This window comes from Nonomuraea gerenzanensis (genome assembly GCF_020215645.1).
GTDB lineage: Bacteria > Actinomycetota > Actinomycetes > Streptosporangiales > Streptosporangiaceae > Nonomuraea > Nonomuraea gerenzanensis.
On sequence record NZ_CP084058.1, the window covers coordinates 3607161 to 3662506 of the forward strand.

Sequence of the window (55346 nt, forward strand, 5' to 3'; positions counted from 1 at the left end):
CACCCGCCCGACCGCGTCCGGCGCCCCGCCGGGACCGCGCAACCTCCGCTGGTGGACCTCCCTCGCCTTCGGAATCGTCGGCGGGACCACCGCGGCGGTCGCGGGTGGAACGTACGGACTGCTCAAGGTCCTCGGTGGCGCAGTCCGCATCGGTCGCCAGGCCACTGAGGGTGCCCGTCAGGCCTACCGCGACTACCAGGCCACCCGCGAGATCGAAGAGGCCGAGGTGGTCGAGGCCGCCGTGGAGGAAGCCCCGCAGACCGAGGAGGAAGCACCCGAGGAGACGCCCGAACTGTTGGCACCCGCCGACCATCCGCCCACTGACAAGCCCGTCACCGACCTGACCATGTACGACACGCCCGAAGGGACCACCGTGAACGCCGAATTTGTTTCATTCCCCCAGCTCAGGCACGACCACGCGACCGCCAGCACAGACATGACGCAGGTGGCCGCAGCCATCGACGGCCAGATGGGTGGCCTGGCGGCGAAGCGTATGGGTCGCGGCGCGCTCATCGCGGCGCTGATGGCTGCGCACGAGACCGCGACCCAGCTTGCCGCCCAGCACGCGGAGATCGCGGCCCTGGCCGCCGCGCAGTCCTCCGTGGCCGAGGCTCACGCGGCGGTCGGCGGCGTGGACAACGTGGCCGACAAGGAGGCGTACGCGGAGGGCTGACGTCCGCAGCACGCCCAGCACCACCCACGCGAAAGGAGCTCCCGTTGTCCAAGGTCAGCAAGCAGAAGCCGAACGATGAGGTCGCCCGCACGGTGAGGCGGGTCGCGTTCCGTCAGCGATACCGCATGGTGATGGCGGCTCCGTTCGCGTGGCTAATAGCGCTACCGCTATCAGCCGGGATCTACCTGCTGCCGGTCCACCCGGCCGTGGCCGTCCTCATCGCGGCGGCCACGGCCGTGGTCCCGGTCCGGAAGGCAGTCCAGGCCCGCCAGAACGTCGCCGCCGCGGCGTTCGGCGCGGCCTGGCTCATCGCCACTGCCCCGATCGGCCCCACCGGATTGGTGGTCGAGGTCGGGGTGGCCGGCTGGCTGACGTTCGCGCTGCTGCACTGGCGGCGGCACCGCCGCCTGCCCCTGCCCGGCCGCGCGCCGGTGGTCGAGGAGGAGCCGCTGATCACCGTCGAGCAGGTCGCGCTCGACCCCGAGGTGGCGCGGATCATCGCGCGGTTCAACGAGCGCCTGGCCGCCAAGGGCAAGGCTCTGGACGGCATGACGCTGACGACGCCGAAGCGGATCGACGCCGGGTACCGCGCAGAGATCCGGGCGGTGCCCGGCGAGAAGGAGACCAAGGACATCATGCAGGCGGCCGGAAAGGTCGCCTCCGCGTTCCAGACCTCGACGCAGCTCGCCGTCCTGGAGCCGTCGCCCTCGGGCGACAACTCCCGCGCCCTGTTCACCCTGCTGCAGGATGACACGCTGGCGCAGGTACGCCGGTTCGAGGACGTCCAGCCCCGCATCGGCGCAGACGGCCGCGCGCACATCGGCTACTTCTACGACCTCGCCCCGGCCCACTGGGCGTTCTTCACAGAGTCCGGCGGCATGCGGCACGGCATCATCGTCGGCGACTCCGAAGCGGGCAAGTCCCGCTCAGTGGAGACGCTGCTCGGTCTGGCCCACCAGTCTGACAAGGTCGCCACCGTGCTGCTCGACCCGCAGGGGGGCTCCATGCCCGACTGGAACGACCGCACCCACCGCTGCGCTCTCGGCGAGGACGACTGCGCGGACGAGCTGGAGCTGTGGCACTGGGTGATGCGCCGCCGCGTGCGCCATCTTGCGCGGATTCCATGGGTGGATGAGGACGGCGACGAGCGGATCGGCAAGACGCACCTGGTGCCCGGTGACTCCGACGCGGGCGGCATGACGGGGATCTTCTTCGTCCTGGAGGAGGCGCCGGAACTGCTGACGCACGACGTGCACGGCAAGAAGGCCGTGGCCACGCTCGCGTCCGGCGCGAAGACCTGGCGTAAGGGCGGCGGCGGGATCGTCTTGGTTGCGCAGGACCCGAACATGACCGAGCTGGGCGGGTCGGTGACGCTGCGGGCGCAGCTCCGCAAGAACGCGTGCGCGCTGCGGACGCAGACGCCCGGCGCGGCCTACCAGATGGGGCTCCCGCAGGACCCGTCGCTGCTCCCGGCGACATTCAAGAACGGGAAGCTGACGCAGGGCCTTGCCTACCTGTCCGGAATCGACCGGCGGGCCGCGCTGATGCGGTGGCTGTACACCGAGAAGCCGAAGTACATCGCCCGCCAGCCCGCCGCCGGCCAGATCGACGACCTGACGATGGGCTGGATCGAGGAGTACACCCGCGCGAAGAAGGACGGGCGCGAGCCGCGCGCGGGCAAGCGCGCCGCCGCGGGGGACGAGCCGCGTTCGACGCCGGGTGACGTGAAGGCCGCGATCATCGACGTGCTCGCCGACGCGGACGGCCTGGCTCTGGAGCTGGGGGAGCTGCTGCACCTGGTGCTCAAGCGGCGGGTGACGGCACCACCGAGCGAGATCCACACGCAGCTCAAGCGGCTCGTGAAGGACGGGCGGGTGTGGCTGGTCGGCAAGGACGGGGGAGAGGCGTACGCCCTTCCTGAGGAGATTCTGGAGCGTCTGGAGACCCGATGAGGATGCTCTCTCGGATGGAGTTGGTGGCGGCGTGGCTGGCGGTCGTCTGGGCGGCCGCGCCGCTGGCGCCGGTGGCCGGCTCGGGTCTGGCGGTGACGGTGCCGCTCGTCGTCGTCGCGGTCGGCGCGGTACTCGAGGAGCTGGAGCGGCACGGGGCGGGCGCGGTCGGCATCGTGCTGACGGCTGTCGCGGTGTGGATGCTGGCGGTCGCGACGTGGGGTGTGCTCGGCGGGAGCGCGCTGGTGCTGTCCGCTGCCGTGGCTCTCGTGGTCGGTGGGGCTGCACAGGCCGACTAGCAGCGATGACGTACTTGACACGTCAGATTGATCGAAACGCGTCAAATGCGTCATAATGGACGCGGATGGGAATGAACGGGAAGCGTGCGGAGGGCCCGATGGCAGAGGTGCACCTGACTACGGACGATCTGGCGACGCGGTTCAGCGTGCCGAAGAAGACGATCTACAAGATGAACTCGGACGGGACGGGCCCTAAGTACATGCGGATCGGCAAGTATGTCCGGTATCGGGAGGCCGACGTGAGAGCTTGGGAGGACGCGCAGTACGCGCAACCGGGGGCCGCTTGACCGGCACTCCCTTCCACGTGCAGAAACGGCCCGGCATCGTGATTCGATGCCGGGCCGTTCTGTTCGGTCTCTGTTCGGTCAGACGATGAGAAGGGACAGGAAGCAACGAGCAAGGACGAGAACGTTCTCCCAGCTCAGCGTCCGTTCCTTGGAAGATCGCCGAGGCCAGAAAACCCCGCCGTCACACGTCGTAGTACAGCTCGAACTCGTGCGGGTGCGGCCGCAGCCGGATCGGGTCGACCTCGTTCTCCCGCTTGTAGGCGATCCACGTCTCGATCAGGTCGGGCGTGAACACGCCGCCTTCGAGCAGGTAGTCGTGGTCGGCCTCCAGCGCGGCGAGCACGTCGGTGAGCGAGCCCGGCACCTGCGGGATGTTGCGGGCCTCCTCGGGCGGCAGCTCGTAGAGGTCCTTGTCGACCGGCTCCGGCGGCTCGATCTTGTTGCGGATGCCGTCGATGCCCGCCATCAGCATCGCGGAGAAGGCGAAGTACGGGTTGCACGACGGGTCCGGCACCCGGAACTCGATGCGCTTGGCCTTCGGGTTGGAGCCCGTGATCGGGATGCGCACGCAGGCCGAGCGGTTGCGCTGCGAGTAGACCAGGTTGACCGGGGCCTCGTAGCCCGGCACCAGCCGGTGGTAGGAGTTGACCGTCGGGTTGGTGAAGGCCAGCAGCGACGGCGCGTGCTTGAGCAGGCCGCCGATGTAGTAGCGGGCGGTGTCGGACAGGCCCGCGTAGCCGACCTCGTCGTAGAAGAGCGGCGAGCCGTCCTTCCACAGCGACTGATGGCAGTGCATGCCGGAGCCGTTGTCACCGAAGATCGGCTTGGGCATGAACGTGACCGTGTGGCCGTACTCCAGGGCCGTGCTCTTGATCACGTACTTGTAGAGCATGAGGTTGTCGGCGGTCTTGAGCAGCGTGCCGAACTTGAAGTCGATCTCCGCCTGACCGGCCGTGCCGACCTCGTGGTGCTGCATCTCGACCTCGATGCCAGCCTCGATGAGGTTGCGCACCATCTCCGAGCGCAGGTCGGTGAAGTGGTCCATCGGCGGGACGGGGAAGTAGCCGCCCTTGTAGCGCGGCTTGTAGCCCAGGTTGCCGCCCTCGGTCGCCTTGCCGGTGTTCCAGGCGCCCTCGATGGAGTCGATGTAGTAGTAGCCGGCGTTCTGCTTCGTCTCGAAGCGCACGTCGTCGAAGATGTAGAACTCGGCCTCAGGGCCGAAGTACACCGTGTCGGCGATGCCCGTGCCCTTGAGGTACTCCTCCGCCTTGCGGGCGACGTTGCGCGGGTCGCGGCTGTAGGCCTCGCCGGTCAGCGGGTCGTGCACGAAGAAGTTCAGGTTCAGCGTCTTGTGCTGGCGGAACGGGTCCACCACGGCGCTGGACGGGTCTGGCAGCAGCAGCATGTCGGACTCGTGGATCTGCTGGAAGCCGCGGATCGACGAGCCGTCGAACATGAGCCCATCGGTGAAGACGCTGGCGCCGAAGTTCTCTGCCGGGAAGGTGAAGTGGTGCGTCGTCCCCGGCAGGTCGGTGAACCTGACATCGACGAACTGCACCCCTTCGTCACTGATGAACTTCAGGACGTCGTCGGCGGAGTTGAACACTCTCGAACCTCCCTGGGGACTGGCCATCATTGCGACGCTAGGGCGTGGCCGTTTCCGTATGGTGTCTCGATTGTTTCGCACGTGTTACGCAGGGTCAGGCTGATGCAAAGGTGTGCCGGGGTGTTGTTCACGTGCCTGCGGAGGTGCGGCATTCGCCCTTGCCCTCGGGCGCGTCCAGGTCGTACGGGTCCACCGCGGGCCCGCCTCGCGGGACCTCCGCGTCCGGTACGGAGTCGGCGTAGTAGGGGTGGATGTAGGCGTCCTTGACGTCGCATCGGGCGGGCGCCGCGCTTCCGCCCCACCTCTCGATCCAGGTCACCAGCGCTCCCGCCTCGCGGTACAGCAGCACCGTGCCGCGCTCGTGCGTGGCCAGCCTGATGACCGTCCGCGGCTGCCCGGGCCGCTGGACGGCGTGCACGACGATGTAGTTGATCTCCAGCTTGGCGCCGCTGTACCCGTTCTTCCTGAACGACGCCAGCTTCGTCCTGCCGTGCACCTTGATCACGTCGCTGGCCTGCTCGGCGGTCTTCGGCGCGAAGCTCGTCACCCATCCGCGCGTGCTCTTGCGCCCGCCCCGGTTCAGGTGCTTCTTGAACCAGGACCGCTCCTCGGGGTGCAGCAGCTTCATGAACGCCTTCGGCTCGCCGCCCATGAGCGTCTCGCGGTCGAGGTGCGCCGCGGCCAGCAGCTTGCGCGTGCGCTCCATCCCCGCGGCCACGTCCTTCTTCGACAGCCCGCCGATCGCCTTGGCCTCGGGCATCGCGAACCCGGCGATGCCTTCGGCCCACCCCTCCGCCGGCGACCCCGCGAAGGGCCCCTGCGGATCGGGCTGCACCGGCTGCGTCTCCTCGGGGACCGGGCCGCCGCCCGCCGGGGCCGCGGCGCTCTGCGACGCCAGGGGAGCCGCGACCGGCATCGTCTCCTCCGGCACCGCCCCCTCGGGCACGAGCAGGTCGGGACGCAGCGCGACGACGGCGCTCGCCGCCGCCAGCACCGCCGTGAGCCCGGCCAGCACCAGCCACGCCCGCCCCATCCTGCGCCGGCGCTCGGGCGCGGCCGGGGTGGCGTCCCACACGGTACTGTCCCAGCCGGGGCGCTCCCATCCGGCGCGGTCCCCGTCGCGGCCTAAGCGCCCGGCGTCCCCGCCCCTGGCCCGCCGTGACTCCTTGGCGCCCTTCTTCGCCGCCGCGCGCATCTTGCGGCGCTGCTCGGCGTCTATCTGCGCGACCAGCTCGTTGAAGCGCTGGTCGAGATCATCCCCGTTCGGCATGGCGTACATGATGGCCGGTCCGCGACGCGGTTGGGTCACAATCAGGACCGGCCCACCGGGCGGCTACCGTGGAGGCATGAGCAGCAAGCAGCCCCGGTGGACACAGACCTGGCTGGGCGGGGTCAGGTCCGCCGGCGTCGATCTCGGATATCCGGGCCAGCGCCTGGGTCTGCCGGAGGAGGGCAGCGGGTCGATCGCGGGGTGGGGGCGCCGGATCGGCGCGCTCGTCATCGACTGGATGATCTGCACCTGGGTGGTCGTGCAGCTGCTGCTCAGGACGAACCCGGCCGAGTCGCCGTGGGCGCCGGTGCTGGTCTTCGCGCTGCAGTACCTGGTGCTGGTCGGGTGGATGGGCCAGACGTTCGGGCACCGGCTGATGGGGGTCAGGGTCGCCGCGATGGACGGCGGCGATCCGCGGCTGCTGCCGGTCGCGGTGCGCACGGTGCTGCTGGCGCTGCTCGTGCCCGCCCTGATCTGGGACCGCGACCACCGCGGCATCCACGACCGCGCGTCCAACACCATGGTCGTCCGCATGTAGCCGATCGGCGAAAAACCGTACCGGGTTCAGATTTGTACCCGGTACGGTTTATGCTGTCCGCATGATGGCGGGGCTCAGGGAGCGCAAGAAGGAGGAGACCCGGCGGCGGATCTCCGAGGTGGCGCTGCGGCTGTTCGACGAGCGCGGCTACGACGCCGTGACGGTCAACGAGGTCGCCGAGGCGGCCGGGGTCGCCAAGGTCACTCTGTTCGCCTACTTCCCGAGCAAGGACTGCCTGGTCCTCGACGCGGTCAAGGACGACACGGCCGCGCTCGTGGCGGGACGCGCCGAAGGGCAGTCGCCGCTCGGCGCCCTGCGCGCCCACTACCGCGGCATGGCCGCGCGGGGCACCGGCGAGGTGGACGTCGAGGGGCTGATGACCAGGATCCGGGTGATCTCCTCCAGCCCGGCGCTGCTGGCCGGGGTCCACCAGACGAACATGGCGCAGCGCCACGAGCTGGCCGCCGCGCTCGCCGGGGCGGGGGCCGGCCGGGCGGCGACGCTCCTGGCCGCGCAGGTCACGGCCGCCATCACCACGCTGCAGGAGTCGTTCTTCCACCGGCTGTCCACGGGGGTGCCGCTGGAGGAGGCGGGGCGGCTCCTGGGGGAGGAGGTCGAGCTGGCGTTCGACCTCCTGGAACACGGCTTCTCATCCATCGAGGGAGACGATTCGTGAAGAAGGGCATCAACTACGACACGGGGTTCCTGCCTGAGGGCGGCAGCTCCCGTAAGGTCTTCGAGGCCGAGACCGTCGCCCGCGAGATGCGGGTCATCGCCGACGAGCTGCACTGCCAGGTCGTGCGCGTCTCCGGCCGCGACCCCGAGCTGCTCGACCTCTTCGAGCGGGAGGGGGTCGAGACCGCGCTCTGGTTCACCTTCGCCGGCTACACCCGGCTCGGCGAGGCCGACCTCGGCTCGTACGGCGTCGTCAGGATGCTGGACGAGACGCGCTGGGAGCCCAAGGAGGTCTTCCACGCCATGGCGGCTAGGTACGCGCGCAGCTGAAGACGGCCGTGCCGGGCAGGTGACGGCCGCGCAGGGGGCTCCAGCCGCCCCACACCCCCTCGTGCCCCTCGGGCCATTCGGGCTCCAGCAGCCCGGTGATCGTCAGCCCGGAGGCCACCAGCAGGTTCACCCAGTCGGCCATCGTGCGGTGGTGCTCGACGTAGGTGAGCACGCCGTGCTCGTCGCGCTCCTCGTACGGGCTGCGGTCGAAGTACGACCGGTCGGACGTCAGCCCCCTGGGCCCCGGATCGTCGGGGAAGGCCCACCGCACGGGATGGCTCACGGAGAACACGAACAGCCCGCCCGGCCGCAGCACCCTGCGCACCTCGCGGAAGACAGCCGCGGGATCGGCCACGAACGGCAGCGCCCCGTACGCGGAGCAGGCCACGTCGAAGGAGCCGCCGGCGAACGGCAGCGCCTCCGCGTCGGCCTGCACCACCGGCACGCGGGCACCGGTGCCGAGATCGATGCGCTGGGAGTGGCGGAGCTGGCGGTGCGAGATGTCGAACGCCGCCACCCGCGCGCCCTGCCCCGCGAGCCAGCGCGCGCACTGGGCGGCGCCGCAGCCGATCTCCAGCACCTGCCGCCCGCGCACCTCGCCGAGCAGGCGCGCGTCGGCCTCGTCGAGGCCCTCCGGGCCCCAGACGAAGCCGTCGTCACGCAGGAACGAGCCGTGCTCGACCTGGTAGTCGTCGGCGTTGCCGTCCCACCAGCCGCGGTTGGCCCGCGACGAAGGCGACAGCACTAGCGCATCTTGGGGCCGCGCGGCATGCGGGCGCCCTTGGGCATCGGGCCCTTGGGCATCGGCATGTTGCGCGGCAGCGAGCGCAGGCGGTCCTTGACCTCGTTGACCGACGGCTTCTTCAGGTTGCGCGGCAGCTTCATCAGGTGCCGCTGCAGCTTGCCGAGCGGCACCTGGCCCTCGCCGTCGCCGCACTGCACGTCGTAGATCTCGACGCCCAGCACCACCCGCGAGATGCGCTGCTTCTCGGCCTTCAGCATCTTGGCCACCCGGTTGCCCGGGCCCTCGGACACCAGCACGACGCCCGGGTAGCCGACCACCAGGTGCACGAGGTCCTGGTCGCGGTTGACCGCGATGGCGGGGGTGACCTGCCAGTTGCCGCGCATGCCCTGCAGCACGGCCGCAGCCGCGCCGGTCTGGCCGTGCAGGATCGAATACTGCGCGCGCTGCGCGAGCTGGCCGAACACCACCAGGCCGACGGTGAGCGCGGCCAGGATGCCGATGAACACCGAATACCACAGGTAGCCCGTGACCAGACCGATCACGACGACCACAGCCAGCGTGCCCACCGCCGAAAGGAAGACGATCGGCATCCCCTTGGGATTGGCCTGCTTGATGATCTGCGCGATCATGCGGAGCTGCTTGATGCGCCCCGGCTTCTCTGAGTCCTCGGACTTTGCCATGCTCAGAAGGATACAAACCAACTGGTGCAGTATGGAAAACGCGCCCCCGGCCGTTCCCCGGCTGTGACTAGATCTTCACCGTAGCCGACAGCCTGAGATCGGCCGAACTGCGGCCCACCTCCACCGTCTGCTCGCCCTCGACCGTGCGCCAGCCGTCCTCCCACACCTGGAAGGCCCGCTCCGGCAGGAACAGGGTGGTCACCACGCTCTGTCCCGGCTCCGCCTCCACCACGTCGAACGCGGCCAGCCGCCTGCGCGGCCCGGCGTAGACCTGCACGACCTCCCGTCCCGGGCGGGTGCCGGTGTTCGTGACCGCCACGGTCACGGTCGTGCCCTCGGCCGCGATCGAGTCGTACGACCAGGTGGTGTAGCCCAGGCCGTGGCCGAACCAGAACGCGGGTGCCCGCTCGGCCCTCCGCCACGCCGGATAGCCGGTGAAGACGCCCTCGTCGTAGAACACCTGCCCGTCCACCGGCGTCACCGCCGTCACCGGGGCGTCCGCCAGCCGTTCCGGCCACGTCGTCGGCAGCCGCCCACCGGGCTCGGCGTCCCCGAACAGCACGTCCGCCAGCGCCGCCCCCGCTTCCTGCCCGGGGAACCAGGTCAGCAGCACCGCCGCCACCTCGGGCAGCCACGGCATCTCCACCGGCGAGCCGGCGTTGACCACGACCACCGTGCGCGGGTTCGCCGCGGCCACCGCGCTGATCAGCTCGTCCTGGCGGCCGGGTAGCCGCAGGTCCGTCCGGTCGAAGCCCTCGCTCTCCACCTCCGGCGTGGTGGCGGCCACGACCACCGCCACGTCGCACCCGCGCGCCACGCGCACCGCCTGCGCCATGAGCTCGTCCTCGCCCGGCGTCGGCTCCGCGTGGCCGAGCGTGAACGACACGATCGCCATGCCGCCGAACCTGCCCGGCGGGTGGGTCAGGGTCAGCTCGTAGGTCTCCCCGGCCGTCATCGGCACGCCGATCCGCTTCTCCGGCGGTGACAGGAACGCCGCCGCCGGGTCGCCGCCGTCCACGCCGATGATCTCGTCGAGCACCGTCTCGCCGTTCACGGTCAGCTTGAACGCGCCCGCTCCGGCGACCGACAGCTCGTGCTCGCCGCTCTCCCGGGCCGTGTACGCGGCCCGCAGCAGGACCGTCCTGAGCCGGTCCGCGTCGAGGCCGGGCGGGAGGTGGCCGAGCCAGCGGGCCTCGCCGGTGGCCAGCGGCTGCTCGATCAGCACCGCGCCGTGCTCGTCCAGGAACTGGGCCGTGACGGGGCCGGGCAGGGGGGACAGGCGGATGCGGGGGTCGGTGCCGAGCGCGTACCGGACGTCGGCGCGCTCGGACAGGGCCTGCAGCGGCGAGCTGATCCGGTCGGGGAAGACCTGGGCGCTGCCGCCGCCCATCACGCGTGCCTCGCGGGCCGCCGCGCCGACGAGGGCCAGCGTGGGGGTGCCCTGGAGGGGGAGGACGCCGTCGTTGACGAGCAGGGTGGCGGCGCGGGCGGCGATCTCCCGGGTGAGCGCCACGCCGTCGATGACCTCGGTTCTGACGACGGGGGCAGGGCCGGCGGGGTGGAGGGCGCCGACGCGTTCGGCCAGGCGCAGGATGCGGCGGACCCGATCGTCCACGACAGACTCCGGCACCCGCCCCTCCCGCACGGCCGCCTCCAGCCGCTCGCCCCACGGCCCGCCCGGCCCCGGCATGGCCACGTCGGTGCCGCCGAGCGCGGCGGCCTCGGTGGAGCGGACCGCCGTCCAGTCCGAGACCACGAACCCGTCGAATCCCCACTCGTCCTTGAGCACCCCGTGCACCAGCTCGGCGTGCTCGGTCATGGTGGTGCCGTTCACCGCGTTGTAGGCCGTCATGAGCCCCCAGGCTCCGGCGCGCACCACCCGCTCGAACGGCCGCAGGTACAGCTCGCGCAGTGCCTGCTCGCCGACCACCACGTCCACGGTGAAGCGGTCGGTCTCGAAGTCGTTGGCCACGAAGTGCTTGGGCGTGGTGGCGACCCCGCCCTCCTGCACCCCCTCGACGTAGGCGGCGCCGATCTCGCCCGTCAGGTACGCGTCCTCGGAGAAGCACTCGAAGTGCCGGCCGCCGAGCGGGGAGCGGTGCAGGTTGAGCGTGGGCGCGAGCAGCACGTGCACACCCTTGCGCCGCGCCTCCTGCGCCAGCAGCAGCCCGGCCCGCCTGACCAGCTCCACGTCCCAGGTGGCGGCCAGCGCCGTCGGGCTCGGCAGGGCGATCGAGGGGTCGGCGGCGCTCCACTGCTCACCGCGTACGCCGATGGGCCCGTCGCTCATCACGAGGCGGTCGAGCCCGATCTCGGGCAGCGGGGGCAGCGACCACATGTCGGCCCCGGTCAGCAGGCGGATCTTGGTGGGCAGGTCGAGGCGGGAGATCAGTTCGTCGAGGTCCACGAGCACAGTGTTCACCAGAAAACCGAGTGCCCGATAGGTTTGTTATCTTAGCGTCACGCAAAGCCCATCGGGCTGCCGGTAGGGGCACCGGCAGCCGTCAGGCCGTCACGAAGAACTCCAGCAGCTCGGGCACCAGCGCCTCCGGCGCCACGTTGTGCGCCTGGTCCTCCAGCACCCGCCGCACCGCGCCGGGCACCGCCGCCGCCACCGCCACCCCGGCGTTCGCCATCCACGCCGCGCTGTCGGCCCCGTTGAGCACCAGCGTCGGCTGCGCGATGCGCGACAGCCGCGCGGCGGGCAGCGCGTTGCCCGGGCCCAGCACCGCGGCCTCGTAGGCCAGCGTGTGCGCCACGGCCTCCATCTCGGCCCACGCGGGGTGCGCGCGCATCCCGGCGACGGCCTCCCGCGGCAGTTCGGCCGCCTCGACCATGAACCGCTCCACCGCCTCGTCCCGCCGGCCCGACACGACCAGGTCGGCGAGCTGCTCGGCGAAGTCGAGGGGGAGGGCGGGCGCGCTGTCGTCCACGTGGTACGGCGGCTCCCACACGGCCAGCTTCGTGATCGACGGGTTCACGGCCGCCGCCTCCAGCGCCAGCGCCGCCCCCGACGAGCCGCCGAACACCATGGCCGACCCGCCCGCCGCCTCCACGACGGCGGCCAGATCCTCGATCTCCCGCTCCACCGCGTACGGCTGGACGTCACCGCTGTCGCCGCGCCCGCGCCGGTCGTAGTTGTGGACCGTGAACCAGCGGGCCAGGCCGCCCGCGATGGCGGTCATCAGCGGGTGCCGCCGGTCCGAGAACGCGCCCTGGACCAGGACGACGGCCGGGCCCTCGCCGTACACGTCGTAGGCGACGAGAGTCCCGTCCGCCGACTTCACCGCATCCGGCTTCACGCGGTCGGCGGCACCAGGCACAGCACCTCCCAGTGGTGTCCGTCGAGGTCGGCGAAGCCGCGCTGGTAGCGGGGGCCGCCCTGCTGCGGGACGCCCGCGGGGGTGGCGCCGGCGGCCAGGGCCTTGTCCACCAGCTCGTCGACCGCCGCCGGGTTCTCCACGCCGAGGCACAGGATCGCCTCGGTGCTCCTGGCGGAGTCCGCGATCTCCTTGGTGATGAACGAGCCGAACACCGGCTCCTCCAGCAGCATCACCTGCGTCTGCTCGCTGATGATCACCGACGCCATGCCCTGGGCCATGCCGAACAGGTTGAAGCCGAGCTCGGTGAAGAACTTCGATGACCGGTCCAGGTCTTTGACCGCCATGTTGACGAAGAGCTGCATCTCCAGATCCCTTTCTCGCTTGCGATGTGCCCTCAGTCTGCTTGTTGCGGGCCTCGCCGGTCTTGGATCTGGATGCCAGGCGGATTGACGATCAGCGCACGGTGTGGTTGCGCCGGTACTCGGCGGGCGGCATCCCGTACGCCTGCCGGAACAACCTGGAGAAATGCGCCGCGTCGGGCAGGCCCCACCGGGCCCCGACCGCGCTGACGGACCCGGTGGCGCCCGAGATCAGGTCCGCGCGGCACCGTTCGAGGCGGCGCTGCCTGATCCAGGCGGCCACCGTCGTGTTCTCCGACTCGAACAGCCGGTGCAGGTAACGCACGGAGATGTGGTGCGCCGCCGCGACGCTCGCCGGATCGAGGTCGATGTCGCCCAGCCGCTGCTCGATGAACGTGTGCACCCGCATCAGCAACGTACGCTGCCGGGCGTCCTCGGGCAGCGACCGCGCCTGGTCCAGGCGCTCGGCCACGGCGGCGCCGACCAGGTCCGTCACCACGCCCGACAGCCGCGCGGCACTGCCGGGCCGGTAGGTCTCGTGGTCCAGCGCCACCCGCCGCAGCAGCGGCACGGCCAGCGCGGCGGCCCCCGACTCGGCCCCGATGGGCAGCGCGGCCAGCTCCGCCACCGCGCCCGCGGGCACCGCGAGCAGCTCGCGCGGGAAGCTGAACACCGCCAGCCGCACCGCCGAGTCGTAGGCCAGCTCGTACGGCCGGGAGAAGTCGTAGATCGCGAACTCGCCCCTGCTGAGCTGCGTGTGGCGGCCGTCCTGCGCCAGGCGCGGGCTGCCGGCCAGCGTGAGCACCACGCGATACAGCTCGGGGTTGTCGCGGCGGATCAGGCCGGAGGTGCGGTGGACGCTGTGCGGCGTGGAGGTCTTGATCCTGCCCACGCCCACGGTGCCGAGCTTGCCGAACTCGATCTCGCCGTGTAACGGCGCGTCGGGATCGATGCGCAGGTCGAGGGGGCCGAGGGTGTCGCAGACGATGCCGCGCCAGGCCTCGTGCCGGCGTGCCGCGGGCAGGTCACTGGTGCGGATCAGCACGGCCATCGCGAGTCGACCCTTCATCCGGCTGGGCTGCCATGGTAGCCCGTCCGCGATCAGCCGAAGGGAAAGCCGCATTTCCGGACATACGAGAGCCCCGGGGCGCTCACCCCGGGGCTCGGTGCCTGGCTCAGGCGCTCTGGCGGGCCTCGATGGCCTGCTTGTAGAGGCGGCCCGCCCGGTACGACGAGCGCACCAGCGGCCCGGACAGGACCCCGGCGAACCCGATCGCCTCGGCCTCGGCCTGCAGCTCCACGAACTCCTCCGGCTTGACCCACCGCTCCACCGGGTGGTGGCGCGGCGTCGGCCGCAGGTACTGCGTGATCGTCAGCAGGTCGGTGCCGGCCGCGTGCAGGTCGCGCATGGCCTCGACGATCTCCTCGCGCGTCTCGCCCATGCCCAGGATCAGGTTGGACTTGGTGACCAGCCCGGCCTCGCGGGCCATCGTGATCACGCCGAGCGAGCGCTCGTAGCGGAAGGCCGGACGGATGCGCTTGAAGATGCGCGGCACCGTCTCGACGTTGTGCGCGAACACCTCGGGCTTGCTGGAGAAGACCTCCTCCAGCTGCTCACGATCGCCGTTGAAGTCGGGCACGAGCAGCTCGACGCCGCAGTCGGGCAGCAGCGCGTGGATCTGGCGCGCCGTCTCGGCGTAGAGCCAGGCGCCGCCGTCGGGCAGGTCGTCGCGGGCCACGCCGGTCACGGTCGCGTACTTCAGGCCCATCTGCTGGACGGACTCGGCCACCCGGCGCGGCTCGTCGCGGTCGTACTCCTTGGGCTTGCCCGTGTCGATCTGGCAGAAGTCGCAGCGGCGGGTGCACTGGTCGCCGCCGATGAGGAAGGTCGCCTCGCGATCCTCCCAGCACTCGTAGATATTGGGACAGCCCGCCTCTTCACAGACCGTGTGCAGGCCCTCCCGGCGCACGAGCGATTTCAGCTCGGTGTATTCGGGGCCCGTCCTCAGCTTGGTCTTGATCCACGGGGGCTTGCGCTCGATAGGGGTCTCGGCGTTACGCACCTCCAGGCGGAGGAGCTTTCGGCCTTCAGGAGCAACGGTCACCTTCTCAGCTTACGTCCGCCGCGACAGCGACCTGGTCCAGGGTCGGGATCCGCCGCGACGCCGACCCGATCGAGGGTCAGGAGATCAGCCCGAAGCCCCGGATCGCCCGCGCGTAGTGCACGGCCAGCTCCTCGTCGATCCGGTCGGACTGGCCGCTGTCGAGCAGCTCCGAGTGCGGGGCCGAGGTCCACACCCCGTCGGCGGTGAGCCGGAACTTGGTCAGCACCGTGCGCCGGATCGCCGACACGCTCTCGCCGCGCAGCGCCGCCGCCTGCATCGGCGCCACGTAGCCGCCGCGCTCCTCCAGCGACTCCAGCTCGGCCAGCTCCGCCTCCGACGCCACGCGCAGGGTCGCCGCCCGGCGCCTGGCCTGGACGCGGCCCTCGCCGGCGCGGGACAGGCGGCCCAGCGCGTACCGGGTGAGCAGCACGGGGCCGCCGAGCACGCGGCCGACCAGGCGGCCGAGCAGGCCCGTCACGTCGTAGGCGGGGCGCATCGCCTCCAGCGCCATCGGCGCCGCGCCGGCCATCTTGTCCTCCGCGTCCATCCTGGCCTGCTGCGGCCCCGAGCCCGGGCCCAGCAGGGCGTCCCGCCAGGCGTCCAGCGTGGCCAGCGCCTCGCTCACCACCCGCTCGTCGCCGGCGGGCAGCCGCGCGTACGCCCTGGCCAGCAGCGCCACCCGCTGCTTGGGCGGCAGCGCCAGCCACAGCGGCAGGCCGACCGCCAGGACAGGGGTGCGCGCCAGGCCGACCCGGTCGTAGCGGGTCCGCGTGGCCAGGTCGCGCACCGCGACCTGGCTGGGCCGCTTGACCCCCGCCCGGTCGGCCACCCGGTCGGCCAGCGCGTGCAGCTCGGGGGCCGCCGCGCGGTCGAGCACCTCGGCGTCGGCGGGCAGGCGGCCGAGGCGCGGCCGCAGCGTCCAGCCCACGGCCAGGCTCACGCCGCCCAGGAGCCACGACAGGATCGACCCCGGCGCACGCAGGATGATCCACCCGCCCAGCACGACGAACGCCAGCGTCAGCAGGTGCACCACGAGCGCGAGCACGAGAGCGCAGAGACGCATCACAAAGGTGATGGTAAGCCGGGAACGCGCGCCTACCAGATGCCGATTCGGTCAACGGACCCGCCGCGGCGGCGAAGCGGATGCCCCGGGCTCGGCTCAGCGCCGGAGGAGATCCTCCTCGTGCAGGTCGAACATCTCCTTGCCGAGCGCCTCCGCCAGCCGCTTCTCCGCGATCGGCATGACCTCCTCGACCACGATCCGCCGCCCCGTCTCGGCCGACAGGGAGGTGACCCCCACGTCGGGGATGCCGCACGGCGCGATGCGGTTGAACCAGCGGGGGTCGTTGGCGCAGTTGAGGGCGAAGCCGTGCATGGTCACGCCCTTGGCCACCCGCAGGCCGACCGCGCCGAGCTGCCGGTCGGGCAGGCCGAGGGCCGCGTCGCCGAGCGCCCACACCCCTGCCCTGCCGGCCACCCGCCTGGCGGTGACGCCGAAGTCGGCGCACACCTGGATCATCGTGTCCTCCAGGTGGCAGGCGAAGCGCACCACGTCGGTGACCGCCACGATCGGATAGGCCACGAGCTGCCCAGGACCGTGCCAGGTCAGGCGCCCGCCGCGATCGACGTCGACGACGGGGGTGCCGTCGGCGGGCCGCTCGTGCGCGGCGGTGCGCTTGCCCGCCGTGTAGACGGGCGCGTGCTCCAGGATCAGGACGGTGTCGGTGAGCTCTCCGGCGACCCGCTTGCCGTGCACCCAGCGCTGCAACGACCAGGCCTGCTCGTAGGGGACGTCGACACCGAGTCGGACGATGGCGAGTGCGTGGGGATCGTCCCCGGGGATGGGGCGCATGAGCCTATTGTGCCGTTCCCTCACCCTTGAAGGGTAATCAGGGGGTCAGCAAACGAGGCTCGATCCTGAACTCCTTTACCTTCCCCTGGTCGTCGGTCTCCACCTTGTACGCGTAGCCCGCCGGCTCCACGCTGACGGCCTGGATGAACTCCGTGCCCACGTAGTGCAGGCCCACGCCCTCGTCGGCGGCGTACCCGCCGGGCAGCTCGCCCTCGGCCACGGCCCGCTGCAGCAGCGGGCGGCGCTGCGGCTCGGAGTTGTAGTGCACCCCGCACGAGTACGGCAGCAGCCCCATCCCCTCGGCCCAGACCCGCAGCTCGGGGCCGAAGGAGTCGGTGTTGCCGCCGACGTGCCAGCACAACGCGCCCGCGCTCTGCCCCGACAGCACCACCCCGGCCCGCCACGCCTCCTCGAACGCCTCGTCCAGCTCGTGCAACCGCCACAACGCCATCAGGTTGGCCACGCTGCCACCGCTGACATAGATCATGTCCTGCTCAAGGATCCACGACCGCGGATCCGGGTCGTTCGGCATCGGGAACAGCGTCAGGTGGCTCACCTCGACGTCCCAGCCCGCGAAGGCGCCGTACATCTTCAGCACCCAGTCGGCCGAGTCGCCCATCGCCGTGGGCACCAGCCCCAGCTTCGGGCGGTCCTGGCCGGTCAGGTCGAGGCCGTACCGCAGCAGCGCACTGGCCTCGATCTGGCCGTGCCGCCTGCTGGGGCGGAACGACCCGCCCCCGATGGCGAGGATGTGCGACTGTCCTGACCGGGTCATCTCAGAGTTCTCCCAGGTGCTAGAGGATGGAGGCCACCTACAGTACGGCGCGCAGGGCCTCGTCGAGACGCGTATGCGTGAAGCGGTGACCACTGGCCGTCAGCATGGCCGGCTCCAGCCTATGGCTGACCAGCAGCCCTTCGCGCGCGAACTCCCCCACCCCCGCCGCCAGCGCGAACGCGGGGACGGGGATGGGCAGCGTGCCCCGGCGCAGCGCCTTGCCGAGCGTCCTGGTGAACTCGGCGTTGGTGACCGGCGCGGGGGAGGTGAAGTTCACCGGGCCCTCGACGTCGCGGGTCCCGAGCACGTGCAGCGCCGCGCCCACCCAGTCGTCCAGGCTGATCCACGACCAGAACTGCCTGCCCGTCCCGAGCGGCGCGCCCAGGCCCATCCTGAAGATCGGCAGGATCCGCTCCAGCGCCCCGCCGCGCTTGCTCAGCACCAGCGACGTGCGCGCCGTCACCGTCCTGATCCCCGCCTCGCCCGCCCGCCGCGCCTCGGCCTCCCACTGCTCGCACAGGTCCGACAGGAACCCGCGGCCCTTGCCCTGGCTCTCGTCGATCACGCGGTCGCCGGTGTCGCCGTAGAAGTCCATGCCCGAGGCCGACAGAAGCACCTCAGGCGGCTCTGAGAGCTCGCGTAGCGCGTCCACCAGCACCCTCGTGCCCTGGGTGCGGCTGGTGACCAGCTCGCGCTTGTACGCGGGCGTCCACCGCCTGCCGCCGATCGAGGCCCCGGCCAGATGCACGACGGCCTCGGCCCCCTCCAGCGCGGCCAGGTCCACGACCTGCTCCGCCGGGTCCCAGAACGCCTCGTCGTCCTGCTGAGGCGGCCTGCGCACCAGGCGGACCACCTCGCGGCCCTGGCGTCGCAGCGTCTCCACCAGCGCCGTCCCGAGCAGTCCTGACGCGCCCGTCACGATGATCGCCATGAGCCCACAGTACGCCGGGCCGCATCAGGGACCTCCGTGCCGCGCCCTGCCACCCGCCAGGGAAGACGAAAGGCCGGGCGGCCCCCGCGGTGGGAGCCGCCCGGCCGATCAGCGACCAGGGAATGCCTCGTTACGCGAGCCCGAGCTGCGCCTCGAAGCGGCCCTCCTCCAGCCGACGCTTGATCGTCGTCAGGAAGCGGGCGGCGTCGGCCCCGTCGACCAGGCGGTGGTCGTAGGTCAGCGCCAGGTAGACCATCGAGCGCACCGCGATGACCTCGCCCTCAGGCGTGTCGATCACGACGGGCCGCTTCACGACGGCGCCCGTGCCGAGCATGCCGACCTGCGGCTGGTTGAGGATCGGCGTGTCGAACAGCGCGCCCCGGCTGCCCGTGTTGGTCAGCGTGAACGTGCCGCCGGTGATCTCGTCGGGCGTCACCTGGTTGTTGCGGGTGCGCTCGGCGAGGTCGGTGATCTTGCGGGCGAGACCGGCGAGGTTGAGGTCACCGGCGTTCTTGACGACCGCCGCGAGCAGGCCGCGCTCGGTGTCGACCGCCATGCCGAGGTTCTCCACGTCGAAGTACGTGACCTCGTTGGTCTCGTTGTTGATCGTGGCGTTGAGCTTGGGGTGCTGCTTGAGCGCCTCGACCGTGGCCATCGCGAAGAACGGGGTGAAGGTCAGCTTCACGCCCTCGCGGCGGAAGAAGTCGTCCTTCGCCCTGGCCCGCAGCTGCGCGATCTTCGTCACGTCGACCTCGACGACCGACGTGAGCTGCGCCGCCGTCTGCAGCGACTCGACCATGCGCTTGGCGATCGTCTGACGCAGGCGCGACATCTTCTCGGTACGGCCGCGCAGCGTCGTGTCGACCTCCACCGGCTCCGGAGCCGCGGCCGGAGCGGCCTGGGCGGCGGGAGCGGCGGCCGGGGCGGCCTGGGCGGCGGGGGCCGGGGCCGGGGCGGCGGGCTGAGCGGCCGCGGCCTGCTCGCGCTGCGCCTTGGCGGCCTCCAGGACGTCCTGCTTGCGGATCCGGCCACCCACGCCGGTGCCGCTGATGGCGTCGAGATCGACGCCGTGCTCGTTGGCGAGCTTGCGCACCAGCGGCGTCACGTACGGGCTGTCACCCGACGGCGCGGCCGGAGCGGGAGCGGCCGGCTGAGCCGGGGCGGCGGCCTGCGGCGCGGGCGCCGGGGCGGGAGCGGGGGCCGGAGCAGGGGCGGGCGCGGGAGCCTGGGCGGGCTGCGCAGGGGCCGGCTGCGGGATCGAGGACGCCTGCGGAGCCGGGGCGGGCTCCGGCTGCGGGGCCGGCTCGGGCTCGGGCTCGGGAGCAGGCGCGGGCGCCGCCTCCTGGGCGGGCGCCGCCGCGCCCGGCTGGCCGTTCTCGTCGATGACGGCGAGCTCGGCGCCGACCTCGACCGTTTCGTCCTCAGCCACGACGATCTTGGTGAGCACGCCGGCGGACGGCGACGGGATCTCGGTGTCGACCTTGTCGGTCGAGACTTCGAGGAGCGGCTCGTCGGCCTCGACGCGCTCGCCCTCCTTCTTCAGCCAACGGGTTACCGTGCCCTCGGTAACGCTCTCGCCGAGCTGGGGCATCTGTACGGAGACCGGCATCGTTATTCTTCTCTCGCGTTCTGATCTCGAGGGCTGGACTAGTTGTGTACGTGCAGCGGCTTGCCGGCCAGGGCCAGCATCGCCTCACCCATGGCCTCGGACTGCGTCGGGTGTGCGTGGATGAGCTGGGCGACCTCTGCGGGCAGAGCCTCCCAGTTGTAGATGAGCTGACCTTCGGTGACGAGCTCCCCGATGCGCCGGCCCACCATGTGGACGCCGACGACGGAGCCGCCCTTCTCGGCGATGACCTTCACGGCGCCCGAGGTGCCGAGGATCTGGCTCTTGGGGTTGCCCGCCAGGTCGTAGACCTGCTCGACGGTCTCGATGCCACGCTCGGCCGCCTGCGCCGAGGTCAGGCCCACCGAGGCCACCTCGGGGTCGGAGTAGGTGATGCGCGGCACGCCCGCGTAGTCGATGGGCGGCGGGTTGAGGCCCGCGATGTGCTCGGCCACCATGATGCCCTCGGCGAACCCGGCGTGCGCGAGCTGCAGGGTCGGGATGAGGTCGCCGATGGCGTAGACGCCGGGCACGGAGGTCTGGCAGTGCTCGTCGACCACGACCGCGCCGCGCTCGATGGTGATGCCCTGCTCCTCGAAGCCCATGCCCGCCGACACCGCGCCGCGGCCGACCGCGACGAGCAGCAGCTCGGCGTCGAGGGTCTTGCCGTTGGCCAGGGTGACGACCACGCCCGTCTCGGTGGTCTTGGCGCTGTCGAAGAAGACGCCCAGCTCGTACTTGATGCCGCGGCGGCGGAAGGCCCGCTCCAGCAGCTTGGAGCTGGACTCCTCCTCGGTCGGCAGCAGGTGCGGCAGCGCCTCGACGATCGTCACCTCGGCGCCGAACGAGCGGTAGACGCTGGCCAGCTCGACGCCGATGACGCCGCCGCCCAGCACGATCACCGAGCTGGGCACGCGGTCCATCTTGAGCGTGTGCTCGCTGGTGATGACGCGCTCGCCGTCGATCTCCAGGCCGGGCAGCGACTTGGGCGCCGAGCCGGTGGCCAGGACGATGTTGCGGCCCTCGTAGACCTCGGAGCCGACCTGGATCCGGCCGGCGCCGACGAGACGGCCCTCGCCCTCGACGATCGTCACGCCCGCGGCCTTCAGCAGGCCCTGCACGCCCTTCCAGGCCCGAGTGACGATCTTGTCCTTGAAGGCGTGGACGCCCTGGACGTCGATGCCCTCGAAGCGGGCCTTGACGCCGTACGACTCGCTCTCGCGGGTCTCGTCGGCGATCTCGGCGGAGTGCAGCAGGGCCTTCGTGGGGATGCATCCCCTGTGCAGGCAGGTGCCGCCGATCTTGTCCTTTTCGATCAGGGCGACCGACTTGCCCAGCTCAGCCGCCCTCAGGGCACAGGCGTAACCGCCGCTGCCGCCCCCTAGGACGACGATGTCATAGGCCACGGGAAGGCTCCTTGTCGGGGTGTTCGTGATGCCGTCATCTTTTCATTTGTTTCAGATGCTCGCGTGCCGCTCTGCGAGTCCGATGAGGGTGCGGGTGATGGCGCCCGTGCCGCCCTTCGGGGTGTAACCGTACGGCTCGCCCTTGTTGAAGGCGGGTCCGGCCATGTCGATGTGCGCCCAGCGCACCCCGTCGGGCACGAACTCCCGCAGGAAGATGCCCGCCGTGAGCATGCCGCCCCAGCGCTCCGGGTGGAGGTTGGCGATGTCGGCGATCGGCGAGTCGAGGCCCTTGCGCAGCTCCTCGGGCAGCGGCATGCCCCAGGCGCCCTCGCCGGCCGCGCCGGCGGCCTCGACCACCAGCTCCCTGATGGCGTCGTCGTTGGACATGACGCCCGCGGTGCGCCAGCCGAGCGAGACGATCTGTGCGCCGGTGAGGGTGGCCACGTCCACGATCAGGTCGGGGGAGTCCTCGGCGGCGCGCGCGATGCCGTCCATGAGCACCAGGCGGCCCTCGGCGTCGGTGTCGAGCACCTCGACGGTCTTGCCGCTGTAGCTGTGGATGACGTCGGAGGGGCGCTGCGCGGTGCCGCTCGGCAGGTTCTCCGCCAGGCAGAGGTAGCCGACGGCGTTCACCGGCAGGCCGAGCCGCGCGATGCCGATCACCGCGCCGAGCACGGCGGCGGCGCCGCCCATGTCGGACTTCATCCAGTCCATGGACGCCGAGGGCTTGAGCGACAGGCCGCCCGAGTCGAAGGTGATGCCCTTGCCGACGAACGCGAGCGTCTTGCCGGCCTCGGGGTGGCGGTAGGAGAGGCGGACCAGGCGCGGCGGGTTGGCCGAGCCCTGGCCGACGCCGATGAGGCCGCCGTAGCCACCCTCCTTGAGCTGCTGGTCGTCCAGCACCTCGACGCTGATGCCGGCCTTGCCGCCCTCCTCCTCGGCCAGCTCGGCGAACCTGGCGGGCCACAGGTCGGACGGCGGGGTGTTGACCAGGTCGCGGACGAGGGCGACCGACTCGGCCAGCACGCCGGCCCGCTCTGCCACGCCGCCGGACTGCTCCGAGACCACCGTGAGCTCGGCCACCGGGGCCTTCTGCTCGCCGTTCGTGCGGTAGCGGGCGAAGGTGTAGGCGCCGAGCAGCGCGCCCAGCGCGACCGCCTCGGCCTCCTCGGCGGTGCCCGCGGGCAGCGCGAGCGCGGCGCGGGAGGTGCCGGCCAGGGAGCGGACGGCGGCGCCGGCGGCGCGCCGCAGCCCCTCCAGGCCGGGCTCCTCGCCCAGGCCGACGGCGACCAGCAGCGGGGCGCTGACGGCGCCGAACGTCGGCAGTTTGGCCAGCTCACCGGCCTTGCCGGAGAAGGCGACCGCGTCGAGCGACGCGGCGAGCCTGCCGCCGAAGGCGGCCTCCAGAGATTCGGCGCCCACCGCGGGGACGGGGCCGTCGTGGCCCGGCCGGAAACCGACGATCAACGCGTCGGTGTCAACGGAGACTGGATCTGCTGAGTTCAGCCGCACAGTGGTCACGTAAACCGATGCTATCCACGGTATCTGCGTACTCACAAACAGGGGTTCATCCTACAAATCATCGGACAGCGCCATCCGTTCAATGGTGCTAGGGTCATTAGCACCATGTTGCTGACGCTCGATCTCAACGACGCGCGCCCCCTCCACGAGCAGGTGGCGAGCGCCATCCGCCGCGCCATCGGCGAAGGCTCCTACCGGCCTGGCGACCGCCTGCCGCCGGCCCGCGACCTGGCCGCCGCGCTGGGCATCAACCCCAACACCGTGCTGCGCGCGCTGCGCGACCTGCGTGACGAGGGGCTCCTGGAGTTCCGCCGGGGCCGCGGCGTCAGCGTGGCGGGGCGCGCGGACGGGCGCGCCCTGCTCGTGCAGCGGGTCAGGGAACTGCTCGACGAGGCCGAGAAGCACGGCTACAGCCGCAACGACCTCATCACCATCATGGAGGAACTCGCATGAGAGCCCGTGTCGTCGCCGTCGCCTGGTGGTTCGCCGTGGCAGCCGCGCTGCTCCTGGCGCCCCTGGCGGTGCGTGACCGGCTGCCCGACCCCATGGCCACCCACTGGGGCACGTCGGGCAGCGTCCCCGACGGGGCGAGCTCGCTGACGGGCCACCTGGTCACGACCGAGCTCCTGTGGGCCGGGCTGTGGCTGGTGTTCTTCCTGCTCGGCCTGCCGCGCGACAAGCGCGCGGCACGGACCACCTCCAGCGCCTGCCTGTGGGGCATGGGCGTGCTGCTGCTCGGCACGACCGCCTCGACGCTGGCCGTCAACCTCGACGCCGCCACCTGGCGCGAGGCCCTGCTGCCCGGCTGGCACATCCCGGCGGTGATCGCCGCGGCGGTCGCGGCCGGCGGGCTGGCCGCCTACCTGAGCAGGGGCGCCCCCGACGAGCGGTCCGCCGTGGCCCGGCCGGTGCTCAGGCTCAAGCCCGGCCAGCGGGCCGTCTGGGTCAGCCGCGTCGTCAACCCCTGGCTGGCCGTGGCCTCGGGCGCGGCGGCGCTCGTCACCGTCGTGACGGGGGCGCTGGCCCTGTCCGGCGCGGCGCCCGCCGGGTTCGTGGCCGGGCTGCTGCCCGTCCTGGTCATCCTGCTCCTCACCGGGCTCGCCACCGTGGCCGTCTCCGTGCGGGTCGGCGACGACCTGATCAGGATCGGCTTCGGCCCGCTCGGCTGGCCCGCGCGCAGGATCCCGCTGTCCAAGATCGAGTCCGCCTGGTCGGAGCGGCGGCAGCCGGGCGAGGTCGGCGGCTGGGGCTTCCGCGGGCTGCCGGGAAGCGCCACCATCATGCTGCGCGGTGGTGAATGCCTGGTACTCCGCTACCGTTCCGGCGGCCGGCTGACGATCAGCATCGACGACGCCGAGCGCGGCGCATCCCTCATCAACGCCCTTCTCTCGGAGCGTGTGACGTCATGAAAAGACCTCTGCTCATCTTCCTCGTCCTGGCGTTCGGGCTGTCGTGGGCCGCGGCCCTGCCCCTGTGGTTCGGCGGCGGGCTGGTGCCGCCGCAGCTCCAGGTGATGGGCACGCTGATGATGTTCACGCCGGCCGTGGGGTTGCTCGGCGTGTGGGCCCTGTCGCGCACGCCGTTCCGCCAGTGGGCCAGGCAGACCGGGCTCACGCTGGGCGAGCGCAAGGGGCGCACCTGGATGCTGGTGGTGGCGGCCTGGCTGGGGGTGCCGTTGCTGACGTTCCTGGCCCTGGGCATCAGCGCCGCCGTGGGGCTGGTCTCGCTCGACCTCGACCGGCTCAGCCTGCTCAGGGCGTCCTGGGGGGCACAGGGCGTCGAGGCGCCCGCCGACCTGAGCACGGTGGCCGTCGTCCAGGCCGTCATCGCCGTCGTGGCGGGGCCCGTGCTGAACGCCGTCCCGGCGCTGGGGGAGGAGTGGGGCTGGCGCGGCTGGCTCGTGCCCCGGCTCGTGGCCGGCGACGGCATGCTCGCCGGGCTGCTCATCTCCGGCGCCGTCTGGGGGCTGTGGCACGCGCCGCTCACCCTGCTCGGCTACAACTACCCGCGGCTCGGCTCGTGGGCGGCGCTGGCCTTCATCGGCTTCTGCGTGGTGGCCGGGGTGGTGCTGGGGTGGCTGCGGCTGCGGTGCGGGAGCGTGTGGCCGGCGGTCGTGGCGCACGGCTCGCTGAACGCCGTCGCGGGGGTGGCGTTGCTGTTCGGGGATGCCGCGCAGCCGCCGAACGAGCTGCTCGCGGGGATCACGGGTGTGGTGGGGTGGGTGCTGCTCGCGCTGCTCGGTGCCGTCCTGCTCCGGTTCTTTCCGGTACGTCCGCCGCAGCCGGCCGGGCCCGGTCACCCGGCCGAGGGGTCCGGGCGTGCCGGGGCCGCTGAGCCTGCGAGAGCCGCTGAGCCCGGGGAGGCCGCCGAGCCGGTCAGGCCCGCCGAGCCGGTCAGGCCCGCCGAGCCGGTCAGGCCCGCCGAGCCGGGCTGATCGCGCCTGGGGTTGGCCGGATCAGCCGAGGACGGCGTACACCACGAGCGTGGCGGCCGTGGCGGTCTCCACGAGCGCGCCGAGCACGTCCCCGGTGATCCCGCCGAGGCGGCGCCCGGCGTGGGCGAGCAGGAGCAGGGCGACGCCGAGGCCGGCGAGCAGCGCGACCGGCGCCACCACGATCCCGGCGAAGCCGCCCGCGCCCGGGCTCGCGGCGATCGCCGTCGCCGCCACCGCGGCCTGCGGGAAGGCGCCGTCGCCCCGCAGGAAGGTCGCGCCCGCGTCGTAGCGCAGGCCGGGCACGGAGGGCTCGGGGCACGAGGGGAGGCCGGCGGCGTCCAGCGGGCAGCCTTGCGGGACGACCAGCGATTCCTCGGCGAGCCCGCTCTGGGCCGGGTCGCCATCCCACGCCCAGATGCCCGCCCCCGGCGCGGTCAGCAGCCCGATCACGGCGGCGGCCAGCACCGAGGCGACGGTGGCGAGCCACACGCCCGGACGCCGTACGGTGCCCGCGACCATCGCCCCCAGCCCATCGGGCCGGGCGGCGGGCACACCGGCACGACAGGCCCAGGTCAGCGCCAGCCGGCCCGCCGCGCACGCCGTCACCAGCGCCCACGGCCCGGCCTCGGCGAGCGCCGCCACCTGGATGAGCAGCGTCAGCACCAGCGTCATCACGCCGAACGGCCCGATGTCCGACTTTTTCATGATTTCGAGCGCCTGGTCGGCCGGCTTGCCGCTGCCCAGCCCGTCCGCCAGATCGGCCAGCCCATCGAGATGCAGGCCGCGCGTGAGCAGGGCCAGCAGCCCGATCGCCAGCGCGGCGCCGAGCAGCGGCGGCGCGGGCACCAGCAGCACCAGCGCGGCGAGCAGCCCGAGCAGCAGCCCGACCGCCGGCGCCAGCGCCATCGCCTGCCCCGCCACCTGCCGGTCCACCCGCTCGACCCGCACGGGCAGGACGCTCAGCGTGCCCAGGGCGAACCTCAGCCCGTCCAACTGCCGCATAACGCAGGATCCTAGGGCCCACTAGTGTGGCGGGATGCACGTGGTTGAACTGGAAGGCGTAGGTGTCCGGGTCGTCGGCAAAGCGCTGCTGGACGGCGTCGACTGGCGGGTGGACTACGGCGATCACTGGGTGATCCTGGGCCCCAACGGCGCGGGGAAGACGACGCTGCTGTCGCTGGCCGCCGCCGTACGGCATCCCAGCGAGGGCACGGTCAAGGTGCTGGGGCACCGGCTCGGCCGGATCGACCTGCGCGAGCTGCGCCGCCACCTCGGCCTGGTCGCGGAGAGCCAGCGGCTCATCGACGAGGAACTGCTGGAGGAGGAGGGCGCCACCGCGCACACCGTGGTGCTCACCGGCCACACCGGCACCAGCGCCCCGCTGTGGGACAAGTACGGCGACGCCGAGCGGGAGCGCGCCCACCGGCTGCTCGCCGACCTCGGCTGCAAGGACCTGGCCGACCGGAAGTTCCGCGTCTGCTCGCAGGGGGAGCGCGCCAGGATCAGGGTGGCCAGGGCCCTCATGGCCGACCCGGCGGTGCTGCTGCTCGACGAGCCGTTCGCGGGGCTCGACCTGCCCGCGCGCGAGGACCTCATCACCGCCGTCGAGGACCTGGCCGCCACCAGGCCCGTGCTGACCACCGTCACGGTGACGCACCACCTGGAGGAGGTGCCGGCCACCACCACGCACGCCATGCTGATGCGCGACGCCAGGGTGCTGGCCGCCGGGCCGGTCGCCGACGTGCTCACCCCCGCCAACCTGAGCGAGTGCTTCGGCCGGCCGCTCCAGGTGGACCGCATCGACGGCCGCTGGTACGCCAGGGCCGCCCGCACCTGACCCGGAGCCGGGGGCGCCTGATCCGGGGCCGCTGGTTCTCCAGGGCCTGACCCGGGGCGGGCGGCTCAGAGCTCGACGAGGCGGCCGGCGACCACCAGCGCCACGTACTCCGACTCGGCCGCCAGGCGCTCGTTGAGCCGTCCCAGGGCGTCCCTGAAGGCGCGCCCGCTCGGCGTCGCGGGCACCACGCCCATCCCCACCTCGTCCGACACCGCCACGATCGGCCGGGGCGCCTGCCGCCACGCCGCCACGAGCTCGTCGCAGCGGGCGGCGACCGGCGCGCGATCGCCCTCCCAGGCGCCGTGCTCGTCGAACACCGCCGCCAGCCACGTGCCCAGCCCGTCGATGAGCAGCGGTCCCGTCGCGGTGCCGATCGCGGTCACCAGGTCGGTGGTCTCGGCGGTGTCCCAGTGCGCGGGCCGCCGCTCCCGGTGCGTCCGCACCCGCGCCGCCCACTCGCCGTCGCCGGGCCCGGCGGCGGGGCCCGTGGCCACGTACGTCACGTGCGGCTCGGCCGCCAGCCGCAGCTCCGCCTCGGCCGACTTGCCCGACCTCGATCCGCCCAGCAGCAGCGCGCGCCCCACCGTCCGGGCCGGGGCCCGCCCCGCTCCTCCCGGTACGACGTCCAGCTCGGTGCCGTCCGGTACGGCGATCGCGCCCCACAGCCGCAGCCGCCTGGCCAGCTCCTCCTCCGACCTGATCCGGTGGTCGAGGCCGATCGCCACCACCGTGGTGGATTCGTCCACGAGGCCCGCCTGCCGGAGGCGACCGAGCTGCTGGGGGTGGTCGAGGAGGTCGAGGAGCAGCAGGTCGTACCTGCCTGAGGCGGCTGCGGGCAGGGCCCGTCCCGGGGGGAGGCACAGCAGGCGGGAGCCGTCGGGGGCGGTCAGCTCCAGGCCGCCGGCGCCGGTCCGGTAGCCGTCAGGTGTGGCGGCGAAGGGGAACGGGATCGCGCCGTCCACGCTCAGCGCGAAGGGGTGGCGATGGGCGGGTGGCAGGGCCGTGCAGGAGGCGCAGCGGCATCCGGGCTCCGGCCAGCCGGTGGCCGAGGCCGTACCGGTGAGAAGGACTTTCACCGCGCCGAGCGTACAAAGGCGGTGGCGTCCCGGCCCGATCGGGTGGCTCAGTGGCCGGAGCGGGCTGAGATGCGGCGGCGGGTGGCGAGGGCGGTGCCGGCCGCCAGGAGGGCGAGGGCCGTCGCGCCGCCCACGATCAGCGGGATCGGCGGCCCGCTCGCGCCGGACCGGAGCGGTGCGGCGGCGAGGGCGGCGGCGCCCGGCGCCGGGCCGGGGTGGCCGTCCACGGACACCACGCCGCCCGCCCCGTCCACGCGCACCTCAGCCGCTGCGGCGAGGAGCTGGGCCGTGGTGGCGTCCTCGGCCCCCGCCACGCACACGGGAGCCGCCTGCGCGGGCGGCCGGTCACCGGGACGGGGCTCCTCACCGCCGGAGCCCATCGCGCCGACGTCGCCGAAGTCCACCGCGACCACCACCCGCTTGTGCCCCGACCCGGCCGTCTCCCGCCCGCACACCCCCTCGAACGACGGCAACTCCCCACCGGGCGGCTCCCCGATGCCCCCGTCCGAAGCCTCCGAGAAGCGCCACCCGACCACCGAGCCGTCCGGCGGCGAGTCCCGCGGCGTGGCGGCCAGCCACGCGGTCCCGTCGCTCACCCAGACGCCCCACGCCCGCGAAGGGGGTGCGGCGAGGGCGGAGAAGGGGAGAGAGAGGAGGACGGCCGCCCCGAGGGCGACCGCCGCCACAACACGATACGCGCGCAGCATCGATTGACCTCCAAGCTCGGGAGTAGGGTTCCAGTGCCTGCGGAGGGTGCGCCGGCGAACCCGCGGAAAAGGAGCGTATGGCATGACATGGCGGTGGCGTTATGAAAATGCAAATGGCGGTGAGGTAACCGATCGCCCCTTGCCGCGAGAGGTTTTTCCGAGCCAGGCCGATGCGGAGTCCTGGCTCGGCGAAAACTGGCGTGACCTGCTGGAATCGGGAGTCGAGCAGGTCGCTTTGCTCGATGAGGACCGCGTGGAGTACACAGGTTTGTCATTGCGCCCGGAGTGAGTTCCGGAGAGACGAAAAACCCCTTGAGCGCTGTTGTGGCTCAAGGGGTTTTTGTTTTCCGCGGGGGTTACGGACGCGAGCTGGGGCTCTGCGTCTTGGCCGGGTCGCGCTCCACGACCGAGCCGAGCACGTCGTCGATGCGCTTGAGCACGTCGGCCTCCAGCTTGACGCCGGCCGCCTTCACGTTGTCACGCACCTGCTCGGGCCGGGTGGCGCCGACGATGGCGCTGGAGACGTTCGGGTTCTGCAGGACCCACGCGATCGCCAGCTGGGCCATGCTGAGCCCCAGGTCGGCCGCGATCGGCTTGAGCTCCTGGACGCGGGTGAGCACGTCGTCGTTCATGAACCGCGCGATCATGGCGCTGCCGCTCTTGTCGGTCGCCCGCGAGCCCTGGGGCGGCTGCTGGCCCGGCAGGTACTTGCCGGTCAGCACGCCCTGGCCGATGGGCGACCAGACGATCTGCCCCACGCCCTCCTGCTCGCACAGGGGGACGATCTCCGGCTCGATGACCCGCCACAGCATGGAGTACTGCGGCTGGTTGGACACGAGCCGGTCGAAGCCCATCTCGTCGGCGATCTTGAGGGCCTGGGCGATCTGGTCGGCGGTCCACTCGCTGACGCCGACGTAGAGGACCTTGCCCTGGCGTACGAGGTCGTCGAACGTCTTGAGGGTCTCCTCGAGCGGCGTCGCGACGTCGAACCGGTGCGCCTGGTACAGGTCGACGTAGTCGGTCTGCAGGCGGCGCAGCGAGGCGTTGATCGACTCGGTGATGTGCTTGCGGGACAGGCCGCGGTCGTTCTTGCCCGGCCCGGTCGGCCAGTAGACCTTGGTGAAGATCTCCAGCGACTCCCTGCGTACGCCCTTGAGTGCCCGGCCGAGCACCTCCTCGGCCTTCGTGCCCGCGTAGACGTCGGCCGTGTCGAACGTGGTGATGCCCTCGTCGAGGGCCGCCTGCACGCACTGCTTGGCGGCTTCCTCCTCGACCTGGGAGCCGTGGGTGAGCCAGTTGCCGTAGCTGATCTCACTGACCATGAGACCGCTGCGACCGAGGTGACGGAATTCCATGGATCCGACCTTAATCCCGGCACATGGGGTGATCCGATTCGGGATAGGGTGCGCGACGTGCTGAAGCTCGTTCGGCTGGCGCTCACGGCGGCCATCCTGACCGCGATCGCGGTACGGCTGCGCCGGCGCGCCCGCATGCCGGAAAGGCGCCCCGCTCCCCGTCCCCAGGCCCCCGCCGTCCGCCGTACGCGGATGGGGCTGGTGTGGGCCGCCATCGCGGCGATCGTCGCGGTCACCCTGGCGGCCGCGCTGGTGCCGGGCGGCAGCGGGAGGGCCACACCGGCGCCCACCGGCCCGCCGAGGGCGATGACCCAGGAAGAGGCGAGGCTGGCGGCCCTGTGGGCCCAGACGCACGGCCACGGGCCGTCGCCGTCGCCGGTGCCCGCTCCGGTCGAGATCCCCGACCCCCACTGCTCACCCGCACCCCGCCCGGTGACCGTGCGGCCCATCGACCCGAAGGTCAAGCGGGCCGTGGACCGGCAGTGGCGGCGGATCGAGCGGTGGCTGAGGGCGAACGCGCCGCGTACGTACCGCACGCTCGGCAAGCCCGGCAGGGCCCGCACGATCGCGATCGCCGAGGCGCAGATGGGCGTGGACCTCCCCGACGACCTGCGCGCCTCCCTGCTGCGCCACAACGGCTCGCGGGGGGCATGGGGCTTCGGGTTCGGGGCCTGGTTCTACGGCGCCTCGAACCTCGGCATCCGCGAGATCAGGGACACCTGGCGCGACATGTGCCGCCTGGACCCCACCGACCGCGGCGACGACCCGTGGGCGGAGATCTGGAACGGCCGGTTGGTTCCGTTCCTCTCCTTCGCCGAGCTGGAGGACGGCTCCTCGCAGTGGGCCGTCGTCGACGTCGCCGACGGCGCGGTCGGCTGGGACGACACGATCGCCGGCCTGGCGCCGAGAATGCCGTCCTACTACGCGCTCATGCGGGCCGTGGCCGACGCCCTGGAGAAGGGAACGGAGTTCGACGGCTGGCGGCCCGCGGTCAAGCGAGGCGTGCTGCGCTGGGAGAACGTGGAGTACGGCAACCCGTAGCGGCTAGCGCTTCGGCGGCACCGGCTTGCCGCCGGGCAGCAGCTGCGGCGGCGGGAAGCGCAGCTTGCGGATCTGCAGCGCCCGCATGGCCGCGTAGAAGCCGACGCCCTTGACGCTCTCGCCGGGCAGCTTCTCCGCCACCAGCTTCTTCACCTTCCACGACACGTAGACCGAGGTGAAGAGCACGCCGATCATCATGATCGGCCAGCCGATGGTGACGACGTAGCCGAGCACCTGCGCGCGGATCGCCATCGGCCAGGGAACCCAGGTGGCCAGCAGGATCACTAGCGAGAACGGAAGGAAATACTGGCTCGGCAGCCGCCGCGAGTCGACCCAGTCGCGCGCGAACTTGCGCGCTGGGCCCTTGTCACGAACGGGAAGATACCGTTCGTCACCTGCGATCATGCCCTGACGGGCGCGCTCGCGCTCGGCGGCCTGCTTGGCCCGCATCTGCCGATACGCCTCTTTGCGGTCCTTCGGCGCGGAGACGTACTGGCGCCGCTTGCCCTCGGCTTCCCGGCGCTTGGGTGTGGGACGACCTTTACCCTGGGGCTTAGGATCGTCAACGGGGACGGGGGTATCGTCCACGGAGGTTTGGGAACGGCGTCGCAACACGCGTCAACCCTACCTGGACTGCAACTTAGTGACGCCCCCGTGCGTTATGCGTAGGGTAATCCCAAGGCGGCTGCGCTGCATTGGGATTGACACCAGCACGACCTAGAAGGGGACGGCCGACGCGCATGAGCGTGATGAAGAGACTTTCGATGATCTTCAAGTCCAAGGCCAACAAGGCCCTGGACAAGATGGAGGATCCGCGCGAGACCCTTGACTACTCCTACCAGCGGCAACTGGAGCTGCTGCAGAAGGTGCGTCGGGGGGTGGCCGACGTCGCCACCTCGCGCAAGAGGGTGGAGCTGCAGATCACGGGGCTTGAGAAGCAGGCCGCGCGACTGGAGGACCAGGGCCGCAAGGCGCTGTCCGTCGGCCGCGAGGATCTGGCCCGCGAGGCACTTCAGCGCCGGTCCAGCCTGCAGACGCAGATGGCCGACCTGAAGGTGCAGCACGACAACCTGCAGGCCGAGGAGGAGAAGCTGACGACGGCTTCCCAGCGGCTGCAGGCCAAGGTCGACTCCTTCCGCACGAAGAAGGAGACGATCAAGGCCACCTACACCGCCGCCGAGGCGCAGACGCGCATCAACGAGGCGTTCTCCGGCATCTCCGAGGAGATGGGCGACGTCGGCCTGGCGATCCAGCGCGCCGAGGACAAGACGGCGCAGATGCAGGCCCGTGCGGGCGCCATCGACGAGCTGCTGGCCAGCGGCGCGCTCGACGACTTCAGCGGCACCCGCGGCGACGACATCCAGGCCGAGCTCGACCGCATGGGCGGCGGCATGGACGTCGAGCTGGAGCTGGCCAGGATGAAGGCGGAGCTGGGCCAGGGCCCGGCGCCGCAGTCGGCGATCGAGCAGGGCCAGCCGCAGCAGCAGGCCCAGCCCCAGCCGCAGGCGCAGCCCCAGCAGCAGGGCGGCACCCAGCAGTACCGTCAGCCTGGGGAGGGCGCATGATCGTCAGGATCATGGGCGAGGGTCAGGTGGAGATCTCCGCCGACGACATCTCCGTCCTCAACGAGCTGGACAGCGAGCTGGAGGCGGCCATCGAGGCCGCCGACGAGAAGGCCTTCAGGGTCAAGCTGCACGCGTTGCTCGACAAGGTGCGCCATGTGGGCAAGGCGCTCCCCGACGACAGCCTTGAGCCGTCAGAGCTGATCCTTCCCCCCGCGGACGCCTCGATCGAGGAGGTCCGGGAGATGCTGGGCGACCAGGGCCTCATCCCGGGCTGAGCCCCGTGCGTACGAGGTTCGCGTCCGACCGCGGCCTGACCAGCCGCATGGTCGCGACGATGTTCCTGCTCGGGCTGCTCTACGTCGTGTTCGTCGGCGTCCTGATCGCCCTCGGCGTCCGGGCGCTGACCGTCCTGGTGCTGGCGGGCGGCCTGTTGCTGGTGCAGTACTTCCTGTCCGACCGCATCGCCCTGTACGCGATGCACGGGCGGGAGGTCTCCCCGCAGGAGGCCCCTGAGCTGCACGGCCTCATCGACCGGCTGTGCGCGCTGGCCGACATGCCCAAGCCGCGGGTGGCGATCGCGGATTCAGACGTCCCCAACGCGTTCGCCACCGGCCGCAACCAGAAGAAGGCGGTCGTCTGCGTGACGACCGGCATCCTGCGCCGCCTGGAGCCGCAGGAGCTGGAGGGCGTGATCGCCCACGAGCTGTCGCACGTCGCCCACCGCGACGTGGCCGTCATGACGATCGCCTCGTTCCTCGGGATCGTGGCGGGCCTGATGACCAGGTTCGCGCTGTACTCGGGGCTCGGTGGCCGCCGCAACGGCGGCCAGGGCGGGCTGCCCGTGGGCGCGATCATCCTGCTCGTCTCCGTCATCGTGTACGCCGTCAGCTTCCTGCTCACCCGCGCCCTGTCGCGCTACCGCGAGCTGGCGGCCGACCGGGCGGGTGCCCTGCTCACGCAGCGGCCCTCGGCCCTGGCCAGCGCGCTGACCAAGGTGAGCGGCGAGATGGCCAGGATCCCGACCCGCGACCTGCGCGAGGCGGAGCCGTTCAACGCCTTCTACTTCGCCCCGGCGCTGAGCGGCGGGCAGAGCGTGGCGAACCTGTTCGCGACGCACCCGCCGCTGGAGCGCCGGCTCGAACAGCTCGCCGGCATCTCACGGCAACTCGGAAGGGGCTGACCGCGTCATGGGCTGGCTGGACGCGCTGCTGGGCCGGTCGAAGCCGGTCAAGCCGGACCTCGACGCGCTGTTCGCGCTGCCGTCCGCGGCCGTGACGCTGCAGGCGGCGACCGGGCTGGTGCCCACCGGGCTCGGCTCCGTGGCGTTCAGGGCCGCGGAGGGCGGCGCGTTCGCCACGGCCGAGAGCGACGCCAAGGCGTTGCTGGGCGAGCGCGTCGAGGAGTCCGACGACGGCTACGGCTACACCTGGCTGCTGGTGCGCCGCCTCCCGGAGTCGCTCGGCGACCTGGTCACCGAGCTGCATGCGGTCAACTCGACGCTGGAGGGGGCCGGGTTCGGGCCCTCGCTGCTGTGCTCGCTGGTGTCGTTCGCCGATCAGGACGGCCGGCGGCTGGCCGTGGTGTACCTCTACAAACGCGGCAGCTTCTATCCCTTCGCCCCGCTGCCGGGGCAGAAGCGCGACAACCCGCTGGAGCTTCAGGCCAGGGGCGCGCTGGAGGGCGAGCTGCCGCTGGAGAAGGACCTGAGCCGCTGGTTTCCTGTCTGGGGCGCTCCAGGGCTCTGACGGGGGCGCTCATGGGAAGTGGTAGCTCCAGGTGATCTAATTGTCACGTGGAGCGAAGGTTGTTCGTGCTTGCCGCCTGCGCGTTCATCGTCGCGGCGGTGCTCGGCAGTGCCTGGGTGACCGGCCAGTTCACCACGCCCGCCGTCGACAGGACCGAGGGGTACGTCAGCGAGCTGGCGGCCGTCGACCAGCCCTGGACCCGGCTGTTCCGGGTCAGCGACGTGTTGTCGGGGCTGGCGTGCCTGGCCGGGGTGGCGCTGGTGCCGAGCGTGGCGCGCGAGTGGTCCGGCTGGCTGGCGCTGGCCGCGTTCGGGCTGCTCACCGCCACGGCCGGGCTGTTCCCGCTCGACTGCGCCGCGCTCAGCGACCCGCTGTGCGGGCAGCGGGAGACCTCCCTGGCGCACGTGGTGCACGCGCTGGCGCGGGTGCTGGGCACCGGCGCGGTGCTGGCCGCCATGGTGCTGCTCAGCGCGCGGTGGCGGGCGCGGGCGTCGTGGCTGCTCACCTGGCTGACGCTGGCCGCGACCCTGCTCACGGCCGCCGCTCAGGTCGCCGGGCACGGTGTCGGGCTGGCGCACCGCGCCCAGCTCACGATGATCGCCGTGTGGCTGGTGTACGTCGCGATGCGCCTGCTCGTCGCCGAGGACCCCGACGAGGCGGGCCCCCGGATCGCGCCCGGCCGCCTGGGCGGCGTCGGCGGTGCGCGGGTCCGCACGGACGACGCCCCCGCCATCGCCGCCGGACACGGGGACGCGCACGTCGTCGTGCAGGGGACCGGGCCGGCGGTGCTGATCACGGCCGGGCTCGCGGGCGCCTGGTTCCACTGGGACGCGGTGGCGGCGCGGCTCGCGGACGGCCACCGCGTCATCCGCTTCGACCGCCCCGGCCTCGGGCTCAGCTCGTGCGCGCCCGTCCCGCCCACCCTGTACGGCGAGGTCGCCCGCCTGGCCGCGCTGTCACCCGCGCACCCTCAGCAGGTGACGCTCATCGCGCACGGGGTGGCCTGCTGGCACGCGGAGGCGTTCGCCAGGCTGCACCCGCTGTGCCTGGCCAGGCTCGTGCTGGTGGAGCCCGCCTGCGCGGGTGAGCGCCGGCCGCTGCCGTTCGCCGGGACCGCCGGCAGGTGGCTGCCCGCGCTGGGCCGCACCTGGGGCGCCGCCGCCCTGGCGCGCCTGGCGGGGCCGCCCGCGCACCGGCTGCTCGCGGGGGTGCCCGACCCGTCGGGCGTCTACGGCACGGGCCGGGTGCTCGCCGCGGTGGCGGGGGAGTGGCTGGCCCGCCGCGGCATGGCCGCCGACCTGCGCGGGCTGCGGGCCGAGAAGCCGTTCCCCGACGTGCCGGTCACCGTGCTCAGCTCCGGCGAGCCGGGCGGCTGCGTGGAGTGGCTGGTGGGCGAGCTGGACGCCGAGCACGTACGCCTGCCGCGGGCGAGCCGCCGCCCGCAGCTGCACGCCCCGCAGGCCGTCGCCGACGCCGCCGCCTGAGCCCGGTGCCGCGCGGCCCGCCTTCCCCGAACACATGACGCAACGCCGGGCCACCCACCACAATGGCGGGAAAGCCGCCATATAGGGGGAGTCGCCAATGCCGGACCTCGCGGCCCTGAGGCCAGGGGACCCCGCGACGGTGGGTGCGTACAGTCTCGCCGGGCGGCTCGGCGAGGGCGGGCAGGGCATCGTCTACCTCGCCACCGACCCCGGCGGCGCGGAGGTGGCGCTCAAGCTGCTGCGCGCCGACCTGGCCGGCGACGCCGAGGCGTCGGAGCGGTTCGTCCGCGAGGTGGCGATGGCCAGGCGGGTGGCGCCGTTCTGCACCGCCCAGGTCGTCGAGACCGGGCTGTTCGGCGGGCGGCCGTACATCGTCAGCGAGTACATCGACGGCCCCACCCTGACCGACGTGGTCCGCGAGCAGGGCCCGCGCTCGGGCTCCGCGCTGCACCGGCTGGCCATCGGCACCGTCACCGCGCTGGTCGCCATCCACCAGGCCGGCATCGTGCACCGCGACTTCAAGCCGTCGAACGTGCTGCTCGCCTCCGACGGGCCGAGGGTGATCGACTTCGGCATCGCCAAGGCGCTCGACCTCACCTCCACGCTCACCGGCGCCGTCATCGGCACGCCCGCGTACATGGCGCCCGAGCAGCTCACGGAATCAGGGCCGGGGCCGAAGTCGGACCTGTTCGCGTGGGCGTGCACGCTGCTGTTCGCCGCGTCGGGGCAGGCGCCGTTCGGGCAGGACAGCGTGCCCGCGGTGGTCAACCGGATCCTGCACCACGAGCCCGACACCGCCTGCGTGACCGATCCCGCCCTGCGCGCGCTGGTCACGGACTGCCTGGCCAAGGACCCGGCCCGGCGCCCCACGTCGAGCGAGGCCCTCATGCGCCTGCTCGGCCACCACAGCGCCGCCCCGTCCCACAGTCACGGCCCCCACAGTCACGGCCCCCACAGTCACGGCCCCCACAGTCACGGCCCTCACAGTCACGCCCCGCCCCACGTCCGCACGCCGCCCGCTCCCGGCCTGCTCCAGCGGGGCACCGCAGCGGCAGCCCCGGGCAGCACCGCGGGCGGCTCCCGGGGGCCGCTCACGCGACCGGCGGGGCGCGGGCGTACCGGCTGGGTCGTCGCCGGCGGTGCCGCGGGCGCGCTGCTGCTCGCGGCCGGCGGCACGTTCGCCGCCGTGCGCCTGTCGGGGATCCCCGAGCGCACCACGTCCCCCGCCCCGACCAGCGCGGCGATCACCACCTCCGCCCCGCAGGGCACGACCGCGCCCGCCGCCCGCTCGCTCACCCTGCCCGGCACGTCGGTGCGGCTGGACGAACGCGACGGCGACCCCATCAGGCTCGCCTCCTACACGGTGGACGGCGGCGAGCGCCTGTACGTCAGGAAGCACGCCACCGGCCGGTTCGCCCCCGACCTGCGTTACTTCGAGTACGCCCTGGACCCCGCGACCAACCTGGCCCTGGGCACCGACGTGGACTACAGCACCGACCTGTACGCCACCGTGTCCATCGTGGACCACGTCAGCGACAGGAGCAGGGTCGTCGAGCTCAGCCGCAAGCCGATCTTCCCCACCACGCCCCGCTGGTCGCCCGACGGCAGGTACGGCCTGGTCACCCTCTACAAGGGCGCCGAGGGCGACGCCGAGGAGCACGGCTACGGCATCATCGACGTGGCCGCCGGGACGGGCCGGGCGTTCGAGGTCGACGACGCGGGCGCGGGGGAGTGGCGCTTCTTCTGGGACGCCGGCGGCCGGGCCGTCGGCACCTGGACGGACGGCCGGATGCGCTTCTACGACCTGAACGGCAAGGCGGTGCGCACCCTGTCCGGCGTCGGCACGCCCGTGTGGGTGGAGGGCGACGACATCTCTCCGTCGGGCAGCCGTTTCCTGGCCCACTGCACCTCGGCGGGCACCGCGCTGTGCGCCCGGCCCACCTCGGGCGGCGACGCGGAGCCGATCAGGGTGCCGTTCGCCAGCAACCGGCTCATCGGCTGGTGGGACGACGAGCACCTGGCGGTGTGGCGGGCCAAGGGCGGCGGGTACGAGGCCGTGGTGATCGATCTGACGGGGAAGGTCGGCCGGGTGCTGGCCACGGCGGGCAAGAAGAGCGAGTTCGACAGGATGGGCTTCCGCTTCAGCCGGGTCTCCCCGTAGCCGAGCCCGCCGTTCTAGGATCAAGGCTGAACCCGTCCGGGAGGAGCTGGGGCTCGTGGACATCACCGTGAGCGGCGAGGGCTCCGTCCTGGTCGCGCCCGACACGTTGCGGCTGCACGCGGGCGTCGAGGTGCGCAGGGCCTCGGCGGGGGAGGCGTTCGCCGCCGTGCGCGCCGCCGCCGCCCGGCTGGGCGAGGCGCTGCGGCAGGCGGGCATCGCCCCTGAAGACCTGTCCACGGCGGAGCTGTTCCTCGGCCCCGAGTACGAGTCGTACCCGAAGGTGTCGGCGTACCGGGCGGCACAGGGGCTCCAGGTCGTCGTGCGTGACCTCGGCAGGGGCGACCACGTGATCGACACCGTGGCGGGCGTGGGCGAGGAGGCCAGGCTGCACGGCGTGTCCTTCGAGGTGGCCGAGCCGGGCGAGGCGCTGGCCGAGGCCAGGGTCAAGGCCTTCAGGCAGGCCGCGGCCAAGGCCGCCCAGTACGCCGAGCTGGCCGGCCGGCCGCTGGGCCGCGTGGTGGAGGTGCAGGAGGTCGTGGGCGCGCCGCCGGTGCCGATGCGGCAGATGGCCGCGGAGACCCTGACGGCCCAGAGCGACGCCTCGATCAGCCCGGGCCGCCAGAGCCTCACGGTCCACGTGCGGCTCGGCTACGAGTTCGCTTGAGACTCCAGGTCTACGGCAGGGCCAGCATGCGGTCCAGGGCGACCTTGGCCCAGTGGGTGGTGTCCGCGTCGACCGTGATCTGGTTGGGCACGTCGCCGAGCACCAGCGACTCCAGCGCCCACACCAGGTGCGGCAGGTCGATCCTGTTCATGGTCGAGCAGTAGCAGACCGTGCGGTCGAGGAACGAGATGTTCTTGTCCGGGAAGGTCTGGGCCAGCCGCTTGACCAGGTTCAGCTCCGTGCCGATGGCCCAGCTCGACCCGGCGGGCGCCGCCTGCAGCGTCTTGATGATGTGCTCGGTGGAGCCCACGTGGTCGGCCTTGAGCACGACCTCGTGCCGGCACTCGGGGTGCACGAGCACGTTCACGCCGGGGATGCGCGCGCGCACGTCGTCCACGGACTCGGCCGTGAAGCGGCCGTGCACCGAGCAGTGGCCGCGCCACAGGATTATCCTGGCGCGCTCCAGCTGCTCCTGGGTCAGGCCGCCGTTGGGGCGGTGCGGGTTCCACACCACGCAGTCGTCCAGCGACATGCCCATCTCCAGCACCGCCGTGTTGCGGCCCAGGTGCTGGTCGGGCAGGAACAGCACCTTCCGCCCCTGCTCGAACGCCCAGTCGAGGGCGCGGCGGGCGTTGGAGGAGGTGCAGACCGCGCCGCCGTTCCTGCCGCAGAAGGCCTTGATGTCGGCGCTGGAGTTCATGTACGTGACCGGGATCACCTGATCGGCCAGCCCGGCGTCCTCCAGAGCCTCCCAGCACTCCTCGACCTGGTCGAACGTGGCCATGTCCGCCATCGAGCAACCGGCCGCCATGTCGGGCAGGATCACCTTCTGGGCGTCGCCCGTCAGGATGTCGGCCGACTCGGCCATGAAATGCACACCGCAGAAGACGATGAACTCCGCCTCCGGCCGCGCGGCGGCCTGCTGGGCGAGCTTGAAGGAGTCACCCGTCACGTCGGCGAACTGGATGACCTCGTCACGCTGGTAGTGGTGGCCGAGCACGAACAGGCGGTCGCCGAGCGCCTGCTTGGCCCTGCGCGCGCGTTCCACCAGCTCGGGGTCGGAGGCGGGCGGCAGCTCGCCGGGGCAGTCGACCCCCTTCTCGCTGTGCGGATCGGCGCCCTGGCCGAGGACGTAGAGCGGCAGTCCAGTCTGGGCAGCCATGGCCAAACCCCCTTATCGTCGATTTGACGATACTCATCATGACACATGGCGCCCCGTGGTTATTCCGGGGGAGCCGACCCCGGGAATGTGTGGCATCGCCCAGGTGTTGGTAGCGTCATTAGTAGGACGTCGGAAACAGACAGCCGGGTTAGGGAGTCAGCAGATGACGGTTGAGAGCAGCGAGACCACGGCACAGGGCCTGATCCTGACTGACGCGGCCGCCGCCAAGGTCAAGAGCCTGCTCGAGCAGCAGGGCGAGGAAGGTCTGCAGCTGCGGGTCGCCGTGCAGCCGGGAGGTTGCTCCGGCCTGCGCTACCAGCTCTTCTTCGACGACCGTTCGATGGACGGTGACGTCGTGTCGGACTTCGGCGGTGTCAGCGTGGTCACCGACCGGATGAGCGCCCCCTACCTGATGGGCGCCTCCATCGACTTCGTCGACACGATCGAGAAGCAGGGCTTCACGATCGACAACCCCAACGCCACGGGCTCCTGTGCGTGTGGAGACTCGTTCAACTAGCGCTCGACCGGCGCTCGAGCCAGGTCCCGCCCGCCTTTGTGCGAGCGGGACCTTCGCGTATTCTCGTTGGGCCCATTGGCCTGCTGACAACGAGGAAGAAGAATCCCGTGCGCATTGCCGTGACCGGCTCAATCGCGACAGACCATCTGATGACGTTCCCTGGCAGCTTCGGCGATCAGCTCATCGCCGAGCAGCTCGACAGGGTGTCACTGTCGTTCCTGGTCGATGATCTCCAGATCCGGCGTGGTGGCTGCGCCGCGAACATCGCCTTCGGAATGGCCTGCCTCGGTCTCAACCCGATCCTCGTGGGCGCCGTCGGCAACGACTTCGCCGACTACCGCTCCTGGCTGGAGCGCCACGGCGTGGACTGCGGCTCCGTGCACGTCTCCGAGACGCAGCACACCGCCCGCTTCCTGTGCACCACCGACGAGCACCACAACCAGATCGCCTCGTTCTACACCGGTGCCATGGCCGAGGCGCGGCTCATCGAGCTGCAGCCCGTCGCCGACCGCGTGGGCGGGCTCGACCTGGTGCTGATCAGCCCCAACGACCCCGACGCGATGCTGCGCCACACCGACGAGTGCCGCCAGCGCGGCATCCCGTTCGCCGCCGACATCTCCCAGCAGCTCGCGCGCATGGAGGACGAGCAGATCCGCCAGCTCGTCGACGGCGCCGCCTACCTGTTCTCCAACGACTACGAGAAGGGGCTCATCGAGCAGAAGACCGGCTGGACCGACGAGGAGATCCTCGGCCGGGTCGGCGTCCGCGTCACCACGCTCGGCCCCAAGGGCGCCGTGATCGACCGCCAGGGTGAGCCGTCCATCCAGGTCGCCCCCGCTCCCGAGCGCGGCAAGGCCGACCCCACGGGCGTCGGCGACGCCTTCCGCGCCGGCTTCATGTCCGGTCTGGCCTGGGGCCTGTCGCTGGAGCGGTGCGGGCAGATCGGCAACCTCACCGCCACGCACGTGCTGGAGCGCGTGGGCGGGCAGGAGTACGAGCTGGGGCAGGCGTCCTTCCTGGAGCGCTTCGGCGCCGCGTACGGGGCCGAGGCCGCCGCCGAGGTCGGCGAGCACGTGCGCTGCTACCACCCCTGACGTAGCACGTGCGCTGCTACCACCCCTGACCGAGCACGTGCGCTGGCCCTGCCACCACCCCTGACACGGCGAAGGCCGTCCCGCGCCCGCGGGACGGCCCTCACCCGCGCGCGTCAGCGCAGGGCGTAGACCCGGTGCACGAACTCGGCGAGCTGGTCGTCGGGCAGGTGCCTGGCCAGGTCGGCCTCGCTGATCATGCCGACGATGTGGCCGTCGTCCATCACCGGCAGCCGCTTGATCTGGTGCTCCTCCATGCGGGCCAGCGCGTCCTCCACGGTCGCGTCCGACGGCACCCAGACCAGCCCGGTGGCCAGCTCGCCCGCCGTCACCTGGGCGGGGTCGTGCCCGGCCGCGACACACTTCACGACGATGTCGCGGTCGGTGATGATGCCCGTCACGCGGTCGTCGGGACCGCACACGGGCAGGGCGCCCACGTCGCTGTTGCGCATCAGCTGCGCCGCCCGGTCGAGGGTCTCGTGCGCGCCGATGCACTCCGCTCCCGTGCTCATGACGTCGCGGGCGGTTTCGTTCGGTTGTCCGCTGATCATGGCTATCCCCTGCTTGTCGATGGACTCGTACGGGAGGCCCCTACCCACCGTGCGGAGCTGAATCGGGGATTTGCGGACGGCCGGAAATCAGTAGTTGCGCATGACGTGGATCGCCCAGCCGCCCTCGGGCAGCTCGTACGACCCGACGTGCCGATGCGACTTGAGCCTGCACCACGCCGGCACGTCCGTGTACGCCGCCGGGTCGTCGGCCAGCACGGCCACCACGGCGTTCAGCGGGACGTAGTTGATCTGCTCGGCCAGCATGATGATCGGGATCGGGCACTTCTTGCCCAGCGCGTCGATCGTCAAAGCCGGCTGCGTCACTTCTGTCATGCGACTCCCGCGTCCTGGCGGATGCGGCGCACCAGCTCGGGCAGCGCGGCGAGGAAGGCGTCGACCTCGGCCGCGGCAGCCCCCCTGGGCAGCGACACCCGGACATTCCCATGCGTGAGCACGCCCATCGCTTCGAGGACGTGCGATGGACGAAGCGTACTAGCGGTGCACGAACTTCCGGACGATACGGCGAATCCGGCCTTGTCCAGCTCGGTCAGCAGCGCCTCGCCGTCAACGTACAGGCACGAAAAGGTCACGATGTGCGGCGCCCGGTCAACGGGGTCGCCGATCACCTCCACGTCCGGCACGATCTCCGGGACGGTCTGCCTGATCTTGTCGATGAGCCGGGAAAGCCTGGCCTGCTCCTGCTCGGCCTCGGCCGCCGTCGCGCGCAGGGCCGCCGCCGCGGCGACGACGGCGGGCACGTTCTCGAAGCCCGGCACCCGCCGCCGCTCCCGCTCGTCCTCCGGCAGGTAGGAGCGGAAGCGCGTGCCCTTGCGCACCGCCAGCACGCCCACCCCGGCGGGGCCGCCCCACTTGTGCGCGCTGGCCGTCAGCACCGACCAGCCCTGCGGCGGCGGCATGCGGCCGGCCGTCTGCGCCGCGTCCACCAGCAGCGGCACGCCGTGCTCGCGGCAGGCCGCGGCGGCCTGCTCGACCGGCTGCAGCGTGCCCACCTCGTGGTTGGCCGTCTGCAGGCAGGCCAGCGCCGTGCCGGGCCGCGCGACCGCCTCGGCGAACCGGTCGAGGTCCACCCGCCCGCTCAGCGCCACGCCGACCGTCTCCACCGTGCCGCCCTCGCGCTCGTGCACCTGGCCCGCGTGCAGCACGCTGGAGTGCTCGACCGCGCTCGTCACCAGATGGCGCCCGGCTCTGCGCCTTCCGTGTAGGGTGCCCAGGACGCCGAGATGCACGGCCTGCGTGCCGGACGAGGTGAACACCACCTCGTCGGGGCGCGCGCCGAGCACCTCGGCCACCTCCGTGCGGGCCTGCTCCAGCAGCAGGTGCGCGCGGCGGGCCTGGCCATAGAGTCTCGCGGGGTCGGCCCAGCCGGTGTCGATCGCCGCCATCAGCGCCTCGCGCGCCTGAGGGTGCAGCGGTTCGCTCGAAGCCGCGTCGAAGTAAGCCACGAGACTCATCGTCCCACTTGCGGCGCCACCGAGGGGTCGCGCGGTAGGGCGAGGCCCCTGCACGCTAATGTGTCTGCTTGTCAGTCTGTGCTTGATGCAGAAAGAGCAATACGAGCGCCCAAGGGAAAGACTCTTGGGCTTCATCTGTGGGGTAGGCGATCCGTGAGTCCGACTCGCCGTACGACGCGGCGTTCGTTGGCCCGGCGCAGGGTGCCGCGCGCCGCCGCTTTGGCGTTGCTGCTGGCCACTGCTACGGCGTGTGCTAATGACGTCCCCGAGGCCAACTGGTCTCGCGGCCTTCTTCCCGACCACATCACCGAGCAGGGCGAGATCGTCCAGACGCTGTGGAACGGGGCCTGGATCGCCGCACTCGCCACGGGTGCCGTCGTCATCGGCCTGATCATCTGGGCGTGCATCTTCCATCGCAAGCGCAGGGCCAAGGCGGAGCTGCCTCCGCAGGTGCGTTACAACCTGCCGATCGAGATGCTCTACACCTTGATCCCGCTGGTGATGGTGTCGGTGTTCTTCTTCTTCACCGCCCGCGACAGCGAGGCGCTCGCCCATGTCGACGGCGACGCGCCGGTCAAGGTCAAGGTGGAGGCGTACCAGTGGAGCTGGCGCTTCACCACCACCGTGAACGGCAAGCCGCTCAAGCCGGTCGCCGGGGTGCCGGTGAGCGACTACAGGCAGGGCCCGCAGCTCGTTCTCCCGGTGAACACGAAGGTCGAGTTCGACCTCCAGACCGACGACGTCATCCACTCGTTCTGGGTGCCGGAGTTCCTGTTCAAGCGGGACGTCATCCCCGGCATCCCCGAGGGTGACCCGGGCCGCAAGTTCCAGATCAACACGCTCGACAAGCCAGACGTCTACGCCGGCCGCTGCGCCGAGCTCTGCGGTGTCGACCACAGCCGGATGCTGTTCTCCGTGAAGCTCGTGCAGCAGCAGGAGTGGGACCAGTACGTCGCGACCCAGGCTGGGAGTGCCCAGTGACCGCCATTCACGAACCCCTGACGACCACGCCGGTCAGGCCCACGGGTAGCACCAAGGGCCAGATCATCGCCAAGTGGATGTCCTCGACCGATCACAAGATCATCGGGCACATGTACTTGATCACGTCGTTCGCCTTCTTCCTCATCGGCGGCGTGATGGCCCTGGTCATGCGGGCCGAGCTGGCGCAGCCCGGGCTGCAGTTCACCAGCAACGAGCAGTTCAACCAGCTGTTCACCATGCACGGCACGATCATGCTGCTGATGTTCGCGACGCCGCTGTTCGCCGGCTTCGCCAACGAGCTGATGCCGCTGCAGATCGGCGCCCCCGACGTGGCCTTCCCGCGGCTGAACATGGTGAGCTACTGGCTCTACCTGTTCGGCAGCCTCATCGCCGTCTCCGGCTTCTTCACGCCGGGCGGCGCGGCCTCCTTCGGCTGGTTCGCCTACACGCCGCTGTCCAACGCGATCAACTCGCCCGGCATCGGCGGCGACCTGTGGATCATGGGCCTGGCCCTGTCCGGCCTGGGCACGATCCTCGGCGCGGTCAACTTCATCACCACGATCATCTGCATGCGCGCGCCCGGCATGACCATGTTCCGCATGCCGATGTTCGTCTGGAACGTGCTGCTGACCAGCATGCTCGTGCTGATGGCGTTCCCCGTGCTGGCCGCCGCGCTGCTGGCGCTGGAGTCCGACCGCAAGCTCGGCACGCACATCTTCGACTCCGAGAACGGCGGCGCGCTGCTCTGGCAGCACCTGTTCTGGTTCTTCGGCCACCCCGAGGTGTACATCATCGCGCTGCCGTTCTTCGGCATCGTGACCGAGATCATCCCCGTCTTCAGCCGCAAGCCGATCTTCGGCTACATCAGCCTCGTGGGCGCGACGATCTCGATCGCCGGTCTGTCCATCACGGTCTGGGCGCACCACATGTTCCCGACCGGCCAGGTGCTGCTGCCGTTCTTCTCGTTCATGACGTTCCTCATCGCCGTACCGACCGGGGTGAAGTTCTTCAACTGGATCGGCACGATGTGGCGCGGCCACCTGAGCTTCGAGTCGCCGATGCTGTTCTCGGTCGGCTTCCTCATCACCTTCCTCCTCGGCGGTCTGACGGGCGTCATCCTGGCCTCGCCGCCGCTCGACTTCCACATCAGTGACACCTACTTCGTCGTGGCCCACTTCCACTACGTGGTCTTCGGCACCGTGGTGTTCGCGATGTTCGCCGGGTTCTACTTCTGGTGGCCCAAGTTCACCGGCAAGATGCTCGACGACAAGCTCGGCAAGCTGCACTTCTGGCTGCTGTTCGTCGGCTTCCACACCACGTTCCTCGTCCAGCACTGGCTGGGCATGGCCGGTTTCCCGCGCCGTTACGCCGACTACAGCGCGGCCGACGGCTTCACCGACCTCAACCTGCTCTCGTCGGTGGGCGCGTTCGTGCTGGGCGCCTCGACGCTGCCGTTCTTCTACAACGTCTGGAAGACCTGGCGCAGCGCGCCTAAGGTCACGGTCGACGACCCGTGGGGCTACGGCAACTCCCTGGAGTGGGCGACGAGCTGCCCGCCGCCGCGGCACAACTTCACCTCGCTGCCCCGCATCCGGTCCGAGCGGCCCGCGTTCGACAAGCGGTTCCCGCACGCTTCCGCCAAGTCCGACCACCCGGAGGTTGAGTCCTGATGAAGGTGCAGGGATGGTTGTTCCTGCTGTGCGGGTTGTTCTTCGCCGGCGTGGACATCGCCTACTGGTTCTGGACGAAGGCCGCCACGGGCAAGGGTGAGCCGGTCGGCACGACCGCCATGGCCATCTCCGTCGGCTTCGCGTTCATGGTCGGCTACTACCTGATGTTCACCGCGCGGCGCATCGGCGCCCAGCCGGAGGACAACAAGCAGGCCGAGATCAGCGACGGCGCGGGCGAGCTGGGCTTCTTCAGCCCGAGCAGCTGGTGGCCGCTGTTCCTGTGCCTGGCGGCGGCCTTCGCCTTCGCCGGGTTCGTGATCGGCTTCTGGATGTTCCTGATCGGGGTCTTCCTCGTGATCATGGCCATGATCGGGTTCGTGTTCCAGTACTACCGGGGTCACTTCTCGCACTGATCGGCGCGAGCTTCGAGCGGGCGTCCTCCCTTGGGGGAGGGCGCCCGCTTTTTGGTGTTCTTTACCAGTGCACGGATGTGGTGATCTGATCACTCAGGGTAATAAAGGAGGCAGAACTGGCTCGATCGTGGACGAGGGAGTGCTCGTGGGGCGCAGAGCGTATGGACCGGCCGGCCTGCTGGCCTTGGCGCTGCTGACCGCCTGCTCGGCGGGCCCGGCCGACGACCCCAAGGGGGTCGCCATGGCAGGGGCGGCGCGGGGCGCCCCTGTAGGGGTCTCTCCGGCGGACAAGAGCACGAACGTGCCCACCGACCAGCCCGTGGTGGTTTCGGTCCATGGGGGCAGGCTCAAGAGCGTGCAGGTGATGGGCAGCGGCAAGGCGGGCCCGATGAAGGGAGTGCTGAGCGCCGACGGCTCCCGCTGGCGCAGCCTCGGCACCGCCAGCCCGGGCACCTCCTACACGGTCACCGCCGTCTCGGTGGACGCCGCGGGTCGCGCCAGCGAGGTGAAGAGCGCGTTCACGACCGTCAAGGGCGACAAGACGTTCGACATCGAGACCATCACCCCGAACAAGGACGACACCGGCCTCACCGTCGGGGTCGGCATGCCCGTCATGATCGCCTTCGACAAGCCCGTCATCGACCGGATCGCCATCGAGCGCAACCTCACCGTGCACAGCTCCAAGCCGGTGGAGGGGGCCTGGCACTGGTTCGACAACCAGCACGTGGACTTCCGGCCGGAGAAGTACTGGCCGGCGCACACCCGGGTGCGGGTGGAGGCCAAGCTGGCGGGGGTGCGCGGCGGGCCCGGCATGTACGGCAAGCGCAACGTACGCGTCGACTTCAAGATCGGCCGGTCGCAGATCACCAAGGGCAGCACCGACGAGCACGTGCTCGTCGTCAGGCGGAACGGCAAGAAGATCCGCACCATGCCGATGAGCGCCGGGCAGGGCGGCCAGTGGAAGTACTACACGACCTCGGGCATCCACCTGGCGATGTCCCGCGAGCCCGTCACCGTGATGACCTCGCCGGGGATCGGGCCGGGGTCGCCGGGGTACTACCGGCTCACCGTCTACAACACCGTGCGGATCTCCAACAGCGGTGAGTATGTGCACAGTGCGCCCTGGTCGGTGGGGTCACAGGGGAACTCGAACGTGAGCCATGGGTGTGTGAACATCAGTCCGGCCAATGCTGCTTGGTTCATCAAGAACACGTTGATCGGGGACCCGATCATCATCACCGGGTCGCCTCGGAAGCTGGAGCCGACCAATGGGTGGGGGCACTGGCAGGAGAATTGGAGGCAGTGGCTGAAGTGGAGCTCGCTCAAGGCGGGGCCGACCCTGATGCTGCGCTGACGCGGTCCCGCGGCGGCCGCCCGCGCTCGTGGCGCACCGCGCGGGCCGTGCCGGCGCGCCTTGCGCCCGCCGGTGCGCGGAGGGGCGCATGCGTTGCGCGAGTACGTCCTGGGCCCGCACGCGCTGAGGGGCGCATGCGCTGAGCGGCGCGCGTCGCACCTGCGTGCAGGCAGCGTGCCTGCGTCACGCCGTGCACGTCGAGGAGTGCCTGGGCTGTGGGGTACGTCAGGAGGCGGGACGGAAGGAGCCGCTGGCCTCGACCCACCGATCGAGCACAGCAGCCGCAGCCCCCGAATCCACAGCCTGCGCCGCCCGCGCATACCCGTCGATCATCGCGGAGTCCAGATCATCCCCGGGCCCGTCGAGCGCCACCAGAGCAGCCGCGGCGTTGAGCAGCACGGCGTCGCGGACCGGCCCGGACTTCCCGCGGACGAGATCATGCACCGCCTGCGCGTTGAACGCCACGTCACCACCCCGCAGGGCGCCGACGTCGGCGCGCGGGATGCCGAGCACCGCCGGGTCGAACGTGGTCTGGGTCGCGGTGCCGTCCTTGACCACCCAGACGGTCGAGGTGGCGGCGATGGTCAGCTCGTCGAGGCCGTCGTCGCCGCGGAAGACCAGGGCGGAGACGCCGCGCTCGGCGAAGACGCCCGCGAGCACCGGCAGCATGCGGGCGTCGTAGACGCCGATGGCCTGGGCGGAGGGGCGGGCGGGGTTGGTGAGCGGGCCGAGGAAGTTGAAGATCGTGGGGACGCCGATCTCCTTGCGCGTGGGCCCGGCGAAGCGCAGCGCGGGGTGGTAGACGGGGGCGAAGCAGAACGCGATGCCCGCGTCGCGCGCCACCTGCGCCGTCTGCTCGGGTGTGAGGTCGAGCCGGATCCCGAGGTGCTCCAGCACGTCGGCGGCGCCGCAGGAGGAGGAGGCGGCGCGGTTGCCGTGCTTGACGACCCTGGCCCCCGCCGCGGCGGCCACGATGGCGGCCATGGTGGAGACGTTGACGGTGTGCGCCCGGTCGCCGCCGGTGCCGACGATGTCGACCACGGGCCCCTCGACGCTCAGCGGCGTGGCCAGGTCGAGCATGGTGCGGGCCAGCCCGACGACCTCGGCCACGGTCTCGCCCTTGGCGCGCAGCGCGATCACGAAGCCGGCGATCTGGGACGGCGTAGCGGCGCCGGACATGATCTCCCGCATCGCCCAGGCCGACTCGTCGGAGGTGAGGTGCTCTCCGGACAGGAGAGCGGAAAGCAGGGTGGGCCAGGTCGTCCGGGAGTCCATGGGCACCTACTTGGCGTTGAGACGGGTGGAGTTACGGCGGCGCATCAGGTCGGCCACGGTGTCGGCCAGGACCATGGGCTCCAGGGGCTGCGACACGACCGCGTCGGCCTTGGACCACTCGGCCAGCCAGCGGTCGTCGCGCCTGGCGATGATCAGGCAGATGGGCGGGCAGTCGTAGACCTCGTCCTTGGCCTGGCGGGAGATCCCCATGCCGCCCGCCGGCTGCGTCTCGCCGTCGAGGATCGCCACGTCGATCTCACCCGACCCCAGCCACTGGTGGACCTTGGGCTCGGTGGCGCACTCCACGATCTCCACGAGGGGTACGTCGGCCGCGGGGCGCCTGCCGATGGCCTGGCTCACCTCGGCCCGGGTGGCGGCGTCGTCGCTGTAGACGAGGACCTTCATCTTCTCGTCGGTGCTCCCAGTGGACATCGGTCGCGCTCACTATCAGTCGAAGCGGTATGGTCACCTGGGATCGTACCGGTGTGCCGGGATGCATACCCAGGGCACCATGCCTGGTGGGTGTTATGTGGCAATTATCCCAGGTTGGCTACCGGTTTGTACCTGCTAACGGGGGGTCGTGCGCCGGACCGACCACCGGAGCCGCAATAATGCTGCCCGTGGCGACAGCATCCGCAATAACTTCGACGACGACAGCACAGTCGTACCGCAGACCGAATCTGGTCAGTGTGGGCACGATCGTCTGGCTGTCCTCTGAGCTCATGTTCTTCGCGGCGCTGTTCGCGATGTACTTCACCATCCGGTCGGTGAGCGAGGGCAAGGGCCTCGAATGGGGCCCGGCGCTGCTTCCTGCGGGCACGCAGGCCGCAGAGGGAGTCGCTCACCTGAACATCCCGTTCGCGACGGTCAACACGATCATCCTGGTTCTGTCGAGTGTGACGTGCCAGCTGGGCGTGTGGGCCGCAGAGAAGGGGCAGGTCGGCAAGCTCCGCTTCTGGTACATCGTCAGCTTCCTGATGGGCGCCGTCTTCGTCGCCGGTCAGCTGTACGAGTACATGGAGCTGGCGTCAGAGGGCGCGACCTTGTCCGCTAACGCCTACACCTCGGTGTTCTACCTGACGACGGGCTTCCACGGCCTGCACGTGACCGGTGGCCTGATCGCGTTCCTGTTCATGCTGGGACGCACGTACGCCGCGAAGCGCTTCACGCATGAGCAGGCCACCAGCGCGATCGTCGTGTCCTACTACTGGCACTTCGTAGACGTCGTCTGGATCGGTCTTTTCGCGACCATCTACATCATTCGTTAAGGAACGGGATCTCTGTGACTAGGATCACCGCTTGGCGGCGGCATCCCCTCGCGAGATACGCCGTCCTGATTTTGGCGTTGGCGCTGGTCGGGATGGTATACGCCGCCTTTGTCCAGGCGGGTAAGCCTGCCGACGCGGCATTGGCGACAGGCAAGGTCGATGACGTGGCCGAGGGCAGGAGCCTGTTCGAAGCGCACTGCATGAGCTGCCACGGCACCAACGCGCAGGGCACCCAGACGGCGCCCACGCTCATCGGCGTCGGCGCCGCGGCCGTCGACTTCCAGATGAGCACCGGCCGCATGCCGGCCGGCGCGCCCGGCCCGCAGGCGCCGCGCAAGCCGCTCGCGCCCTGGGTCAACGAGACGGCGATCCGCCAGATCTCGGCCTACGTGCAGTCGCTCGGCGGCGGCCCGCAGGTTCCGCCCGCGGAGCACGTCGACCCCAAGCTCGGTGACGCCGGCAAGGGTGGCGAGCTGTTCCGCGCCAACTGCATCCAGTGCCACAACTGGGTCGGCGCCGGTGGTGCGCTGACGCAGGGCAAGTACGCGCCCAACCTCAACGAGGCGACGCCGACGCAGATCTACGAGGCCATGGTCACCGGTCCGCAGGCCATGCCGGTCTTCAACGACACGACGATCACGCCTGAAGAGAAGCGCAGCATGATCGCCTACATCACCCAGGTTCGCGAGCAGAGGGACCCGGGAGGTTTCGCCCTCGGGCGTATTGGCCCGGTCACCGAAGGTCTCGTAGCGTTCGTGGTGGGCATCGCCGCCCTCTGCCTCGCCGCCATCTGGATCACCGCGAAGAAGCGACAGAAGTCATGACAGACAACGAGCACGAGATCGAGCAGCCGGATGAGCGCGTGCCCAAGCGCGTCATCGGCACCCCCGCACCGGGCACCTCGATGCTCGGCACGGCGGAATCGGCCGAAGCCGACCAGGATGTCCCCGGCGTGACGCTGCAGGACCCGGCCAAGGCACGTAAGGCCGAGAAGATCGTGGCGCTGTGCTTCACGATCACGTTCCTCGCGGCCATCGCGTTCATCATCTCCTACGTGTACTTCCAGGTCGGCAGCCCAGAGGCGACGGGCACCTCCAACCTGGCGCTCGGCAGCACGCTCACGATCGCGATCCTGGGGCTGGCGGTCGGCATCGTGATCTGGGTCCGCCAGATCATGCCGAAGTACTCCCTGATCCAGGAGCGCCACACGATGGCCTCGGAGGAGGCGGACCGCGACGTCGTCGCGGACACCTTCCTGCGTGGCGCCAACGAGAGCGGCTTCGTCAAGCACAAGCTGCTGCGCCGCACGCTGCTGCTGGCGGCGGCGCCGCTCGGCCTGGTGCCGCTGGTGCTGCTGCGCGACCTCGACAACAACCGGATGCCGGGCGCGAGGTTCAACGACCAGCTGCGGCACACGGTGTGGGGCGAGAAGACCAAGGAGGGCAAGCCGCTCAGGCTCGTCGTCGAGGGCACCGGCCAGCCCATCAGGGCCGCCGACTTCAACTCGCCCGGCGGCATCCTGTCGGTCGTCCCCGAGGGCTACGAGCACGACCTGAACGCCCTCGCCAAGGCCACGCTGATCCTGATCAAGTTCCGTCCGGAAGAGATCAAGGGCGGCACCAGGCTGAACTGGACGCACGACGGCATCGTCGCGTACTCCAAGATCTGCACCCATGTGGGCTGCCCCGCGGCCCTGTACGAGCAGAACACGCATCACATCCTCTGCCCGTGCCACCAGTCGACGTTCGACGCCGCCGACGGCGCCAAGGTCATCTTCGGCCCGGCCGCCCGGCCGCTGCCGCAGCTGCCGATCAGCGTCGACGCCGAGGGTTTCCTCATCGCCCAGGGCGACTTCGAGGTGCCCGTCGGTCCCAGCTACTGGGAGCGTGGTGACGCGGAGGCCGCGGCAAGGGAGAAGGGAGGCCAGGCATGAGTGAGCTGAAGGCCGCGCCGAAGGCCATCGCCGGGCCGTCGAACTTCCTCGACGAGCGCCTCGGCGGCGCCAACTTCCTCAAGCGCAACCTGCGCAAGATCTTCCCTGACCACTGGTCGTTCCTGCTGGGTGAGATCGCGCTCTACTCCTTCGTCATCCTGCTGCTGACCGGTACGTTCCTGACGTTCTGGTTCAAGCCCAGCATGATGGAGGTCGCCTACGACGGCTCGTACGCGCCGCTCAGGGGCGTCATGATGTCCGAGGCCTACGCGTCGTCGCTGGAGATCAGCTTCGACGTCCGGGGTGGTCTGCTCATCCGGCAGATGCACCACTGGGCGGCCCTGCTCTTCGTGGCCGGCATGATGGTCCACGCGCTGCGCGTGTTCTTCACCGGCGCCTACCGCAAGCCGCGCGAGATCAACTGGATCATCGGCGTGCTGCTGCTGACGCTGGCGCTGGCCGAGGGCCTGACCGGCTACTCCCTGCCCGACGACCTGCTCTCCGGCGCCGGTCTGCGGATCACCGAGGGCGTGGCGATCTCGCTGCCGCTGGTCGGCACGTACATCACGTTCTTCCTGTTCGGCGGGGAGTATCCGGGTGAGGATGTCATCTCCCGGTTCTACTCGCTGCACATCCTGCTCATCCCGGGCATCCTCCTGGCGCTGATCTCGGCGCACATGGTGCTCATGTGGGTGCAGAAGCACACGCAGATGCCGGGCAAGGGACGTACGAACCAGAACGTCGTGGGTGCGCCGTTCTACCCGGCCTTCATGCTCAAGGCCGGCGCGTACTTCCTGTTCACGCTGGGCGTGGTCAGCGGTCTGGCGACGTTCACCCAGATCAACCCGATCTGGCTGTTCGGCCCGTACACGCCGGCGGACGTCTCGGCGGGCTCGCAGCCCGACTTCTACATGGGCTTCCTCGAAGGCGCGCTGCGCATCATGCCACCGTGGGAGATCAACCTCTTCGGCACGGCCCACGCGGGCACGCTGCCGTTGAGCGTCATCATCCCGGCGCTGGTGCCGATGGGCATCATCATGACCGGTCTGGCGCTGTACCCGTTCCTCGAACGGTGGATCACCGGCGACAACCGCGAGCACCACGTCGCCGACCGGCCGCGCAACAACCCGCACCGCACCTCGATCGGCATCTCGGCGATGACGTTCTACGGCGTGCTGTGGCTGCTCGGCGCGAACGACGAGATCGCGGCGAACTTCCACGTGAGCCTGAACCACACGACCTACGCCGGTCGCGTGCTGATCTTCGTCGGGCCGATCCTGGCCTACCTGATCACCTACCGCATCTGCCTCGGCCTGCAGCGCTCCGACCAGGCGATCATCTCGCACGGTGTGGAGTCCGGCGTGATCAAGCGGCTGCCGCACGGTGAGTTCATCGAGGTCCACACGCCGCCGTCGGACGACATCGAGGCTCACATGCGCGGCAAGGAGCCGGTGCCGATGCTGCCGGTGGACGAGGACAGCTCGGGCATCCCGCCCAAGGGCATGCGCGGGCCGATCGGGAAGCTGCGCGGGCGCATGTCCAAGGCGTACGGCGGGGAGAAGATCCCCATGGACGACGGGCATGGGCACGACGAGGACGAGCACGCCGCCATCGGCAGTGGCGGCGGCGAGGACCGCAGCATCACGCACTGAATCTGCCGCCACAACCGCACGGGCCCGGACGAGAGAACTCTCGTCCGGGCCCGTCGGCGTTGGTGGGGTGGGGGTGGGTGCTGGTGTGCGGTGGCTCGCGGTTCCGTGCGCGGGCCCTGCGCCGCTCGGCGGGGCCGGTCGGCGCGGCGTCCAGCGGCCCGGAGGCGCGACGCGCGCGTGCCCCGAGCGGGCCGGGGACCGGCCCGGGAGGCGGTCAGTCGGCCTCGGGGAAGCCGATCGAGAAGGCCGCGTCCAGGTCGTGCTTGGAGTAAGCACGGAAGGCGATGTGCGTCTCCGTGTGCAGCACCCCGGCGACCTTGTTGATCCGCCCCGGCACCACCTCGGCGATCTCCTCGTAAGCCGCGACCCGCACCATGGCCAGCAGGTCGTACTCGCCGGTGATGGAGTAGACCTCGCTGACCCCCTCGATCTCGGCGATCGTCTGGGCGACCTCCGGGATCCGGTCTACCTCTGCGTTGATGTGGACGATAGCCGTGACCATGTATCAACTGTATCGTTTCACCTCAAAGGTCGCCCCTCCCGAGGGCGGCGTTGGTCGAGATGCCGGTAAGCGAGGTCAATGCGAGCCTTGTGGCGGCCCGCACCGTGGGCCGGGAGACTCCACTCGCCGTCCAGCTCCACCAGCCGCACCCCCGGCGACTCCAGCCAGCGCAGGATGCACTCCGTCTCCTCGGCGCTGGCCGCGTGCACGGGGCCCGGGCCCGGGATGACGACCTCGGCGGTGGCCTTGAGCGAGGCGACGAACGGGGTCGGGTGGGTGCCCTTGGGCATGACGCCGGCCGCGGCGAGGCGGCCGTAGCGGACCACGTGGATGTCCCACCCGCCGCCGAACGCCGGGCTGGCGGCCACCAGCTCCGGGATGCGGGTGATGGCGCTGAGCCGCTGCATGCGCGCGGCCGTACGGACGAACGAGGCCAGCCGGTCGCGGTCGACGGAGGCCTCCTCGTAGCGCTGCTCGACCGACAGGCGCTCCATGCGGGCCGAGAC

Annotated in this window: 59 protein-coding genes (2 of these 59 cut by a window edge); 30 read left to right on the plus strand and 29 right to left on the minus strand. The window is 71.2% G+C overall.

Features of this window, described 5'->3' with window-relative positions:
• The 4 genes from LCN96_RS17315 to LCN96_RS17330 all read left to right on the plus strand — a co-directional run.
• On the plus strand, positions 1 to 673 hold the 3' portion of the coding sequence (locus tag LCN96_RS17315) for a hypothetical protein (RefSeq protein ID WP_225273693.1). It extends 182 nt beyond the left edge of the window; 673 of the gene's 855 nt are visible here — the last part of the coding sequence; its start codon lies beyond the left edge, outside the window; its stop codon occupies positions 671 to 673.
• A gap of 44 nt (positions 674 to 717) precedes the next feature.
• A complete protein-coding gene (locus tag LCN96_RS17320) occupies positions 718 to 2625 on the plus strand; it encodes a hypothetical protein (protein ID WP_225273695.1) in 1908 nt (635 codons plus the stop codon).
• On the plus strand, positions 2622 to 2921 hold the full coding sequence (locus tag LCN96_RS17325) for a hypothetical protein (protein ID WP_225273696.1): 300 nt from the start codon (positions 2622 to 2624) through the stop codon (positions 2919 to 2921). Before LCN96_RS17320 ends, LCN96_RS17325 begins: the two co-directional genes overlap by 4 nt.
• 98 nt (positions 2922 to 3019) lie before the next feature.
• Entirely contained in the window at positions 3020 to 3208 is a 189-nt protein-coding gene (locus LCN96_RS17330; RefSeq protein ID WP_225273698.1) for a helix-turn-helix transcriptional regulator, read from the plus strand.
• A 181-nt stretch (positions 3209 to 3389) separates the two neighbouring features.
• On the opposite strand, the gene glnA is transcribed toward LCN96_RS17330, so the two are convergent.
• The gene (gene glnA, locus LCN96_RS17335; RefSeq protein WP_311132307.1) at positions 3390 to 4814 is read right to left on the minus strand and encodes a type I glutamate--ammonia ligase; all 1425 of its coding nucleotides are present in this window, start codon (positions 4812 to 4814) and stop codon (positions 3390 to 3392) included.
• A gap of 127 nt (positions 4815 to 4941) precedes the next feature.
• Complete coding sequence (locus LCN96_RS17340; RefSeq protein WP_225273701.1) at positions 4942 to 6084, minus strand: hypothetical protein; 1143 nt, start codon at positions 6082 to 6084, stop codon at positions 4942 to 4944.
• A gap of 76 nt (positions 6085 to 6160) precedes the next feature.
• Between LCN96_RS17340 and LCN96_RS17345 the strand changes: the two genes are divergently transcribed.
• From LCN96_RS17345 to LCN96_RS17355, 3 genes are all read left to right on the plus strand, one after another.
• Complete coding sequence (locus tag LCN96_RS17345) at positions 6161 to 6622, plus strand: RDD family protein (protein ID WP_225273702.1); 462 nt, start codon at positions 6161 to 6163, stop codon at positions 6620 to 6622.
• Between the two features lie 61 nt (positions 6623 to 6683).
• Positions 6684 to 7298 (plus strand): TetR/AcrR family transcriptional regulator, encoded by a 615-nt coding sequence (locus LCN96_RS17350; protein WP_225273703.1) that lies wholly within the window; start codon positions 6684 to 6686, stop codon positions 7296 to 7298.
• Entirely contained in the window at positions 7295 to 7627 is a 333-nt protein-coding gene (locus LCN96_RS17355; RefSeq protein ID WP_225273704.1) for a hypothetical protein, read from the plus strand. The genes LCN96_RS17350 and LCN96_RS17355 overlap by 4 nt, the downstream gene beginning before the upstream one ends.
• On the opposite strand, the gene LCN96_RS17360 is transcribed toward LCN96_RS17355, so the two are convergent.
• From LCN96_RS17360 to LCN96_RS17425, 14 genes are all read right to left on the minus strand, one after another.
• A complete protein-coding gene (locus LCN96_RS17360) occupies positions 7608 to 8372 on the minus strand; it encodes a class I SAM-dependent methyltransferase (protein ID WP_225273705.1) in 765 nt (254 codons plus the stop codon). The genes LCN96_RS17355 and LCN96_RS17360 overlap by 20 nt on opposite strands.
• Positions 8372 to 9052, minus strand: a complete 681-nt coding sequence (locus LCN96_RS17365) for a DUF4191 domain-containing protein (protein WP_225273706.1) — start codon at positions 9050 to 9052, stop codon at positions 8372 to 8374. Before LCN96_RS17365 ends, LCN96_RS17360 begins: the two co-directional genes overlap by 1 nt.
• Positions 9053 to 9119: 67 nt before the next feature.
• On the minus strand, positions 9120 to 11474 hold the full coding sequence (locus tag LCN96_RS17370; RefSeq protein WP_311132308.1) for a beta-glucosidase family protein: 2355 nt from the start codon (positions 11472 to 11474) through the stop codon (positions 9120 to 9122).
• Between the two features lie 82 nt (positions 11475 to 11556).
• Complete coding sequence (locus LCN96_RS17375; RefSeq protein WP_225273708.1) at positions 11557 to 12375, minus strand: alpha/beta fold hydrolase; 819 nt, start codon at positions 12373 to 12375, stop codon at positions 11557 to 11559.
• On the minus strand, positions 12351 to 12737 hold the full coding sequence (locus tag LCN96_RS17380; RefSeq protein WP_225273710.1) for a VOC family protein: 387 nt from the start codon (positions 12735 to 12737) through the stop codon (positions 12351 to 12353). The genes LCN96_RS17375 and LCN96_RS17380 overlap by 25 nt, the downstream gene beginning before the upstream one ends.
• A gap of 91 nt (positions 12738 to 12828) precedes the next feature.
• Positions 12829 to 13803 (minus strand): AraC-like ligand-binding domain-containing protein, encoded by a 975-nt coding sequence (locus LCN96_RS17385; RefSeq protein WP_225273712.1) that lies wholly within the window; start codon positions 13801 to 13803, stop codon positions 12829 to 12831.
• A 106-nt stretch (positions 13804 to 13909) separates the two neighbouring features.
• Positions 13910 to 14839 (minus strand): lipoyl synthase, encoded by a 930-nt coding sequence (gene lipA / locus LCN96_RS17390; protein WP_225273714.1) that lies wholly within the window; start codon positions 14837 to 14839, stop codon positions 13910 to 13912.
• A 76-nt stretch (positions 14840 to 14915) separates the two neighbouring features.
• On the minus strand, positions 14916 to 15902 hold the full coding sequence (locus LCN96_RS17395) for a M48 family metallopeptidase (protein WP_225273716.1): 987 nt from the start codon (positions 15900 to 15902) through the stop codon (positions 14916 to 14918).
• A gap of 96 nt (positions 15903 to 15998) precedes the next feature.
• Positions 15999 to 16691 (minus strand): lipoyl(octanoyl) transferase LipB, encoded by a 693-nt coding sequence (gene lipB / locus LCN96_RS17400; protein WP_225273718.1) that lies wholly within the window; start codon positions 16689 to 16691, stop codon positions 15999 to 16001.
• A gap of 37 nt (positions 16692 to 16728) precedes the next feature.
• Positions 16729 to 17466: a Type 1 glutamine amidotransferase-like domain-containing protein gene (locus LCN96_RS17405; RefSeq protein WP_225273720.1), complete on the minus strand. Its 738-nt coding sequence runs from the start codon at positions 17464 to 17466 to the stop codon at positions 16729 to 16731.
• 37 nt (positions 17467 to 17503) lie between these two features.
• Positions 17504 to 18397: a TIGR01777 family oxidoreductase gene (locus LCN96_RS17410; RefSeq protein WP_225273721.1), complete on the minus strand. Its 894-nt coding sequence runs from the start codon at positions 18395 to 18397 to the stop codon at positions 17504 to 17506.
• Positions 18398 to 18527: 130 nt separating this feature from the next.
• Entirely contained in the window at positions 18528 to 20006 is a 1479-nt protein-coding gene (gene sucB, locus LCN96_RS17415) for a 2-oxoglutarate dehydrogenase, E2 component, dihydrolipoamide succinyltransferase (RefSeq protein ID WP_225273723.1), read from the minus strand.
• Between the two features lie 38 nt (positions 20007 to 20044).
• The gene (lpdA, locus tag LCN96_RS17420; RefSeq protein WP_225273725.1) at positions 20045 to 21409 is read right to left on the minus strand and encodes a dihydrolipoyl dehydrogenase; all 1365 of its coding nucleotides are present in this window, start codon (positions 21407 to 21409) and stop codon (positions 20045 to 20047) included.
• Between the two features lie 51 nt (positions 21410 to 21460).
• Positions 21461 to 22930: a leucyl aminopeptidase gene (locus LCN96_RS17425; RefSeq protein ID WP_225273726.1), complete on the minus strand. Its 1470-nt coding sequence runs from the start codon at positions 22928 to 22930 to the stop codon at positions 21461 to 21463.
• A gap of 105 nt (positions 22931 to 23035) precedes the next feature.
• Here LCN96_RS17425 and LCN96_RS17430 point away from each other — a divergent pair, with 105 nt between their 5' ends.
• From LCN96_RS17430 to LCN96_RS56580, 3 genes are read left to right on the plus strand one after another with little or no spacing between them, the layout of a single operon-like run.
• Positions 23036 to 23383, plus strand: coding sequence for a GntR family transcriptional regulator (locus LCN96_RS17430; RefSeq protein ID WP_225273727.1), 348 nt, complete (start codon positions 23036 to 23038; stop codon positions 23381 to 23383).
• Positions 23380 to 24339: an SdpI family protein gene (locus tag LCN96_RS17435; protein ID WP_225273728.1), complete on the plus strand. Its 960-nt coding sequence runs from the start codon at positions 23380 to 23382 to the stop codon at positions 24337 to 24339. Before LCN96_RS17430 ends, LCN96_RS17435 begins: the two co-directional genes overlap by 4 nt.
• A complete protein-coding gene (locus LCN96_RS56580; protein WP_263657490.1) occupies positions 24336 to 25364 on the plus strand; it encodes a CPBP family intramembrane glutamic endopeptidase in 1029 nt (342 codons plus the stop codon). Before LCN96_RS17435 ends, LCN96_RS56580 begins: the two co-directional genes overlap by 4 nt.
• Positions 25365 to 25385: 21 nt before the next feature.
• On the opposite strand, the gene LCN96_RS57110 is transcribed toward LCN96_RS56580, so the two are convergent.
• Complete coding sequence (locus tag LCN96_RS57110) at positions 25386 to 26366, minus strand: adenosylcobinamide-GDP ribazoletransferase (protein ID WP_311132310.1); 981 nt, start codon at positions 26364 to 26366, stop codon at positions 25386 to 25388.
• Positions 26367 to 26400: 34 nt separating this feature from the next.
• On the opposite strand from LCN96_RS57110, the gene LCN96_RS17455 reads away from it, so the two are divergent.
• A complete protein-coding gene (locus LCN96_RS17455) occupies positions 26401 to 27201 on the plus strand; it encodes an ABC transporter ATP-binding protein (RefSeq protein ID WP_225273730.1) in 801 nt (266 codons plus the stop codon).
• Between the two features lie 65 nt (positions 27202 to 27266).
• Here the strand turns inward: LCN96_RS17455 and LCN96_RS17460 are convergent, their stop codons facing one another.
• Together LCN96_RS17460 and LCN96_RS17465 are read right to left on the minus strand one after the other, a co-directional pair.
• Entirely contained in the window at positions 27267 to 28277 is a 1011-nt protein-coding gene (locus tag LCN96_RS17460; RefSeq protein WP_225273732.1) for a bifunctional adenosylcobinamide kinase/adenosylcobinamide-phosphate guanylyltransferase, read from the minus strand.
• Between the two features lie 47 nt (positions 28278 to 28324).
• Complete coding sequence (locus LCN96_RS17465; RefSeq protein ID WP_225273733.1) at positions 28325 to 28984, minus strand: hypothetical protein; 660 nt, start codon at positions 28982 to 28984, stop codon at positions 28325 to 28327.
• Positions 28985 to 29066: 82 nt separating this feature from the next.
• Between LCN96_RS17465 and LCN96_RS17470 the strand changes: the two genes are divergently transcribed.
• Positions 29067 to 29273 carry a hypothetical protein gene (locus LCN96_RS17470; RefSeq protein ID WP_225273734.1) on the plus strand — a complete coding sequence of 69 codons (207 nt, stop codon included), beginning with the start codon at positions 29067 to 29069 and terminating at the stop codon, positions 29271 to 29273.
• A gap of 67 nt (positions 29274 to 29340) precedes the next feature.
• On the opposite strand, the gene LCN96_RS17475 is transcribed toward LCN96_RS17470, so the two are convergent.
• Complete coding sequence (locus tag LCN96_RS17475) at positions 29341 to 30339, minus strand: aldo/keto reductase family protein (RefSeq protein ID WP_225273736.1); 999 nt, start codon at positions 30337 to 30339, stop codon at positions 29341 to 29343.
• Between the two features lie 57 nt (positions 30340 to 30396).
• Here LCN96_RS17475 and LCN96_RS17480 point away from each other — a divergent pair, with 57 nt between their 5' ends.
• Positions 30397 to 31380, plus strand: coding sequence for an SMI1/KNR4 family protein (locus LCN96_RS17480; protein ID WP_225273738.1), 984 nt, complete (start codon positions 30397 to 30399; stop codon positions 31378 to 31380).
• 3 nt (positions 31381 to 31383) lie between these two features.
• On the opposite strand, the gene LCN96_RS17485 is transcribed toward LCN96_RS17480, so the two are convergent.
• The gene (locus LCN96_RS17485) at positions 31384 to 31968 is read right to left on the minus strand and encodes a DUF3043 domain-containing protein (protein ID WP_225273740.1); all 585 of its coding nucleotides are present in this window, start codon (positions 31966 to 31968) and stop codon (positions 31384 to 31386) included.
• Positions 31969 to 32120: 152 nt separating this feature from the next.
• Between LCN96_RS17485 and LCN96_RS17490 the strand changes: the two genes are divergently transcribed.
• From LCN96_RS17490 to LCN96_RS17520, 7 genes are all read left to right on the plus strand, one after another.
• Positions 32121 to 32945, plus strand: coding sequence for a PspA/IM30 family protein (locus tag LCN96_RS17490; RefSeq protein ID WP_225273742.1), 825 nt, complete (start codon positions 32121 to 32123; stop codon positions 32943 to 32945).
• Positions 32942 to 33220, plus strand: a complete 279-nt coding sequence (gene pspAA / locus LCN96_RS17495; RefSeq protein ID WP_148438034.1) for a PspA-associated protein PspAA — start codon at positions 32942 to 32944, stop codon at positions 33218 to 33220. The genes LCN96_RS17490 and pspAA overlap by 4 nt, the downstream gene beginning before the upstream one ends.
• Positions 33221 to 33225: 5 nt before the next feature.
• Positions 33226 to 34125 (plus strand): zinc metalloprotease HtpX, encoded by a 900-nt coding sequence (gene htpX, locus LCN96_RS17500; RefSeq protein ID WP_225273743.1) that lies wholly within the window; start codon positions 33226 to 33228, stop codon positions 34123 to 34125.
• A gap of 7 nt (positions 34126 to 34132) precedes the next feature.
• Positions 34133 to 34690 carry a PspA-associated protein PspAB gene (pspAB, locus tag LCN96_RS17505; RefSeq protein WP_225273744.1) on the plus strand — a complete coding sequence of 186 codons (558 nt, stop codon included), beginning with the start codon at positions 34133 to 34135 and terminating at the stop codon, positions 34688 to 34690.
• 47 nt (positions 34691 to 34737) lie between these two features.
• Positions 34738 to 36174 carry an alpha/beta fold hydrolase gene (locus LCN96_RS17510; RefSeq protein ID WP_225273746.1) on the plus strand — a complete coding sequence of 479 codons (1437 nt, stop codon included), beginning with the start codon at positions 34738 to 34740 and terminating at the stop codon, positions 36172 to 36174.
• 139 nt (positions 36175 to 36313) lie between these two features.
• Entirely contained in the window at positions 36314 to 38335 is a 2022-nt protein-coding gene (locus LCN96_RS17515; RefSeq protein WP_225273748.1) for a protein kinase domain-containing protein, read from the plus strand.
• 55 nt (positions 38336 to 38390) lie between these two features.
• Positions 38391 to 38999, plus strand: coding sequence for an SIMPL domain-containing protein (locus tag LCN96_RS17520; RefSeq protein WP_225273749.1), 609 nt, complete (start codon positions 38391 to 38393; stop codon positions 38997 to 38999).
• Between the two features lie 10 nt (positions 39000 to 39009).
• On the opposite strand, the gene nadA is transcribed toward LCN96_RS17520, so the two are convergent.
• The gene (gene nadA / locus LCN96_RS17525; RefSeq protein WP_225273750.1) at positions 39010 to 40161 is read right to left on the minus strand and encodes a quinolinate synthase NadA; all 1152 of its coding nucleotides are present in this window, start codon (positions 40159 to 40161) and stop codon (positions 39010 to 39012) included.
• Positions 40162 to 40324: 163 nt separating this feature from the next.
• Between nadA and erpA the strand changes: the two genes are divergently transcribed.
• Both erpA and LCN96_RS17535 read left to right on the plus strand, forming a co-directional pair.
• A complete protein-coding gene (erpA, locus tag LCN96_RS17530) occupies positions 40325 to 40678 on the plus strand; it encodes an iron-sulfur cluster insertion protein ErpA (RefSeq protein WP_043638338.1) in 354 nt (117 codons plus the stop codon).
• 107 nt (positions 40679 to 40785) lie between these two features.
• On the plus strand, positions 40786 to 41772 hold the full coding sequence (locus tag LCN96_RS17535; RefSeq protein ID WP_225273751.1) for a carbohydrate kinase family protein: 987 nt from the start codon (positions 40786 to 40788) through the stop codon (positions 41770 to 41772).
• Between the two features lie 113 nt (positions 41773 to 41885).
• Here the strand turns inward: LCN96_RS17535 and LCN96_RS17540 are convergent, their stop codons facing one another.
• The 3 genes from LCN96_RS17540 to LCN96_RS17550 form a co-directional block, all read right to left on the minus strand.
• Positions 41886 to 42320: a CBS domain-containing protein gene (locus LCN96_RS17540; protein ID WP_225275998.1), complete on the minus strand. Its 435-nt coding sequence runs from the start codon at positions 42318 to 42320 to the stop codon at positions 41886 to 41888.
• An 87-nt stretch (positions 42321 to 42407) separates the two neighbouring features.
• Entirely contained in the window at positions 42408 to 42653 is a 246-nt protein-coding gene (locus tag LCN96_RS17545) for a sulfurtransferase TusA family protein (protein ID WP_225273752.1), read from the minus strand.
• Positions 42650 to 43792, minus strand: coding sequence for a cysteine desulfurase family protein (locus LCN96_RS17550; protein WP_225273753.1), 1143 nt, complete (start codon positions 43790 to 43792; stop codon positions 42650 to 42652). The genes LCN96_RS17545 and LCN96_RS17550 overlap by 4 nt, the downstream gene beginning before the upstream one ends.
• Positions 43793 to 43993: 201 nt before the next feature.
• Between LCN96_RS17550 and ctaC the strand changes: the two genes are divergently transcribed.
• The 4 genes from ctaC to LCN96_RS17570 all read left to right on the plus strand — a co-directional run bounded on the left by ctaC (position 43994) and on the right by LCN96_RS17570 (position 48210).
• Positions 43994 to 44773 (plus strand): aa3-type cytochrome oxidase subunit II, encoded by a 780-nt coding sequence (ctaC, locus tag LCN96_RS17555; protein WP_225273754.1) that lies wholly within the window; start codon positions 43994 to 43996, stop codon positions 44771 to 44773.
• A gap of 77 nt (positions 44774 to 44850) precedes the next feature.
• Positions 44851 to 46443, plus strand: a complete 1593-nt coding sequence (gene ctaD / locus LCN96_RS17560; RefSeq protein WP_225275999.1) for an aa3-type cytochrome oxidase subunit I — start codon at positions 44851 to 44853, stop codon at positions 46441 to 46443.
• A complete protein-coding gene (locus LCN96_RS17565) occupies positions 46443 to 46856 on the plus strand; it encodes a cytochrome c oxidase subunit 4 (RefSeq protein ID WP_080041195.1) in 414 nt (137 codons plus the stop codon). Before ctaD ends, LCN96_RS17565 begins: the two co-directional genes overlap by 1 nt.
• A 145-nt stretch (positions 46857 to 47001) precedes the next feature.
• Positions 47002 to 48210 carry a L,D-transpeptidase gene (locus tag LCN96_RS17570; RefSeq protein ID WP_225273756.1) on the plus strand — a complete coding sequence of 403 codons (1209 nt, stop codon included), beginning with the start codon at positions 47002 to 47004 and terminating at the stop codon, positions 48208 to 48210.
• Between the two features lie 225 nt (positions 48211 to 48435).
• On the opposite strand, the gene trpD is transcribed toward LCN96_RS17570, so the two are convergent.
• Both trpD and LCN96_RS17580 read right to left on the minus strand, forming a co-directional pair.
• Positions 48436 to 49485: an anthranilate phosphoribosyltransferase gene (trpD, locus tag LCN96_RS17575; RefSeq protein ID WP_225273758.1), complete on the minus strand. Its 1050-nt coding sequence runs from the start codon at positions 49483 to 49485 to the stop codon at positions 48436 to 48438.
• Positions 49486 to 49491: 6 nt separating this feature from the next.
• Positions 49492 to 49917, minus strand: coding sequence for a response regulator (locus LCN96_RS17580; RefSeq protein ID WP_225273759.1), 426 nt, complete (start codon positions 49915 to 49917; stop codon positions 49492 to 49494).
• A 179-nt stretch (positions 49918 to 50096) separates the two neighbouring features.
• On the opposite strand from LCN96_RS17580, the gene ctaE reads away from it, so the two are divergent.
• Genes ctaE through qcrB form a run of 4 tightly spaced genes read left to right on the plus strand, consistent with a single transcriptional unit; the run spans position 50097 to position 54338 of the window.
• Positions 50097 to 50753 carry an aa3-type cytochrome oxidase subunit III gene (gene ctaE / locus LCN96_RS17585; protein WP_311132314.1) on the plus strand — a complete coding sequence of 219 codons (657 nt, stop codon included), beginning with the start codon at positions 50097 to 50099 and terminating at the stop codon, positions 50751 to 50753.
• A 14-nt stretch (positions 50754 to 50767) separates the two neighbouring features.
• Positions 50768 to 51577 (plus strand): cytochrome bc1 complex diheme cytochrome c subunit, encoded by an 810-nt coding sequence (gene qcrC, locus LCN96_RS17590; RefSeq protein WP_225273763.1) that lies wholly within the window; start codon positions 50768 to 50770, stop codon positions 51575 to 51577.
• Positions 51574 to 52686 carry a cytochrome bc1 complex Rieske iron-sulfur subunit gene (gene qcrA / locus LCN96_RS17595; protein ID WP_225273764.1) on the plus strand — a complete coding sequence of 371 codons (1113 nt, stop codon included), beginning with the start codon at positions 51574 to 51576 and terminating at the stop codon, positions 52684 to 52686. The genes qcrC and qcrA overlap by 4 nt, the downstream gene beginning before the upstream one ends.
• Entirely contained in the window at positions 52683 to 54338 is a 1656-nt protein-coding gene (gene qcrB, locus LCN96_RS17600) for a cytochrome bc1 complex cytochrome b subunit (protein WP_225273765.1), read from the plus strand. The genes qcrA and qcrB overlap by 4 nt, the downstream gene beginning before the upstream one ends.
• Positions 54339 to 54552: 214 nt before the next feature.
• Here the strand turns inward: qcrB and LCN96_RS17605 are convergent, their stop codons facing one another.
• Both LCN96_RS17605 and LCN96_RS17610 read right to left on the minus strand, forming a co-directional pair.
• Positions 54553 to 54840, minus strand: a complete 288-nt coding sequence (locus LCN96_RS17605) for an Lrp/AsnC family transcriptional regulator (protein ID WP_043638385.1) — start codon at positions 54838 to 54840, stop codon at positions 54553 to 54555.
• A gap of 17 nt (positions 54841 to 54857) precedes the next feature.
• Positions 54858 to 55346: the final stretch of a DEDD exonuclease domain-containing protein gene (locus tag LCN96_RS17610; protein ID WP_225273766.1), read on the minus strand. 1236 nt of this gene lie beyond the right edge of the window; the window shows 489 of its 1725 coding nt (coding positions 1237-1725); its start codon lies beyond the right edge, outside the window; its stop codon occupies positions 54858 to 54860.

Bases quoted from the DNA above. Each gene is read 5' to 3' on its own strand.
- LCN96_RS56580 (WP_263657490.1), top strand. From the start codon at position 24,336: ATGAAAAGACCTCTGCTCATCTTCCTCGTCCTGGCGTTCGGGCTGTCG.
- LCN96_RS17470 (WP_225273734.1), top strand. From the start codon at position 29,067: ATGACATGGCGGTGGCGTTATGAAAATGCAAATGGCGGTGAGGTAACC.
- qcrA (WP_225273764.1), top strand. From the start codon at position 51,574: ATGACAGACAACGAGCACGAGATCGAGCAGCCGGATGAGCGCGTGCCC.
- nadA (WP_225273750.1), bottom strand. From the start codon at position 40,161: ATGGCTGCCCAGACTGGACTGCCGCTCTACGTCCTCGGCCAGGGCGCC.
- erpA (WP_043638338.1), top strand. From the start codon at position 40,325: ATGACGGTTGAGAGCAGCGAGACCACGGCACAGGGCCTGATCCTGACT.
- ctaE (WP_311132314.1), top strand. From the start codon at position 50,097: ATGCTGCCCGTGGCGACAGCATCCGCAATAACTTCGACGACGACAGCA.
- LCN96_RS17350 (WP_225273703.1), top strand. From the start codon at position 6,684: ATGATGGCGGGGCTCAGGGAGCGCAAGAAGGAGGAGACCCGGCGGCGG.
- LCN96_RS17565 (WP_080041195.1), top strand. From the start codon at position 46,443: ATGAAGGTGCAGGGATGGTTGTTCCTGCTGTGCGGGTTGTTCTTCGCC.
- LCN96_RS17405 (WP_225273720.1), bottom strand. From the start codon at position 17,466: ATGACCCGGTCAGGACAGTCGCACATCCTCGCCATCGGGGGCGGGTCG.
- LCN96_RS17540 (WP_225275998.1), bottom strand. From the start codon at position 42,320: ATGATCAGCGGACAACCGAACGAAACCGCCCGCGACGTCATGAGCACG.
- LCN96_RS17385 (WP_225273712.1), bottom strand. From the start codon at position 13,803: ATGAAGGGTCGACTCGCGATGGCCGTGCTGATCCGCACCAGTGACCTG.
- LCN96_RS17490 (WP_225273742.1), top strand. From the start codon at position 32,121: ATGAGCGTGATGAAGAGACTTTCGATGATCTTCAAGTCCAAGGCCAAC.
- trpD (WP_225273758.1), bottom strand. From the start codon at position 49,485: ATGGACTCCCGGACGACCTGGCCCACCCTGCTTTCCGCTCTCCTGTCC.
- LCN96_RS17475 (WP_225273736.1), bottom strand. From the start codon at position 30,339: ATGGAATTCCGTCACCTCGGTCGCAGCGGTCTCATGGTCAGTGAGATC.
- qcrB (WP_225273765.1), top strand. From the start codon at position 52,683: ATGAGTGAGCTGAAGGCCGCGCCGAAGGCCATCGCCGGGCCGTCGAAC.
- pspAA (WP_148438034.1), top strand. From the start codon at position 32,942: ATGATCGTCAGGATCATGGGCGAGGGTCAGGTGGAGATCTCCGCCGAC.
- lipB (WP_225273718.1), bottom strand. From the start codon at position 16,691: ATGCGCCCCATCCCCGGGGACGATCCCCACGCACTCGCCATCGTCCGA.
- LCN96_RS17365 (WP_225273706.1), bottom strand. From the start codon at position 9,052: ATGGCAAAGTCCGAGGACTCAGAGAAGCCGGGGCGCATCAAGCAGCTC.
- LCN96_RS17410 (WP_225273721.1), bottom strand. From the start codon at position 18,397: ATGGCGATCATCGTGACGGGCGCGTCAGGACTGCTCGGGACGGCGCTG.
- LCN96_RS17435 (WP_225273728.1), top strand. From the start codon at position 23,380: ATGAGAGCCCGTGTCGTCGCCGTCGCCTGGTGGTTCGCCGTGGCAGCC.
- LCN96_RS17580 (WP_225273759.1), bottom strand. From the start codon at position 49,917: ATGTCCACTGGGAGCACCGACGAGAAGATGAAGGTCCTCGTCTACAGC.
- ctaD (WP_225275999.1), top strand. From the start codon at position 44,851: ATGTCCTCGACCGATCACAAGATCATCGGGCACATGTACTTGATCACG.
- LCN96_RS17380 (WP_225273710.1), bottom strand. From the start codon at position 12,737: ATGCAGCTCTTCGTCAACATGGCGGTCAAAGACCTGGACCGGTCATCG.
- LCN96_RS17550 (WP_225273753.1), bottom strand. From the start codon at position 43,792: ATGAGTCTCGTGGCTTACTTCGACGCGGCTTCGAGCGAACCGCTGCAC.
- LCN96_RS17430 (WP_225273727.1), top strand. From the start codon at position 23,036: ATGTTGCTGACGCTCGATCTCAACGACGCGCGCCCCCTCCACGAGCAG.
- sucB (WP_225273723.1), bottom strand. From the start codon at position 20,006: ATGCCGGTCTCCGTACAGATGCCCCAGCTCGGCGAGAGCGTTACCGAG.
- pspAB (WP_225273744.1), top strand. From the start codon at position 34,133: ATGGGCTGGCTGGACGCGCTGCTGGGCCGGTCGAAGCCGGTCAAGCCG.
- LCN96_RS17605 (WP_043638385.1), bottom strand. From the start codon at position 54,840: ATGGTCACGGCTATCGTCCACATCAACGCAGAGGTAGACCGGATCCCG.
- LCN96_RS17340 (WP_225273701.1), bottom strand. From the start codon at position 6,084: ATGCCGAACGGGGATGATCTCGACCAGCGCTTCAACGAGCTGGTCGCG.
- LCN96_RS17345 (WP_225273702.1), top strand. From the start codon at position 6,161: ATGAGCAGCAAGCAGCCCCGGTGGACACAGACCTGGCTGGGCGGGGTC.
- LCN96_RS17325 (WP_225273696.1), top strand. From the start codon at position 2,622: ATGAGGATGCTCTCTCGGATGGAGTTGGTGGCGGCGTGGCTGGCGGTC.
- LCN96_RS17455 (WP_225273730.1), top strand. From the start codon at position 26,401: ATGCACGTGGTTGAACTGGAAGGCGTAGGTGTCCGGGTCGTCGGCAAA.
- LCN96_RS57110 (WP_311132310.1), bottom strand. From the start codon at position 26,366: ATGCGGCAGTTGGACGGGCTGAGGTTCGCCCTGGGCACGCTGAGCGTC.
- LCN96_RS17395 (WP_225273716.1), bottom strand. From the start codon at position 15,902: ATGCGTCTCTGCGCTCTCGTGCTCGCGCTCGTGGTGCACCTGCTGACG.
- LCN96_RS17465 (WP_225273733.1), bottom strand. From the start codon at position 28,984: ATGCTGCGCGCGTATCGTGTTGTGGCGGCGGTCGCCCTCGGGGCGGCC.
- LCN96_RS17545 (WP_225273752.1), bottom strand. From the start codon at position 42,653: ATGACAGAAGTGACGCAGCCGGCTTTGACGATCGACGCGCTGGGCAAG.
- LCN96_RS17330 (WP_225273698.1), top strand. From the start codon at position 3,020: ATGGCAGAGGTGCACCTGACTACGGACGATCTGGCGACGCGGTTCAGC.